Origin of the sequence: Marinicella pacifica, from assembly GCF_014636635.1 — a bacterium.
Classification (GTDB): domain Bacteria; phylum Pseudomonadota; class Gammaproteobacteria; order Xanthomonadales; family Marinicellaceae; genus Marinicella; species Marinicella pacifica.
In genome coordinates, this window is the sequence record NZ_BMEO01000007.1 from 1 (window position 1) to 57,094 (window position 57,094).

At 46.1% G+C, this 57,094-nt stretch carries 66 protein-coding genes and 1 tRNA gene (1 of these 67 cut by a window edge); 6 read left to right on the top strand and 61 right to left on the bottom strand.

Translation table 11 applies throughout. From position 1 onward, the window contains the following. Positions 1-106: 106 nt before the first annotated feature. The gene (locus IEV16_RS08970) at positions 107-421 is read right to left on the bottom strand and encodes an HPF/RaiA family ribosome-associated protein (protein ID WP_188365367.1); all 315 of its coding nucleotides are present in this window, start codon (positions 419-421) and stop codon (positions 107-109) included. Between the two features lie 149 nt (positions 422-570). On the opposite strand from IEV16_RS08970, the gene IEV16_RS08975 reads away from it, so the two are divergent. Next, positions 571-657, top strand: a tRNA-Leu gene (locus tag IEV16_RS08975). Between the two features lie 55 nt (positions 658-712). Here IEV16_RS08975 and IEV16_RS08980 read toward each other — a convergent pair. Genes IEV16_RS08980 through IEV16_RS08995 form a run of 4 tightly spaced genes read right to left on the bottom strand, consistent with a single transcriptional unit; the run spans position 713 to position 6,355 of the window. Continuing rightward, positions 713-1,093 carry a DUF3240 family protein gene (locus IEV16_RS08980; RefSeq protein ID WP_188365368.1) on the bottom strand — a complete coding sequence of 127 codons (381 nt, stop codon included), beginning with the start codon at positions 1,091-1,093 and terminating at the stop codon, positions 713-715. Next, the gene (locus tag IEV16_RS08985) at positions 1,090-4,155 is read right to left on the bottom strand and encodes an efflux RND transporter permease subunit (RefSeq protein ID WP_188365369.1); all 3,066 of its coding nucleotides are present in this window, start codon (positions 4,153-4,155) and stop codon (positions 1,090-1,092) included. The genes IEV16_RS08980 and IEV16_RS08985 overlap by 4 nt, the downstream gene beginning before the upstream one ends. After that, complete coding sequence (locus IEV16_RS08990; RefSeq protein ID WP_188365370.1) at positions 4,155-5,165, bottom strand: efflux RND transporter periplasmic adaptor subunit; 1,011 nt, start codon at positions 5,163-5,165, stop codon at positions 4,155-4,157. Before IEV16_RS08990 ends, IEV16_RS08985 begins: the two co-directional genes overlap by 1 nt. Then, entirely contained in the window at positions 5,162-6,355 is a 1,194-nt protein-coding gene (locus IEV16_RS08995) for a TolC family protein (RefSeq protein WP_188365371.1), read from the bottom strand. The genes IEV16_RS08990 and IEV16_RS08995 overlap by 4 nt, the downstream gene beginning before the upstream one ends. 121 nt (positions 6,356-6,476) lie before the next feature. Here IEV16_RS08995 and IEV16_RS09000 point away from each other — a divergent pair, with 121 nt between their 5' ends. Next, complete coding sequence (locus IEV16_RS09000) at positions 6,477-6,983, top strand: helix-turn-helix transcriptional regulator (protein WP_229728305.1); 507 nt, start codon at positions 6,477-6,479, stop codon at positions 6,981-6,983. A 36-nt stretch (positions 6,984-7,019) separates the two neighbouring features. Here the strand turns inward: IEV16_RS09000 and IEV16_RS09005 are convergent, their stop codons facing one another. From IEV16_RS09005 to IEV16_RS09075, 15 genes are all read right to left on the bottom strand, one after another. Then, positions 7,020-9,371, bottom strand: a complete 2,352-nt coding sequence (locus IEV16_RS09005; RefSeq protein ID WP_188365372.1) for a phosphoketolase family protein — start codon at positions 9,369-9,371, stop codon at positions 7,020-7,022. Positions 9,372-9,415: 44 nt separating this feature from the next. Beyond that, complete coding sequence (locus IEV16_RS09010; protein WP_188365373.1) at positions 9,416-9,865, bottom strand: cytochrome c; 450 nt, start codon at positions 9,863-9,865, stop codon at positions 9,416-9,418. A gap of 14 nt (positions 9,866-9,879) precedes the next feature. Beyond that, complete coding sequence (locus tag IEV16_RS09015; RefSeq protein ID WP_188365374.1) at positions 9,880-11,073, bottom strand: lipid A deacylase LpxR family protein; 1,194 nt, start codon at positions 11,071-11,073, stop codon at positions 9,880-9,882. 2 nt (positions 11,074-11,075) lie between these two features. Continuing rightward, complete coding sequence (locus IEV16_RS09020; protein WP_188365375.1) at positions 11,076-11,960, bottom strand: LOG family protein; 885 nt, start codon at positions 11,958-11,960, stop codon at positions 11,076-11,078. 39 nt (positions 11,961-11,999) lie between these two features. Further along, positions 12,000-13,445: an efflux transporter outer membrane subunit gene (locus IEV16_RS09025; RefSeq protein WP_188365376.1), complete on the bottom strand. Its 1,446-nt coding sequence runs from the start codon at positions 13,443-13,445 to the stop codon at positions 12,000-12,002. Between the two features lie 17 nt (positions 13,446-13,462). After that, entirely contained in the window at positions 13,463-14,587 is a 1,125-nt protein-coding gene (locus IEV16_RS09030; RefSeq protein WP_188365377.1) for an ABC transporter permease, read from the bottom strand. A gap of 3 nt (positions 14,588-14,590) precedes the next feature. Further along, positions 14,591-15,775 carry an ABC transporter permease gene (locus IEV16_RS09035; protein ID WP_188365378.1) on the bottom strand — a complete coding sequence of 395 codons (1,185 nt, stop codon included), beginning with the start codon at positions 15,773-15,775 and terminating at the stop codon, positions 14,591-14,593. Beyond that, entirely contained in the window at positions 15,772-17,562 is a 1,791-nt protein-coding gene (locus IEV16_RS09040; RefSeq protein WP_188365477.1) for an ATP-binding cassette domain-containing protein, read from the bottom strand. The genes IEV16_RS09035 and IEV16_RS09040 overlap by 4 nt, the downstream gene beginning before the upstream one ends. Before the next feature lie 23 nt (positions 17,563-17,585). Further along, a complete protein-coding gene (gene hlyD, locus IEV16_RS09045; RefSeq protein ID WP_188365379.1) occupies positions 17,586-18,614 on the bottom strand; it encodes a secretion protein HlyD in 1,029 nt (342 codons plus the stop codon). Further along, on the bottom strand, positions 18,611-18,802 hold the full coding sequence (locus IEV16_RS09050) for a hypothetical protein (RefSeq protein ID WP_188365380.1): 192 nt from the start codon (positions 18,800-18,802) through the stop codon (positions 18,611-18,613). Before IEV16_RS09050 ends, hlyD begins: the two co-directional genes overlap by 4 nt. A 51-nt stretch (positions 18,803-18,853) precedes the next feature. Then, positions 18,854-20,254 (bottom strand): MBL fold metallo-hydrolase, encoded by a 1,401-nt coding sequence (locus IEV16_RS09055; protein WP_188365381.1) that lies wholly within the window; start codon positions 20,252-20,254, stop codon positions 18,854-18,856. Then, positions 20,251-20,670 (bottom strand): hypothetical protein, encoded by a 420-nt coding sequence (locus IEV16_RS09060; RefSeq protein ID WP_188365382.1) that lies wholly within the window; start codon positions 20,668-20,670, stop codon positions 20,251-20,253. Before IEV16_RS09060 ends, IEV16_RS09055 begins: the two co-directional genes overlap by 4 nt. Positions 20,671-20,972: 302 nt before the next feature. Further along, positions 20,973-21,572 carry a TetR/AcrR family transcriptional regulator gene (locus IEV16_RS09065; protein ID WP_188365383.1) on the bottom strand — a complete coding sequence of 200 codons (600 nt, stop codon included), beginning with the start codon at positions 21,570-21,572 and terminating at the stop codon, positions 20,973-20,975. 128 nt (positions 21,573-21,700) lie between these two features. Continuing rightward, entirely contained in the window at positions 21,701-23,032 is a 1,332-nt protein-coding gene (locus IEV16_RS09070) for a sensor histidine kinase (protein ID WP_188365384.1), read from the bottom strand. Then, entirely contained in the window at positions 23,029-23,688 is a 660-nt protein-coding gene (locus IEV16_RS09075) for a response regulator transcription factor (RefSeq protein WP_188365385.1), read from the bottom strand. Before IEV16_RS09075 ends, IEV16_RS09070 begins: the two co-directional genes overlap by 4 nt. Before the next feature lie 133 nt (positions 23,689-23,821). On the opposite strand from IEV16_RS09075, the gene IEV16_RS09080 reads away from it, so the two are divergent. From IEV16_RS09080 to IEV16_RS09095, 4 genes are all read left to right on the top strand, one after another. After that, entirely contained in the window at positions 23,822-25,171 is a 1,350-nt protein-coding gene (locus tag IEV16_RS09080; protein ID WP_188365386.1) for a ferredoxin reductase family protein, read from the top strand. A gap of 80 nt (positions 25,172-25,251) precedes the next feature. Then, positions 25,252-25,623 (top strand): PepSY domain-containing protein, encoded by a 372-nt coding sequence (locus tag IEV16_RS09085; RefSeq protein ID WP_188365387.1) that lies wholly within the window; start codon positions 25,252-25,254, stop codon positions 25,621-25,623. Between the two features lie 18 nt (positions 25,624-25,641). Then, positions 25,642-26,112, top strand: coding sequence for a DUF2271 domain-containing protein (locus IEV16_RS09090; RefSeq protein ID WP_188365388.1), 471 nt, complete (start codon positions 25,642-25,644; stop codon positions 26,110-26,112). A gap of 72 nt (positions 26,113-26,184) precedes the next feature. Next, a complete protein-coding gene (locus IEV16_RS09095) occupies positions 26,185-28,416 on the top strand; it encodes a PepSY domain-containing protein (RefSeq protein WP_188365389.1) in 2,232 nt (743 codons plus the stop codon). An 18-nt stretch (positions 28,417-28,434) separates the two neighbouring features. On the opposite strand, the gene IEV16_RS09100 is transcribed toward IEV16_RS09095, so the two are convergent. The 41 genes from IEV16_RS09100 to tuf all read right to left on the bottom strand — a co-directional run. Further along, the gene (locus tag IEV16_RS09100) at positions 28,435-29,061 is read right to left on the bottom strand and encodes a class I SAM-dependent methyltransferase (RefSeq protein WP_188365390.1); all 627 of its coding nucleotides are present in this window, start codon (positions 29,059-29,061) and stop codon (positions 28,435-28,437) included. Between the two features lie 8 nt (positions 29,062-29,069). Further along, the gene (locus IEV16_RS09105; protein WP_188365391.1) at positions 29,070-30,026 is read right to left on the bottom strand and encodes a DUF3667 domain-containing protein; all 957 of its coding nucleotides are present in this window, start codon (positions 30,024-30,026) and stop codon (positions 29,070-29,072) included. A gap of 236 nt (positions 30,027-30,262) precedes the next feature. Beyond that, complete coding sequence (locus IEV16_RS09110) at positions 30,263-30,706, bottom strand: hypothetical protein (protein ID WP_188365392.1); 444 nt, start codon at positions 30,704-30,706, stop codon at positions 30,263-30,265. An 18-nt stretch (positions 30,707-30,724) separates the two neighbouring features. Then, positions 30,725-31,624: a TraB/GumN family protein gene (locus tag IEV16_RS09115; RefSeq protein ID WP_188365393.1), complete on the bottom strand. Its 900-nt coding sequence runs from the start codon at positions 31,622-31,624 to the stop codon at positions 30,725-30,727. 77 nt (positions 31,625-31,701) lie between these two features. Beyond that, on the bottom strand, positions 31,702-32,124 hold the full coding sequence (locus IEV16_RS09120; RefSeq protein WP_188365394.1) for a GFA family protein: 423 nt from the start codon (positions 32,122-32,124) through the stop codon (positions 31,702-31,704). Between the two features lie 113 nt (positions 32,125-32,237). Then, a complete protein-coding gene (locus IEV16_RS09125; protein ID WP_188365395.1) occupies positions 32,238-32,498 on the bottom strand; it encodes a GlsB/YeaQ/YmgE family stress response membrane protein in 261 nt (86 codons plus the stop codon). Positions 32,499-32,767: 269 nt separating this feature from the next. Continuing rightward, the gene (locus tag IEV16_RS09130; protein ID WP_188365396.1) at positions 32,768-33,820 is read right to left on the bottom strand and encodes a 2-oxoacid:ferredoxin oxidoreductase subunit beta; all 1,053 of its coding nucleotides are present in this window, start codon (positions 33,818-33,820) and stop codon (positions 32,768-32,770) included. Further along, positions 33,817-35,673, bottom strand: coding sequence for a 2-oxoacid:acceptor oxidoreductase subunit alpha (locus tag IEV16_RS09135; RefSeq protein WP_188365397.1), 1,857 nt, complete (start codon positions 35,671-35,673; stop codon positions 33,817-33,819). Before IEV16_RS09135 ends, IEV16_RS09130 begins: the two co-directional genes overlap by 4 nt. Further along, complete coding sequence (locus IEV16_RS09140) at positions 35,670-37,457, bottom strand: FAD-dependent oxidoreductase (RefSeq protein WP_188365398.1); 1,788 nt, start codon at positions 37,455-37,457, stop codon at positions 35,670-35,672. Before IEV16_RS09140 ends, IEV16_RS09135 begins: the two co-directional genes overlap by 4 nt. Before the next feature lie 89 nt (positions 37,458-37,546). Further along, positions 37,547-40,081: a serine/threonine-protein kinase gene (locus IEV16_RS09145; protein ID WP_188365399.1), complete on the bottom strand. Its 2,535-nt coding sequence runs from the start codon at positions 40,079-40,081 to the stop codon at positions 37,547-37,549. A gap of 77 nt (positions 40,082-40,158) precedes the next feature. Continuing rightward, positions 40,159-40,899 carry a class I SAM-dependent methyltransferase gene (locus tag IEV16_RS09150; RefSeq protein ID WP_188365400.1) on the bottom strand — a complete coding sequence of 247 codons (741 nt, stop codon included), beginning with the start codon at positions 40,897-40,899 and terminating at the stop codon, positions 40,159-40,161. 58 nt (positions 40,900-40,957) lie between these two features. Then, a complete protein-coding gene (locus IEV16_RS09155; protein ID WP_188365401.1) occupies positions 40,958-42,319 on the bottom strand; it encodes a class II 3-deoxy-7-phosphoheptulonate synthase in 1,362 nt (453 codons plus the stop codon). Next, positions 42,316-42,831 carry a disulfide bond formation protein B gene (locus IEV16_RS09160; RefSeq protein WP_188365402.1) on the bottom strand — a complete coding sequence of 172 codons (516 nt, stop codon included), beginning with the start codon at positions 42,829-42,831 and terminating at the stop codon, positions 42,316-42,318. Before IEV16_RS09160 ends, IEV16_RS09155 begins: the two co-directional genes overlap by 4 nt. A gap of 122 nt (positions 42,832-42,953) precedes the next feature. Further along, positions 42,954-43,352 carry a 50S ribosomal protein L17 gene (gene rplQ / locus IEV16_RS09165; protein WP_188365403.1) on the bottom strand — a complete coding sequence of 133 codons (399 nt, stop codon included), beginning with the start codon at positions 43,350-43,352 and terminating at the stop codon, positions 42,954-42,956. 10 nt (positions 43,353-43,362) lie between these two features. Beyond that, positions 43,363-44,358 carry a DNA-directed RNA polymerase subunit alpha gene (locus tag IEV16_RS09170; RefSeq protein ID WP_188365404.1) on the bottom strand — a complete coding sequence of 332 codons (996 nt, stop codon included), beginning with the start codon at positions 44,356-44,358 and terminating at the stop codon, positions 43,363-43,365. Between the two features lie 21 nt (positions 44,359-44,379). Continuing rightward, a complete protein-coding gene (gene rpsD, locus IEV16_RS09175; RefSeq protein ID WP_188365405.1) occupies positions 44,380-45,009 on the bottom strand; it encodes a 30S ribosomal protein S4 in 630 nt (209 codons plus the stop codon). Positions 45,010-45,018: 9 nt separating this feature from the next. Beyond that, a complete protein-coding gene (gene rpsK, locus IEV16_RS09180) occupies positions 45,019-45,405 on the bottom strand; it encodes a 30S ribosomal protein S11 (RefSeq protein WP_188365406.1) in 387 nt (128 codons plus the stop codon). Between the two features lie 37 nt (positions 45,406-45,442). Next, on the bottom strand, positions 45,443-45,799 hold the full coding sequence (rpsM, locus tag IEV16_RS09185) for a 30S ribosomal protein S13 (RefSeq protein WP_188365407.1): 357 nt from the start codon (positions 45,797-45,799) through the stop codon (positions 45,443-45,445). A gap of 165 nt (positions 45,800-45,964) precedes the next feature. Further along, positions 45,965-47,326, bottom strand: a complete 1,362-nt coding sequence (gene secY / locus IEV16_RS09190; RefSeq protein ID WP_188365408.1) for a preprotein translocase subunit SecY — start codon at positions 47,324-47,326, stop codon at positions 45,965-45,967. A gap of 2 nt (positions 47,327-47,328) precedes the next feature. Continuing rightward, positions 47,329-47,760, bottom strand: a complete 432-nt coding sequence (rplO, locus tag IEV16_RS09195) for a 50S ribosomal protein L15 (RefSeq protein ID WP_188365409.1) — start codon at positions 47,758-47,760, stop codon at positions 47,329-47,331. A gap of 15 nt (positions 47,761-47,775) precedes the next feature. Beyond that, complete coding sequence (rpmD, locus tag IEV16_RS09200) at positions 47,776-47,976, bottom strand: 50S ribosomal protein L30 (RefSeq protein WP_425562584.1); 201 nt, start codon at positions 47,974-47,976, stop codon at positions 47,776-47,778. Then, positions 47,969-48,475, bottom strand: coding sequence for a 30S ribosomal protein S5 (rpsE, locus tag IEV16_RS09205; protein WP_188365410.1), 507 nt, complete (start codon positions 48,473-48,475; stop codon positions 47,969-47,971). The genes rpmD and rpsE overlap by 8 nt, the downstream gene beginning before the upstream one ends. 19 nt (positions 48,476-48,494) lie before the next feature. Continuing rightward, positions 48,495-48,854 (bottom strand): 50S ribosomal protein L18, encoded by a 360-nt coding sequence (gene rplR, locus IEV16_RS09210; RefSeq protein WP_443093958.1) that lies wholly within the window; start codon positions 48,852-48,854, stop codon positions 48,495-48,497. A gap of 15 nt (positions 48,855-48,869) precedes the next feature. Further along, positions 48,870-49,394, bottom strand: a complete 525-nt coding sequence (gene rplF, locus IEV16_RS09215) for a 50S ribosomal protein L6 (RefSeq protein ID WP_188365412.1) — start codon at positions 49,392-49,394, stop codon at positions 48,870-48,872. A gap of 14 nt (positions 49,395-49,408) precedes the next feature. Then, the gene (rpsH, locus tag IEV16_RS09220; protein ID WP_188365413.1) at positions 49,409-49,804 is read right to left on the bottom strand and encodes a 30S ribosomal protein S8; all 396 of its coding nucleotides are present in this window, start codon (positions 49,802-49,804) and stop codon (positions 49,409-49,411) included. Positions 49,805-49,814: 10 nt separating this feature from the next. Further along, positions 49,815-50,120: a 30S ribosomal protein S14 gene (rpsN, locus tag IEV16_RS09225; protein WP_188365414.1), complete on the bottom strand. Its 306-nt coding sequence runs from the start codon at positions 50,118-50,120 to the stop codon at positions 49,815-49,817. Positions 50,121-50,126: 6 nt separating this feature from the next. Then, a complete protein-coding gene (rplE, locus tag IEV16_RS09230; protein ID WP_443093959.1) occupies positions 50,127-50,672 on the bottom strand; it encodes a 50S ribosomal protein L5 in 546 nt (181 codons plus the stop codon). A 10-nt stretch (positions 50,673-50,682) separates the two neighbouring features. Further along, positions 50,683-51,003: a 50S ribosomal protein L24 gene (gene rplX / locus IEV16_RS09235; RefSeq protein WP_443093960.1), complete on the bottom strand. Its 321-nt coding sequence runs from the start codon at positions 51,001-51,003 to the stop codon at positions 50,683-50,685. A 7-nt stretch (positions 51,004-51,010) separates the two neighbouring features. Further along, positions 51,011-51,379, bottom strand: coding sequence for a 50S ribosomal protein L14 (gene rplN / locus IEV16_RS09240; protein ID WP_188365417.1), 369 nt, complete (start codon positions 51,377-51,379; stop codon positions 51,011-51,013). 11 nt (positions 51,380-51,390) lie between these two features. Further along, positions 51,391-51,651, bottom strand: a complete 261-nt coding sequence (gene rpsQ, locus IEV16_RS09245; protein ID WP_188365418.1) for a 30S ribosomal protein S17 — start codon at positions 51,649-51,651, stop codon at positions 51,391-51,393. Between the two features lie 4 nt (positions 51,652-51,655). Beyond that, complete coding sequence (rpmC, locus tag IEV16_RS09250; RefSeq protein WP_188365419.1) at positions 51,656-51,844, bottom strand: 50S ribosomal protein L29; 189 nt, start codon at positions 51,842-51,844, stop codon at positions 51,656-51,658. Further along, the gene (gene rplP / locus IEV16_RS09255; protein ID WP_188365420.1) at positions 51,844-52,257 is read right to left on the bottom strand and encodes a 50S ribosomal protein L16; all 414 of its coding nucleotides are present in this window, start codon (positions 52,255-52,257) and stop codon (positions 51,844-51,846) included. Before rplP ends, rpmC begins: the two co-directional genes overlap by 1 nt. After that, positions 52,257-52,946 carry a 30S ribosomal protein S3 gene (gene rpsC / locus IEV16_RS09260; protein WP_188365421.1) on the bottom strand — a complete coding sequence of 230 codons (690 nt, stop codon included), beginning with the start codon at positions 52,944-52,946 and terminating at the stop codon, positions 52,257-52,259. The genes rplP and rpsC overlap by 1 nt, the downstream gene beginning before the upstream one ends. Positions 52,947-52,956: 10 nt before the next feature. Further along, entirely contained in the window at positions 52,957-53,292 is a 336-nt protein-coding gene (gene rplV, locus IEV16_RS09265) for a 50S ribosomal protein L22 (RefSeq protein WP_188365422.1), read from the bottom strand. A gap of 5 nt (positions 53,293-53,297) precedes the next feature. Continuing rightward, a complete protein-coding gene (rpsS, locus tag IEV16_RS09270; RefSeq protein ID WP_188365423.1) occupies positions 53,298-53,573 on the bottom strand; it encodes a 30S ribosomal protein S19 in 276 nt (91 codons plus the stop codon). A 9-nt stretch (positions 53,574-53,582) separates the two neighbouring features. Next, positions 53,583-54,410 (bottom strand): 50S ribosomal protein L2, encoded by an 828-nt coding sequence (gene rplB, locus IEV16_RS09275; RefSeq protein WP_188365424.1) that lies wholly within the window; start codon positions 54,408-54,410, stop codon positions 53,583-53,585. 14 nt (positions 54,411-54,424) lie between these two features. Next, positions 54,425-54,724 carry a 50S ribosomal protein L23 gene (gene rplW / locus IEV16_RS09280; protein ID WP_188365425.1) on the bottom strand — a complete coding sequence of 100 codons (300 nt, stop codon included), beginning with the start codon at positions 54,722-54,724 and terminating at the stop codon, positions 54,425-54,427. Further along, positions 54,721-55,326, bottom strand: coding sequence for a 50S ribosomal protein L4 (gene rplD, locus IEV16_RS09285; RefSeq protein WP_188365426.1), 606 nt, complete (start codon positions 55,324-55,326; stop codon positions 54,721-54,723). The genes rplW and rplD overlap by 4 nt, the downstream gene beginning before the upstream one ends. Positions 55,327-55,346: 20 nt before the next feature. Then, the gene (rplC, locus tag IEV16_RS09290) at positions 55,347-55,967 is read right to left on the bottom strand and encodes a 50S ribosomal protein L3 (RefSeq protein ID WP_188365427.1); all 621 of its coding nucleotides are present in this window, start codon (positions 55,965-55,967) and stop codon (positions 55,347-55,349) included. Between the two features lie 10 nt (positions 55,968-55,977). Beyond that, on the bottom strand, positions 55,978-56,289 hold the full coding sequence (gene rpsJ / locus IEV16_RS09295; protein ID WP_188365428.1) for a 30S ribosomal protein S10: 312 nt from the start codon (positions 56,287-56,289) through the stop codon (positions 55,978-55,980). Positions 56,290-56,346: 57 nt separating this feature from the next. Beyond that, positions 56,347-57,094, bottom strand: partial view of an elongation factor Tu gene (gene tuf / locus IEV16_RS09300; protein ID WP_188365429.1) — the 3' portion only. 443 nt of this gene lie beyond the right edge of the window; only the last 748 of its 1,191 coding nucleotides appear in the window; its start codon lies beyond the right edge, outside the window; its stop codon occupies positions 56,347-56,349.

Consider the following 57,094-nt stretch of genomic DNA (forward strand, 5'->3'; position numbering starts at 1 on the left):
GGGGGGTGATCTTTTAGCATACTGCTATTATAAAAAATCCCCACTCAAAAGTGGGGACTTTGTCAGCAGTCTGAGGAACCCCTGGAGGTTCCTTTTTTTATGTTATTTAAATTTCCCGCCTTTTCTGCACTGTTTTACGCACTGAGCGTGTAACGCGATCCGCCGCACCATCAATGGCGGCATGAATATTTTTATCACGGTGGGTCACCGCAAATGGTTTTAAGCCACGCAAGCGCACTTCCATGGTGCAACGCATGTCATCATCACCACCTTTTTGCCCATTTTCATCGGCCACATGAACTTCTACCCGGGTCACCTGGTCCTTAAAATTATGTAAAGCGTCAGTCATCAAATTTTCAACATAGTTTTGTAACGACTCACCACCGACAATATTGTGATCATGATTTACTTGGATTTGCATAGGACTCTCCTAAATTAATAACAAATTAGCATTGACTGCTTCATACCATAATTCTGGGGGCTATAAAGTTTATTTCAAATTCAAATGATAAAATTTCTAAGATAAATCCTTGCCATTAAAAATAAATAACTTATACTAATCCCTCCCGTGCCGGGGTGGCGGAATTGGTAGACGCGCCGGATTCAAAATCCGGTTCCTTTGCGGGAGTGAGAGTTCGATTCTCTCCCTCGGCACCACACTATACGCATCCTAAGATTTTCACACCTTAACTGATCGATGAGCCATATCGATTTAATTGCTGTCTTTGGTAATATGGTGATCTTCAGATTGTGGTAAATCTTGATCCATCGCCTGGCAGTCACTGTCTGGATCAATGACACCGGTATCGGTTAAGGGTAATAACCAATAACGCAGCGGGAAACGATCTTTAAATTGACACAGATGCTGTAATAAGGGTTTCACTTGAACACGGCTTAAGGCCACTTCTATACGAAAAAAATTTTGATAGCCGGCGACCTGTTCTTTAATGTTGTATTGACTGTGGCGACGGCTAAAGCCGGCCACCTTAGTCATGGTGAAACCGGAAATATCTTGATAAGCCATTAATACATCAACCAAGGTATTTTTCATGGATAAGGGAATAATGATTGTCAGTAATTGTGGGTCATTCATGAGGTTGTCCTGGATTCGATTCGGTAATATAAAAGTGGCAATAAATACAAAGTAATCAGGGTTGAGGTAAATAAACCACCGATTACCACAATGGCCAAAGGTTTTTGGATTTCAGCGCCCGGCCCGGTGGCCAAAACCAACGGCAACAGACCAAATACCGCGGTGGTCGCAGTCATTAAAATAGGTCGCAGACGATCTCCTGACCCCACTAAAACGCCATTTAATAACTCGCTGCTTCGAAAGCGGGTGTCTTGTAAATGCGACAGCAACACCACGCCGTTAAGAATGGCGATACCCAATAAGGCAATAAAGCCCACTGAGGCCGGTACCGATAAATATTCGCCACTGATAAATAAAGCCAGCACACCACCCATCAAGGCAAAGGGGATATTGGCTAAAATAAGCCCGGCGGTCATTAAGCTACCAAAGGTGCTGAATAAAATAATAACGATTAACAACAACACCAAGGGAATCACTGTGAGCAGATTGCGTGTTGCCCGCAGTTGGTTTTCGAATTCACCGCCATAGGTGATAAAATAACCTTCCGGCATGGTCAGGTTCTGGTCAACTTTTAATCTTATTTCTTCGACAAAGCCCACCAAATCCCGATCTTGCACATTGGCAGCCACCACTGAAAACCGCTCGCCATTCTCACGCTCAATAATAGCCGGGCCCACCGTGCGTTTAACCGTGGCAATATCTGCTAAGGTGACCAATCGATTATCAGGCAATAATAAGGGTAACCCTTCTAATTCGGCCACAGACGTAGGCCGTTCACCTTGATCACTGTCGTAAGCCCAGTAAATAGGGGTTTTTATTTTACCGTCAATAATGTATGAAAACGGTTCACCGTCCACCTGTATCCGCAGTAGCTTGGCCAATTGTTGGTTGCTTAAACCATATTGCTCAGCCAATTCGTTTTGCAGAGAAATACTGATGTAATCTCCGCCGTCTATCAAGGTCATTTGTACATCAACACTGCCTTCGATGGCTTTCACTTGATTTGAAATTTGTTCGGCCAATTGGGCCAGAACAGACGTGTCTTCACCAAACACTTTAATGGCCACGGTGCCGCTGCTACCGGTCAGCATTTCCGCTGAGCGCATTTGGATGGGTTGGGTGAAAGCGAAATTAATCCCCGGATATTGCAATAAAATGTCACGCATGGCGTCGATTAATTTGTCCTTGTCCTTAAAACGCCACTCATTCATTGGCTTGAGGGTCAGAAAAATATCTGTTTCATTTAAACCCATAGGATCTAAGCCCAACTCATCGGAACCGGTACGTGCCACAATTTGTTCAATTTCAGGGATTTCAGCCAATAAGTGTTTTTCTATTTCTTTATCCAGTTCCAATGAAGACTGTAAGTTAATGGTAGGCACTTTTTCCAGCTGAATAATAATATCCCCTTCATTGAGTACCGGCATGAAGGTTTTGCCGATAAAGGTAAACAGCACCAGACTGGCGATAAAAACAAGGCTGATAATCGCCACAAACCAGCGTGGTGCTAGCAGGGTTCTTTGTAATGAGCGTTGATAAACCTGTTGTAACTTGTTGAGGTATTTCGGTGGTTTGCTGCGTTTTTGCGTGATCACCCATGAAGCCAATACCGGCATCACCGTGATGGCTGTTAATAAAGCAGATAGTAAAGCAAACACAATGGTCAGGGCCACCGGGGTAAATAATTTCCCTTCTAAGCCGGTTAAGGTCAGCAAGGGTATAAAGACCACGATAACAATCAGGGTACCGGCGAAAACCGGTTTAACAATGTCACCTGTGGCACGATAAATTAAATGCAGTTTCGGTAAACTCTTGTCTTTTTGCAAAGCTGTGACTGTATTTTCGACCACCACCACCGCAGAATCCACCAACAAGCCGATGGCAATCACCAAACCACCCAAACTCATGAGGTTAGCAGTCAATCCAAACTGACGCATTAAATAAAAAGTGAAGATCACGGAAATGGGAATTGATGCCGCCACCACCAGAGAAGCTCGGAAATTACCTAAAAATAATGCCAATATAACTGCCACCAAAAAAATGGCCTGAAACAGGGCCGAACTTATGGTGCCAACAGCGGTATCAATGAGATCCTTCCGGTCATAAAAAATATTTATGTTAGTGCCTTCAGGCAAGGTCGCCTGAATTTGTGCTAATTTTTCACGTACAGCCGCCACCACTTCCGCGGTATTGCTGTCTTTTAAAGCCACCACCAAACCCTGGGTGGTTTCCGCGCCGTCTTTGGTAACACCACCATAGCGGGTTAACTGACCGCTGCTGAGTTGTCCTAAATCGGATAAACGATAGATACTGTTACCATTACTAATAATCAAACCAGCCACATCTTCAAGCTGATGCATACGGCCTTCGGTGCGGATGATCATTGATTCAGTACCCACATCCATACGCCCGACGGCACCATTGAGGTTACTCATGGCCAGACTTGCCTCGATCTGGTCAAGACTGATACCGGCCTGTCTTAGACGACTGAGGTCGGGTGCAAATTGAATGGTTTTGGTTTGCCCGCCCAGGACATTAACATCCGCGACACCCGGCACCGTGCGTAAAGCCGGTCGAATTTGCCAATCCAGCAAATGCTTGCGTTGTTGCAGTGATAGCTGTGGATTTTCCACCGTGAACATAAACATTTCACTCAAGGGTGTACTCATTGGCGCCATACCACCGCTGATGCCTTCGGGCAATGCACCCCACAAGTTCTGAAGTCGCTCACTGACTTGTTGTCTGGCCCAGTAAATATCGGTTCTTTCGGTAAAATCCAAAGTGATTGAAGTAATCGAATATTTTGTGGTGGAACGCAAAATCGCCTGATTGGGGATGCCTAATAACTCGGTTTCAATGGGTCGGGTAATTTGAGCCTCAATTTCTTCAGCAGTCATGCCCGGGGCTTTAATGATTAAATTAACCTGGGTGGCTGAAATATCCGGAAAAGCATCAATCGGCATATTTTTCCAGGCCAAAAAACCCATCAGCAAAGCAATACTCAACAACACACTGATAAATAAGCGCTGAGTCAGGGCAAATCTAACAAAAGCATTAAGCATTATTCGCCCCCCATACCCAACAGCAGCCCTTTTATGGCGGCCACTGAATGAATCAACAACGGTAACCCGGTGAGGTCTCTCTCGGCATGGAAGTAATAAAAATCAAGGTCCCCATGAATCACTGAAACCACTTGAGTTGTTAACATATTATCCTGTTTAATCAAGATCTGTGACTGTCCCTGAAAATCAAATAGACTGCTTTTAGGCACTTGATAGGCTTGTTTTTGATAATGGGGTTTGGCTTGAATGTGTTGGCCGGGCAATAACTGACAGGCTGTTTTAATCGGTTCACTCCATATGTTGACAAAAAAACCATCACTGTCATGAGCCACTTGGTCCACCGTTAATTCACATAAATCGGTTTTTACCGAGGTAACATTCAAGGCGGTTCGGGTTGGTAAACTGAACTGTAAACGCAAAGCATCCCGGGCTAAGATTTGCCCTAAATAGAGGTTGTCTGATTGATCAAAGTTAGCAGGCGGTAAATAAATGCCGGCTTTGGGTGCTTTAACAAACACCTCATCGTCATCGACTGGCGTTTCCAGAAGCTGATAAAAGTGACGAAAATGCGCTAAAGCCATATTCTGTTGGTGATACCCTGTGACAATTTCCTGCCATTGGCTGGCGCTGATTTGTTTATTTTGCATCAAGCTTAAATTGTTCTGATAACGTTTATAGGCCAGGTCATAGAGTGCTTTTTGCGACGCATACTGGCTTTGAAAATGATGCACTTCGCTGCCTGAGAGCCTGAGTAAGCGCTGATCTTTATCAACTTCACTGCCGGCCGAGACCAAGACATCAATTTGCTGTGGCCGAAAAGGAGCTGTTATTTGATAACCTGCGCCGGGCAGATAGCTGACTTGAGCCGGTACCGGTTTTAAATCAAAACCCTGAACCTGCTTAATGGCCTGAAAGTCGAGGCTTAAAGCACCGAGTTTATCAAGTGATACAGAATCAGCAGATAAATTATTAAAAGTTAGAACACTTAGAAGAGCAAAAAATATTTTCATAATGGCAGACCTAAGGTTTGATTTTGACGCGCTTTGTTGCGCTCGATATACAGTGCATTCAGGCGAGCGGCTGACAAATCATCTTGCGCTTGAATCATTTGTTGAAGATACAGGGATTGATTGATTTCATTCATTTCATAGACCTGTTGTAACTGGGTCATTAACTGTTGTGCCAGTTCAGCCTGCTGCTCCAGTAATTCTTGTTGCTGTTGTAAGCGTCGCTGTTCGGATTGCAGTTGTAACCAGGTTTGCTTGATATCCGTATGGCTTTTCTGCAAACTCAGGCTGATTTCCTGTTGGCTGTTTTGCCAGCTGAGTTGATCGGCCTGAGATATCGTTTTCATGGCTTTAATCGGTATACTGACTTGTACACCCATTTGGTTTTCATGAAAGCCGATATCACGAACCTGCTTGGCCACCACCCCCAATTGCCAGTTTTGATGGCCGCTTGTGCTATTTTCATAGAGCAACTCCGCTTGATCCAATTGTGCCTGTAACAGTCTAATCTCGGGGTGCTCATTGATAGACTCTGAAAAATCAGTGGCGGTGGTTTCGCGGTAATTTTCGGGTAAAGCTGTGGTGCCGGTTAAAGCCTGATAGTGCTGATGGGCTAAATTAAGCTGTTCAGTGAACGTCTGAATTTCGATTTGGGTTTGCAGTATCGCATTTTTAATCATCACCCATTGTGTTTGCGATAATTGATTGGTGTCAGCCAGGGCTTCAGCACTGCGTTGCTGCTGTTGCAACCACTTAATTTTACCGTTGGCAATCTCTAACTGCTGTTCACTGATGATGCGTTGCCACAACACCTCTCTAATGAGACCGGACAGATACCAGCGATGCATGTGCTGTAGCTGTAGTTGTAACTGTTGATTCTGATTAGACAGTTGCTGATCCAGTTGTCGCCGGCTGCCGGATTTAATGGGCAATTGAACATTGACTTCATATTCAACTGGTGTTTGGCTGTCACTGCCATATAAACTGGTGAGTTGTAATGTGGGGGTGTCGCCGAGCCAACCTGAAACGAGCTCTTCTGTGGCTTTTAACGGATATAAGGTGTGGCTGTTCTGTTTTGTGTGTAGGATACTTTGGTCAAGTAATTGTTGCAAATTTGCAGGCGCCCCGGCCTGGGCCGTGCTTGGCTGTAGCCCGATAATAATAAAAACTATCATCAATCGTTGAAGTGTCATGGCAATGGTTATCGTAAAATAGTAAAATCAATATAACTTCTTGGCCGCCATATAACATCGGTCGGATGACCTATGCCTTCGTAAGCCACTGATTTAAAACAATAAATAAAATTAGAAAAATATGATTAAAGATAAATTGATTGCCTTTGGGCTGGTGCTTATTATGCTGCTTAATATGGCAGACTTAATTGCTGATATTCGAATGAATGTGGCTTTATGGCATATTCTGTCTGAAGCAATGATTGTCATGGTATCCGGCTTTCTGGCGGCTTATTTAATAATCGAAATGCGTCGTCGAAGCCGATCTCTGAAACAATTATCAAAAGAGCTCAAAGAAGCCCATCATCAACAGGCGCAGATTACTGAACAGTTTAAAACAGCGCGTCATGATTACTTTAAGGCGATAGAAAAACAGTTTAATGACTGGCAGCTCAGTCGCAGTGAACAGGAGGTGGCTTTGTTGATTTTAAAAGGTTTAAGCATTCCTGAAATCGCTATTATGCGATCAACCAAAGAAAAAACAGTCAGGCACCAGGCTTCTGCCATTTACAGAAAAGCGCAAATTGACGGCCGACACGAACTATCGGCCTGGTTTATGGAAGATTTTATCGCGGTCAAAGCCGCTTAGCCATTAATGACCTGTTTAAGTGGATAAACCATATTCTTAGTTAAAAATTTCATCCGGTAAATCATCACCGGCTTGAAGAATATGTTTATGGTGCTGTGCCAATTTAAAGTCCATGTCATCTAAAATAGCACCAGAATCTGTCATATCCTGTAACCTGTTGACGGCATTCTTAACCAGATGATATCGGTCTAATTGGTTTAACACCAACATATCAAATGGTGTGGTGGTTGTGCCCTCTTCATTAAAACCATGGATATGAAAATTCTCATGACCCGGACGGTTATAAATAAGCCGATGTATCATCGACGGGTAACCATGAAAAGCCAAAATTACAGGGGCATCGCTTGAAAATATCTGTCGAAATTGATCATCGCTGATGCCATGGGGATGGGTTGTGTCCATGGCCAGCGTCATAATATCAACAACATTAACAAAACGGATGGACAAATCGGGTAATCGTTGATTCAATATTTTGGTGGCGGCCAACGCTTCAATGGTCGGTACATCACCGGCACAGGCAATAATCAAATCCGGTTTGGCCGAATCGGTATTACTGGCCCAGTGCCAAATCCCCAAACCCTGATCACAATGCTTTTGCGCCTCATCAATAGCCAACCATTGCGGTTGCAGCTGCTTACCGGCCACCACCACATTGATTTTATCGGTGGTTTGTAGAATTTTTTGGGTCACTGCCAATAAACAATTGGTATCCGGCGGAAAATACAACCTGACAACATTCGGTTCTTTATTGGATAAATGGTTGATAAAACCGGGGTCTTGGTGAGAAAAGCCGTTATGATCCTGACGCCACACATGCGAAGTCAACAAATAGTTTAACGACGGTATTGGTTGTCGCCAGTTGACTTTTTGGCTCGCCACTTGCAACCATTTAGCATGTTGCGTTGCCATGGAACTGACGATATTAATAAAGGCTTCATAACAAGAGAACAGGCCATGACGGCCACTGAGCAAATAGCCCTCTAACCAACCCTGGCAGGTGTGTTCGCTTAATATTTCCATGACCCGGCCATCCATGGCCAAATCTTCATCACTGTCCAGTTGCTCGGCAACCCATGTTTTAGCAGTGACCTGATACAAATCATCAAGCCGGTTTGAGGCGGTTTCATCGGGGCCAAAAACCCTGAAATTAGACTCATTCAAGCGCATCACTTCAGCCAGATAAGTGCCCATCACCCGGGTGGCGCTGATTTTTTGACTGCCTCGGCTTTTTAAATCCACGGCAAAATCACCGACGCCGGGAATCTTCAAAGCTTGCATAAGCACACCACCATTGGCATGCGGATTACGCCCCATTTGTAAGCTGTCTTCGGGAATTAAATCGTTAATATCGGCAATGATACGGCCGGTTGAGTCAAAAAGTTGTTCAGGGTTATAGCTTCTTAACCATGCCTCCAATAATTCGATGCGCTCCGGAAATTGTCGCAATTCTTTAAAAGGCACCTGATGTGAGCGCCAGGAATCTTCCACCGGTAAATTCTCAAAGCTTTTAGGTCCGGTCCAGCCTTTCGGTGTTTTCATGACAATCATCGGCCAGATAGGTCGTTGCGTAATACCTTGAGTTCGCGCTTCCACTTGAATCTTTTGTATGCGGTTAACAGCCTGGATGAGTGCATCTGACATTAATTGATGAACCGCGTTGACATCGGAGGACTCGACCCATATGGGCTGGTAACCGTAACCCTTGAGCAGCTGGTTTAATTCTTTCTTGGGTATGCGGGCAAAAATAGTTGGATTGGCAATTTTATAGCCATTTAAATGTAATATCGGCAACACCGCCCCATCACTGGCCGGGTTAAGAAATTTGTTGCTATGCCAGGCAGCCGCCAGTGGACCGGTTTCCGCCTCTCCATCACCAATCACACAGGTGGCAATCAAATCGGGATTATCAAACACAGCACCAAAGGCGTGAGATAAGGCATAACCCAATTCACCGCCTTCATTAATCGATCCCGGAATTTCAGGCGCCACATGGGACGGTACGCCGCCGGGGAATGAAAATTGTTTAAACAGTCTTTTCAAGCCTGATTCATTCTGCTGAATAGCAGGATAATAATGACTGTAACTGCCTTCAATATAGGTATTGGCCACCAAGGCCGGGCCGCCATGCCCGGGACCGGTGACATAAATCATATTCAATTGATGCCTGGCGATTAATCGATTCAGATGCGCATATATGAGATTTAAGCCGGGCGTTGTACCCCAGTGGCCCAATAATCTGGGCTTGACGTCTTGTCGGGTTAACGGTTGTTTTAGTAAGGGATTGTCAAGTAAATAAATTTGCCCTACTGACAGATAATTGGCCAATGACCAGTATTGGTTAAGGCTTGTTATGTCTTGACTTGATAAAGTACTCTTCCTAATGGTCATATTTTTATCCTGCTGTTAAGTGATTAAGTGTATCAATAGAATTGTTATTTTTTATAAAAATGCGCCACAAAAGGTTCGCGAAACCGCTGATGACAATTTAGACAGGTTTTTTGCAGCCTTGCAAATGCCTCAATAACCTTCTCCCCATTGTTTTCCAGAGCGGCCTGTTTTAATGTTTCGGCCGCTTCTTGTGTTTTGTTATCATAAGATCGAAAAGTACCCACATCGGTACCGCCGAAACGCAAAATACGCGTCTTTTCCATAAACGGAGGTTGTCGATGCTCTCCAATCAAAGGTGCCATGGCGACCACTTGCGACCATTGTTCATGGGCAATGGCAGCGGTTACAACCTCCATATGGTCACCCATCTCTTGCATAATTTGACGCAACACCATGGATTCAGACTGGTTACTGTCCTGTGCCCAGGCCAATGGCCATAAAATGGTTATCAGCACAATGACGAAAACCGGCTTTAATCGGCGCTTATCAAACATAACGTTGTCCTCAACTAAAATTCAATACTTAAAGCAATTGAACCATAACTGTGATTATTCAATTGCTCATCATATTCACGGGTACGGTAAACATGCATTACCGCCAATCGAAAACCATGACCGGCAATAAAACCCTGACCACTGATTCCCACGGCCGCTTGTGCAATCCATGGCCGTCTCGAAACACTGTGGCTGTCTTGAAACAAATTACCATCCAGAGAAAAGTCATAACCGACTGCCTTGGCTTCCAGAGTAACAAACAGGTGCATTCCGGGTGCCGGCCGGCTTAAATCAGAAATAGAATTATCGCCGTTATTTCCATGAGCGAAAGCCGATGGCGGACGATTTTCGGCACCTGGTCTGATTGGGTAACTGCCAAAATCGTTGGGCAGGTTCCAACCGATACGACCTTCGATACCGACTGTTGCCGAGGTTTCAATATTTCCCAGTCTAAGCCCCATTGAGCGAATCGAATCGACTGAAAAACCCGGGGTAACGGCACCGTCTTGATTCGATGATTTATATTTCCGGTCCAAAGCCAACTGCAAGGCCGGTTCATTTTCCAATTGGTTATCCCAACCGAGAAAACGCTCATCATCGAAGGCATCATGAACCAGGTTTTGTGCTTGTTCTGCCAATGATAAAGGTCCTATCACGCCGATGGTAATTTCACGGGTATCCAGCATATCAAGATTTGATTCGGGATTAAATTTTCGTCGGTTCCAGGCCATACCGGTATACAGCAACCCGGCATAAGGTCGATCATCCACAATTAAATCAGTGCGGGTAAAATCCTCCGGTGTGTACATCGACTGACCAAACCGAAACACCACATTCTGGCTATCCGCTGAATAATTCATATCATTCCAGAATCCGGGGTTCATCATTTGAATAAAGCGCATATACAAACGACTTGGCTTTGACAGGCACTCAGGCCGTAATTGACCGGGAATATCGAGCGAAACCATGGTGATTGACACACCATTGGTATAATCCTGATCAGTATCAGTAAACTTGTCATTTTCCAGTCGTATCGTACCACCGCGGAATTGAATTGTTTCTTCGGGCGCACAGGCCAGGTCAATATCCATATTTTCATCGGCGGCCACTGCCAACATCGACCACAACAGCATACTCATCGCGGCCATCAACTGCATTGGATAACAATAATTAAAGCGGTCGCAAAAAAATGAATAAAAACGAACCATGGCTACACGTCTAAAGTTTCTTCCTTCGGCGGTCTTCCCGCATAGAATCCTTCCAACACAGTCATGATTTCTTCGGCTGTGTCCACATAAGTCATTAACTGCTTGTCCTCAGCACTGATATAACCGGACTCAACCAGATAATCAAAATCAACCACACGTTGCCAATAGGATTTGCCAACCAGCACGATGGGAATCTCTGCCATTTTCCCGGTTTGTACCAAAGTCAGGACTTCAAACAATTCATCCAGCGTACCAAAACCACCCGGAAACACCACCAAACCTTTGGCACGCATCAAAAAATGCATTTTACGCACGGCAAAGTAATGAAACTGGAAAGCCAATTCCGGCGTAATAAACGGATTGGGTGTTTGTTCATGCGGTAAGGTAATATTTAACCCAATGGAACGTGCACCGGCTTCATAAGCACCGCGGTTAGCCGCTTCCATAATACCGGGACCGCCACCGGTCACCACCACAAAATCACGGTGGTGTTGTTCCTGAAATCGAGTTGAAATAATGTGTGAAAAACGCCGGGCTTCTTCATAGTACTGTGATTGCGCCAGTTGTTTTTTAGCCTCATCAAGCTGTCTCGTATCCGGGGCATCTGCCTGTTCTGATGCCGCACGTCTTTCAAGTTTATCCAGATTTTCTTGAGCCTGTTGTTGCGCGATGATTCGGGCACTACCAAAAACCACCACCGTTGAGCTAATCTTTTTTCGACGCAATTCCTGTTCAGGTTTCAGCAATTCCAGTTGTAATCGAATCGGCCGCAAATCGTCACTGTTGAGAAATGCGATGTCTTCATAAGCCAGCCGGTAAGCCTCACCCGACAATATGTTTTGCACAAGTTGCTTATGTTCTGCATGCAGTTTTGATTGATCAGACATGTTCACTCTCCTCGATTAATCAAGTTCATATTAGGGTCTTCATTGTTGCGAATCGATGAGACCCATATCCCAACCGCCTCCCAGGGCTTTAAATAAAGCCACCAGATTAATCGCCGTGGCGGTGTGGGTTTGGGCATAGTTGTGTTCGGCTTCGCGTAAAACCCGTTCTTCAGTCAGCAATTCGGTTAATGCCATATCACCGGCCTGAAATCGTGCTTGGGCATGTTGGTAGCTGCGTCTGGCTGCATTCACTGCCAACTGTTGACGTTCAACAGCATCAAGACCAAGCAGATAGTCGCTAAGGGCACGTTCGGCATCACTCAGCGCGGTCAACACCGCTTGCTCATAAGCCAATGCGGCTTGTTGTTGGCGCGCTTCGGTGGCCCGGATTTCGGCACGCACCCGTCCACCATCAAACAAGCGCCAGGAAATCAACGGCACAAGTGAAAAAGTGGTGCTGTCAGAATCAAATAACTGGCTTGAGTCCAGGGATTGAAAACCACCGCCGGCGGCAATCGATAATTGAGGAAATAATTCAGCCGTGGCAACACCTATATCGGCCGTACTGGCAGCCAAACGCCGTTCTGCAGCCCGAATATCTGGACGTCGGCGCAATATATCAGCCCGTTCACCAACCGGTAACGCTGTTAAGGCAATCGCCGGTGCATCCATATTAATCAATGCCAATTCATGCTCAGGCGGCATCCCCAACAGCACACCCAAACCCAGAGCAGCGGCACGTATGCGTGCTTGAATACCCGGTAAACCGGCCTCAGCCACTGCCAGGCGTGACTGGTTGATGGCAATGTCCGCTTCTGCGACATCGCCCAATTCATAGCGTTTTTGCACCAGGTCTAAAGTCTGTTGCAATGTTTCTACGGAAGCTTGTCGGGCTGCCAGTTCCCGTTGTGCGCCTCTCAGCGTTAAATAAACCCGGGCCACTTCCGCGGCAACACTGATACGAATATCAATGGCATCGGCCTGCGCAGCCTGAAGTCGCGCTTGTGCACTTTCAAGCGCACGACCGGTTTGACCAAACAAATCAATTTCCCAGGCCGCATCGAAGCCAATCTCATAAATGGTCTGATTACGATCAAGTCCCGGAATTGAGGCAATCGGTAACGGACCATGCTCACTTTGTCGTCGTCGTGCGACACTGCCTGAGGTGTCCACAACAGGCGCATAACCACCGGCTGCGCGGTCACGCAATGCCCGCGCCTCATTAATTCGGGCATAGGCTTGTCGCAAATTCAGGTTACTCGACAAGGCATCGGCCACCAGACGATCCAAAACAGGATCACCCAATGCCGCCCACCATTGTACCCATTCAATTTGTCTGTCTTTGGCGTTCACCGACAGTGTCCAGCCATCACCGGTATCAACGGCTGGCGGCTGACGATAGTCCGGCCCCACGGCACAAGCACCGAGCAATAAACTCGCTGCCAGGTAAAGCCCATGTCGCCCAAAATTTAAACCTTGTGTCATATTAATCACTCCAAAAATTATTCCAAACGACTGCGCACAAACACCACCGCCATGGAGAGTGTTACCAGTGCAATGATGACCAACGGCCAGGTATTGGCGATAATATCTGACGCCGGCATGGCTTTGAGGAAGGTTCCTTCTACAATCACCAAAAAGTGCTTCAGCGGAATCGCCTCGGCCAACCATTGCAATAAGGTCGGCATATTTTCAACCGGGGTGGCAAAACCGGACATCAAAACTGCCGGTACACCAATGGCAAAAGCCCCTAAAATAGCCTGTTGCTGGGTGGCAGAGACCGACGAAATCATCAGGCCGATACCCACCACTGATAAGATAAATAACAATAAACTTGGCATCAATAACCAAAATGAGCCCTCAAATGGCACCCGGAAAACAAACGCCGCGGCAACAATCATCATCAACCCCAAAACCAATCCGATGGCCAAGGCCGGCATGGTTTTGGCCACAATGATTTCAAAGGTGGTGGTCGGTGATACCAGCAATTGATCAAATGTCCCCAGTTCCCGTTCCCGGGAAATGGACAAGGAGGTAATCATTAGCGCACTGAAGAAAACCAAAATACCCGATAAAGCAGGCACCACAAACCAGCGATAAATCAGATTTGGATTAAACCAGTGGCGCACCGCCACCGGATTGGCATGAACTGTGTCTCGTTGTATGGCAGCACTGACACCGGCGGCAATGGTATTCAGATAACCCACGGTGATCTGGCCGGCATTACTGCGACGACCATCCACGATAACCTGGACCGTACCGACTTTGCCTGCGGCAATGTCACGGGAAAATTCCGGACCGATATTAAGCGCCGCAATCACGGCACGACGATCAATCAAATCGCGTAAGGCTTCGGGGCTGTGTACCGTATGAATCTCATTCACAAAATCCGCCGCATCTATACGTGCCACCAGCTCATGGGACCAGTGACCGGCATCGCGATCATAAACAGCGATATCCGCATTACGCACTTCTAAGGTGGTGGCGAAGGTGAAAATTAACAACTGCATCAACGGTGGTACAAACACAATGATGCGACTGCGGGGATCGCGCAAAATACTCAATAATTCTTTCACAATCTGCGCGCTGAGCCGGGCATTAACAAATAGATTTAAAAAGCGACGCATTCTCTATGACTCCAAATTTTTACGGGTTTTGCGCTTGGCGATGGCAAAGAAGAACACCCCAATCGCCATCATGGCCGCCAAATCAGGTAAAAACACCGCCCACACATCACCGGCTAAAAACACCGTTTGCAAAGAAGACACAAAATAACGGGCCGGAATTAAATAGGTGATGGCTTGAATCGGCACCGGCATGGCATCAATTTCAAACAGAAAGCCGGACAACAAAAAGGCCGGTAAGAAACCAGAGAATAAGGCAATCTGAGAAGCCAGAAACTGATTTTTTGTCACCGATGAAATCAACAAACCCTGCCCCAAAGCCGGCACCAAAAACACAGCAGACAAGATTAATAACGCCGGTAACGAACCTCGCAGCGGCACATCAAAGACAAAAGCGGCCAGCACGGCTGAAGCCAGGGTCGCTGCCATACCCAGGACAAAATAAGGCAATAATTTACCAATCAGAATCTCCACCACGGATGCCGGTGTCGACAACACCGCTTCCATGGTGCCCCGCTCCCACTCCCGTGCCACCACCAATGCCGTCAACATGGTACCGATAATGGTCATAACAATGGCAATGGCACCGGGCACCAGTGAGCGACGACTTTCCAATTCGGCATTGAACCAATAGCGCGGCTCCAGATTAATCACCGATACCGGTCTGCCGCTATGGCGACTCGCCTGCCAGTTAAGCACCACGCCCTGCGCGTAATTGACAACAAAGTTGGCGGTATTTGGCAACGAACCATCTGTTATCACCTGCACCACCGACTGCGGTTGACCTGATGTCAGGCGTTTCTCAAAATCCTGAGGAATCACCACATAGCCACGCAATTGACCGGACACCACCTGCTCAGCCACTTCCCGCCGATCCCGTGCCGGCGTCACCTTCAGATAACGGGTGCCGGCAAAGGCCGCTGCCAACGATTGCGCCGAAGCACTGTCAGATTCCAGTACCAACCCGATACGCACTTCACGGACATCCAGAGAAACCGCATAAGCAAATAAAAACAGCAATATAGTGGGTAGCACAAAGGCAATCAGAATGGTGGATGGGTCACGAATGGCTTGCAAACTTTCTTTTCGAACCAGGGCCATCAAACGCCGCCAGTCAAAGGCACGTTGGGCACGCTCATCTTGTATTAAATCTGCTTGAGAATCGACAGTTTTGGATGTCTGATCATTCATACAGCGGCCTTCGCGTCACGACGCGCCTCATCGTCCAATTGTGCTGACTCCACCAGATGTATAAAAGCATCTTCCATGGTGGGGTCAGGATGTTTTTCGTTAACGGCGCCCTGTTTCAGGGCATCGGGTGTATCCAGCGCAATCAGTCGTGCCCGGTACATCATCGCCACCCGATCGCAGTATTCTGCTTCATCCATAAAATGGGTGGTCACCATAATGGTCACACCTTTGCGTGCCAGACCGTTAATATGGGTCCAGAATTCGCGTCGGGTAATGGGGTCCACACCGGAAGTCGGCTCATCCAGGAACAACACCGGCGGCCGGTGCATCAAAGCACAGGCCAACGCCAGGCGCTGTTTATAACCAAGTGGCAATGAATCCGGTGAAGTACTCAAATATTGAGACAAATCAAAGGTGTTAATCATCTCATCAATACGTTGTCGCTTGATATCGCCTTCCAGCCCATAAACACCGGCGGAAAACTCAAGATTCTGTTGCACCGACAGCAAACCGTATAAAGAAAACTTTTGTGCCATATAACCCAACTGGCTTTTGGCAGATCCGGTGGCATAACGTAAATCATGTCCAACCACCTGCGCCTCACCTTCGGTCGGTTTAAGCAAGCCACAGAGCATCTTAAAAGTGGTTGATTTGCCCGCTCCATTGGGTCCGAGCAGACCAAATATTTCACCTTTTTGCACCTCGAAACTGACATCGTCTGTGGCGGTAAAATCACCGAAACGTTTGGTTAAATTGCGACAAGAAACGGCCACATCCGAACCCAGTTCAACCGCATCAATACGCTCAGCCAGCGCCGAAGTGCCACCGGGACCGCCGCCCAGTAAATCAATGAATGCATCTTCAAATCTGGGTTGAACCAGAGTCAGGCTGGCACCCACGTCATCGGCCAGTGCTTTAATTTCCCGGGTGTTGGCATCCTCACGTAACACCACCCGCACCGCATCACCCTGAATCACACCGTCACCGACACTGGCTAAATTGAGTGCCTTGGATAACACCGCGCGGCGTTCAGTGCCAACCTGTTCCAATCGATAACTGCGTTCCTTAATTTGATCGGTTAGTTCCTGAGGTGGACCATTAAATTCAAGTTTGCCTTCATTTAATAACAACACGCTTTGACAGCGCTCCGCTTCATCCAGATAGGCTGTTGACCACACCACCGCCATGCCGTCGTCGGTTAATTCCTGTACCATACGCCACAAATCCTGACGACTCACCGGATCAACGCCGACACTGGGCTCATCCAACAACAATACCTTGGGTTTTGCCATCAGCGCACAAGCCAGTCCCAGTTTTTGTTTCATACCACCGGATAACTTACCGGCCAGACGTTTGGTAAACGGCCCAAGCCGGGTGAAATCGAGCAAACTGTCAAAGATATCACCATGCTGATCGGCATCCATACCACGCAATTGTGCGTATAGACGCATGTTTTCCATCACCGACAAATCTTCGTAAAGACCAAATCGCTGCGGCATATAACCACTGACTATATGAATGGCTTCGTTGTCATCCACCACGTCAAACCCGGCCAGCGTTACGCGACCGCTGTTAGGTACCAATAAGCCGGTCATAATACGCATCAAGGTGGTTTTACCTGCACCATCAGGGCCCACCAAACCGGTTAACCGACCATATTGGATTTCGGCACTGAAACCATTGAGCGCTTGCACCTCGCCAAAACGCTTCACCACATCTTCGATCACCACTGCGGCATTATTTTTACCCAATCGGCGAAAAACATCACTTGTGATGGCGGTACTCATGACATGATTAACATTTGACATGGTTATTGCCCTGATACCGATTTATGACCGCTCTGATCCACTTCAACCGTAACCGGCATACCCTGACGCAAATCTTGATTGGCATCCGTGACGGTAATTCGTAAGCGGTAAACCAGATCCGTGCGCAAATCTGTGGTTTCAACCGACTTCGGCGTAAACTCGGCTCGCGGCGAAATAAACCCAATCTGACCCTGATAAGCCTGATCAGATGAATCGGTGAATACCCGCACCTGAGTACCCGGGGCAATATGACCCAGATTCGGCTCGCTGACATAGGCGCGCACATAAACCGGATCGCGCAAACTTAAACTATAGACCGTGCTGTTACTGGCCACCATACTGCCCGGTTCGCGCACCCGCGCCAAAACCGTGGCATCACTGGGCGCCACCAAATCAGTATCTGCCAGCGCCCTTTCAGCTTGTGCCACCGCCGCTTGCGCCACCGCCACCCGCGCTTCACCGGCAGCAATGTCTTCATCCCGAAATCCGGCTTCTACCAATGACAAGGCGGCTTTTGCTGAGGCCAGATTGGCCGCCGACTGATTACGCATGGCCAGCGCCGCGTCCACTGCCCGTTGACTGGTGGCACCAGATTCAAGTAACGCACTTTGACGCTGATAATTGCGTTCCGCCTCATGGTAATTTGCCTGCGTCTGCGCGACTGTCGCTTCTGCCTGCAGAACTTCCTGCGGCCGGTTGCCGCTGTGAAGCTTATCCAGTTCTGCCTGGGCGGCTTGTAATTCGGCTTTGGCAGCCGCCAGTTTATCCCGATAAGGCCCGCCATCCAGCTGCGCCATAATCTCGCCGGCGTTCACTTGATCGCCCTCATCAAACAGCATCTCGGTTAATCGACCGGGTTGACGAAAAGCCAGTTCCACCTCACGAATGTCCACATTGCCATATAAACGCAAGGTCGAGTCATCGTTTTGTTCACGTAATACAAACCACCACACCGACACGGCGGTGACAGCTATGATAATAAGAACCAAGAGTATGCGGCCTTTTTTACCGCCGGATTGTTGCGTATTCATCGTTGATTGTCCCATTGAATGCTGACGTTAACCGATTGAGCACTGGGCTTAATCGGACTTGTTGGTTTCTGTTTGGGTATGACTTGGGCACCGATAGTAATGGGCATAACACCATCATCGCCCCAGCCATACAAATGGTCAGCCAAATATTGTTTGGCCTGCCAGTTCACTTTTCTTTTGTTGTTCATAATCGTTTCCTGTCAATCAGCTATATTCAGCTGTTTGTTGATAAATGAGTGTCACACCATGACTTCCTGTCCGGGCTCGGGCACTGATACCTGCCAGCCATGCGCCTGCCGTAAACTTTCGGCAAAATCTGTGGCCGCTGTTTGCTCGCCATGAACCACAAACGTATGTTGTGGTGGCCGTTGAAAATGACCGGTCCAGGCCAATAAAGCCGGCAAATCAGCATGCGCTGATAAACCGCCTCCGGCACTATATATCGAAGCACGCACGGGAATCTCATCACCAAATATTCGTACCCGTTTCGCGCCATCGATTAAACGTCGGCCCAGTGTCCCTTCGGCCTGAAATCCTGTTATTAAGACACTGCATTCTTCCCGGGGTAAGTTATGCACCAAATGATGTTTAATTCTGCCTGCAGTACACATACCACTGGCAGAAATAATGATGGCCCCGGAACGCACTTGATTTAAACCTTTTGATTCAGCCACACTTTCCGTGAAATACAAAAAGGGAATATCCTTTCCCAAGTTGTGCCAACCGGCCAAATCTCGAGCAGCCACATCAAATAAATCCATGTGATTTTGGGTAATTCGGGTCACTTCGGTGGCCATGGGTGAATCCACAAAAACCTTTAAGTGATGTAATCGGCCTAAACGGCTGAGACGATGTAAATGGTAAAGAACCTCTTGGGTACGGCCCACGGCAAAAGCCGGCACAATGACATTACCACCATTTTTCAGGGTCTCTTCGATGGCAGTGATTAGCTCAGCTTCCGTGGCAGTCATATCTTTATGCACCCGATTACCATAGGTTGATTCAATCACCAAAATATCCGTTTCATCGATAATCGTAGGATCACAAATAATGGGTCTTCCCGGTTGACCCAAATCACCACTGAAAACTATTTTGATAGTCTTCGTGCCTTCAGTCAGCCAAATTTCAATAATGGCTGATCCAAGAATATGACCGGCATCGCGAAATTGACAACGAATACCTGTATCAGGAGTTATCTCTCTGTCATAGTCATGTAACCGCACTTGCTTCAGCATGTTTTGCGCATCAATTTGGGTATATAGCGGCTCATTAACAGCTTGTCTGGCTCGTCTTGATTTGGCGTAACGTTTGGCACGTTCAGCATCATTTTCCTGAATATGGGCACTGTCAAGCAACATGACCTGCAATAAATCTGCAGTTGCCGAAGTGCAATGGATGGTTCCGGCAAATCCGGCTTTAGTTAATTTAGGTAACAAACCACTGTGGTCTATATGGGCGTGGGTTAACAGCACAAAGTCGATGGATTTTGCATCAAATGCAAACGGCTCATGATTGCGAGTCGATGCTTGACGGCCACCCTGATACATACCACAATCGACTAAAAAACGGGTACTTTCGGTTTCCACCAAAAAACATGAACCGGTGACTTCCTGGGCGGCACCGTGAAATGTTATTTTCATGGTGACTCTCCACCTAGCTGACGCTTTCTAATTTGCTGCCAGGCAATCACCGCAATCGCGGCCCATATCGCCGTACGAAGACTCATGGCAATCACCGTCCGTTGGGCAAAGGCGCCACCCAATGCAACATGAAGACCAAAAGCGGCAAATACAAACGCTGTTGCGGCTGCCAGGCTAACCGCCAACCAAACCGCCCAACGCCTTTGTAACCACATGCCGATTCCGGCCAGAATATAGAAGAAACCGGCGATAAAGTTAAACCACAGTACAAAAGGCACATAATCACCGGCCGCTTGAACAGCGGCTTCATCACCATACAGAACCAAGCCACCTTCTTTTAAAGTTAATAGCCCAAATGCCACAGCAAATAAAGCCACAAGGCGAATCCAAAAAGTCTGTTTTTTTAGTGTTGTCATAATAATTCTCTTGAAAACCACGGTTTAGTAAGTGAGTACTCACTATCTTTAATCTTTCTGACTGCTTTGTCAAGCAATTTTATATATTTAAGTGATTATTAATCTATCCGAGAAGTGCTGAGAGCAGCACAGTTCACTGCGCCGGGTAATGAAGACATGCGATTTCACCACAGCTTAAGACGACTCCATGGATGAAGAAGTTAGAATCGAGATTGAATCAGAGATCGAAGCATAAGGAATGCCCGTTAAGGGCGTGAGTATACGACCGCTTGCGCCCCATGAACATCCGTTTGTTTATGGGTTTATAGTAAGGACTGTCGATACACATTAAAGACCGCTTCTGCCTGCGCCAACATATCCTGTCGATCTGCCGCCAGCATTGATTGCATCACCAACCCCTGAATACTGCCAATAAAAAGCAGCGTTGCCGCCTCAATGTCTAAATTTGGATTGAGCTCACCACGTTCTTTCCCTGTGCGCATGATATCCTGTAATAAATCAGCATACTGCGCGATTAGTTGCTTCACCATCTGTTTGGGTACGCTGTTTTTGTCATGTTGCAGCTCACCAAAGAGTATGCGTGGAATTCCTGGATGCTTACTGACAAAAGAAATATGGGCTAAAAACATAGACTGTAATTTGTCTATGGCCGAATCTTCTGATTTGATGGCTTTATGAATGTGCTTCATTAAGCGCTCGGCCACCCAACCCATGACCCCGGAAAAAATAGATTCCTTGGTGGGGAAATGCCTGAATATCGCGCCTTGCGTTAAACCCATTTTATCGGCGAGAGCCTGGGTGGTGATGGCATTGGGGTTCTGTTCGCCTGCTAAATCTATCAGGGTCTCAACGGTTTCAAGGCGTCGTTGTTCAGCGGTTTTATTTTTTGTTCTGGAAGTCATGACATTTTAGATAGTAAGTGACCACTATCTTCTCATATTTTTATGCCACTGCCAATCATTAGTTTTCTTAGCTGAATTACCTTTCATATAAGCGGAAAGATCTATCTTGTTTTGAAGACATCGTCGGGCTAAATACCAGAGAAATTAATACGCACTTCAAAACCATCTATACGATTAACGGCAGGTGAGTGAATGGTCATGGTGGCACCGACACCGCTAACAATGGCATCAGCTATCGCTAAACCCAGGCCGGATCCTTCAGCTTGGCTGTTAGATCTGACAAAACGACGATGAAGCTGAGTTAATTTTTCGGCCGGGATAACATCTGCATGATTGATGATGCGTAAAGTACCCTGGGCAGAAAACTGTATCTCTATCGGTTTACCTTCATGACCATGCTTAATGGCATTATCCAATAGGTTTTGCACCAGGATGGCAAAGGCATCGGCATCCAGATTAGACATGAATGATTCATTGTCCGGTACATTTAAGTGAATGACTGCATTTGCATAGGAGCGTCTGAATTCTTCAACAATCAAGCGTAAAAGACTGATTAAATCATGCCGTTCAGAGGACAATAAACGGCCACCTTCGGCTTTGGCTAACTGCATCAGTTTCTCAGATAATCGAGACAGCTTCCGTATCGAGGTTTCGATTTTGCTGGCTTGTTCCTGGCTCGAACCCGCCGGCAAGGTTTGTTGCAGCCTTTGTATTTGTGCCAGTGCCGTGGCAATCGGTGTGCGTAATTCATGGGCACTGTTAGCGGTAAAGGCATGTTCTAACTCCATGGCCCGGCGCAATCGCTGCAATAAATCATTCAAAGATTCGGCAATGGTATTAACCTCAGCGGGTAAATTATGGTTTTGTATCGGCGATAGGTCGCCACCATCACGTGATTTAATGGCTTCGCTAAAAGCCAGCACATGGCGCAAACTGTAACGCACAAAAACCCAGGTGCCGAAAAAGCACAGTGGAATAAGTATCGCCAGCGGCCACACCAGGGTGAAAACCATTTCCCGGAGCGCTTCTTGTCTTTGTGATAAGGGTTCTGCCACCTGTATATGCAGTGTATCCTGAACTGCTGAGGCACCATAAAACCGGTGACTTGCCGATGAACTAAAACCAGTCTGAAAATCTGGCTTAAATACCGCCGGATCCGCGTTGTGCGATTTCAGCAAAACCGCACCGCTGTTATCGCGCACCAGATAGATAAAATATTCGTCATGAGCGGCGAATGGCATAATATTTTGTAATTGCCCGGGGGGTTCACTGTTGATAATTTCAACCACCGCCAACGGCATAATACGCTGCGCCGTTTCCGCTAAAGCACTATCAAACATTTCATTCATTCTGTCACGCAACACAGTTACCGCCACCACCAGGGCCAAAACCCATAAAAGAGCAACACCCAGAGTTAAGCCGACGCCCAGGGTTTTTTGCAAACTTTTTGTCCGCTTCATGAAGTTTTCATCCGATAGCCCAAACCACGCACCGTTTCAATCAGTTCCTTGCCCAGCTTCTTGCGTAAACGACTGACGTAAACTTCAATGGTATTACTTTCAATTTCGGCACCAAAAGCATAGAGATGATCTTCTAATTGCACTTTTGACAATAACATACCGGGTCTTTGTAAGAATGCTTCAAGCAAAGCCCACTCACGGGCGGTTAACTGTATTTCACCACCGGCTCGAGTAACCTGATGATTGTTTAAATCAACAGTTAAGTCAGCCAGCTTAATGGTTGGATTGGGGTTGCCCGCATAACGTCGGGCTACCGCACCAACCCGGGCACTCAGCTCAGATAAATCAAAGGGTTTGACCAGATAATCATCGGCACCCGCATTTAAACCTTTGATCCGATCAGAAATCTGATCTTTAGCGGTTAAAATAATCACCGCTGTACTGTCGCCTGAATGTCTTAATGCCTTCAACAAATCAATGCCATGGCCATCAGGCAGCATCAAATCAAGTAAAATTAAATCGTATTCGGTACTGGCCAGTGCGGCTTTGGCCTGACCAATGGTTTGCACCCAATCCACCGCATGGCCTTCATCGGTCATCTGATTGTCGATTACCTCACCTAACTCGATGGTATCTTCAAGCAATAATAGCCGCATCTCAAAATCTGCCTTTTCAATTAATCAATCATAACGCGATTGGCCATTATAAGGTAAATTTCGATAAGTATTTTCAGCTTGCTGTCAGGATAGCCATATAAAGTGAACAACAATTAGTCATCGGATGTAAACAATGAATAATAAAAAACTCACTGTTATGCTGGCACTCATCAGCACTGTAATTGTTGCTATCTGGGCCTGGAGTTATGCCATGAACGCAACTGCAAGCACTCATTTGCCCTGGATAACATACCACAATATCCTGTATGTTACAGGACTATTGGCGATGGCCTTGCTGTCGATAACCATGATACTGGCGACCAGACCGGCGATATTAGAACCTGTGTTTAATGGCCTTGATAAGATCTACCGACTGCATAAATGGACGGCGATATTAGCGGTTATTTTTGCGGTTCTACATTGGTTAACTGAAATGAATGATGACTTGTTAGAATCGCTCTTGTTGGTCTCCGGACAACCCACTGAGGCTTCGGTTTCAGGCTTTGTTGATACTATGCAAGAACTGGCTGAGGATTTGGGTGAATGGAGCTTTTATCTGGTGGCTGGCATGGTGCTGTTGTCACTATTGAAGTTTTTTCCCTACAAATTCTGGCGTTATTTACACCGTATTATGCCGGTGCTGTATTTATTACTGGTCTTTCATGCAGCCTGGCTAACACCATTTAGCTGGTGGCAACAACCCATCGGCTTACTACTGGGCCTGTTAATGGTGGCCGGCAGTATCGCAGCCATGCGCTCTTTAACCGGACACATTGGCCGAACACGACGGGTTCAAGGCACCATCAAATCCATTACAGCCAGTGCTCAAGGCATTACTCAGGTGGTCTGTCAATTGGGTAAAAAATGGCCCGGTCACCGGGCGGGACAATTTGCTTTTGTGCGTTTCGATCGGCTTGAAGGCAACCACCCTTTCACTATTGCCAATGCGGATAAAAACAATGGTCAATTAACTTTTGAAATAAAAGCCCTTGGCGATTACACCAAAAATTTAGCCGGAAAAATAACCGAGGGTCAAGCCGTCACTGTTGAAGGGCCTTATGGCCGGTTTGATTTAAAACACCACAAAGCCAACGCCGAGCAAATCTGGGTGGCCGCCGGTATTGGTGTAACCCCCTTTTTAGCCTGGTTAGAAGAATTACAAAATCACCCGGAACAGGTACCGACTGCGCAGATGCATTATTGTACCCATGATGGCTCCTCCGATCCGATGGTGCCACGATTACAGCAGTTATGTGATAACCTGAAATCTGATAACTCACCTGGTATCAGTCTACACATACATGACAGTCAAAAAGGTCAGAAAATCACAACGGAAGACCTGCTCAATCGAGATGCTGCGAAAAAGGTAACGGAAGTTTGGTACTGTGGCCCCAAAGGCCTGGCCAGATTATTGGAAACAGGCTTAAAGAAAATGCTACCGGGTTCACTGCGGTTTCGTAAAGAAGCCTTTGAATTTCGATAAATTAAATATTTTAAACCTGCTTTCAGGTTATTGTCAGGAAAGCAGATTATAGTTAAGGTTCAAACAACTGGAGAGACACCATGAAAATTGTACAAATGGCTGCATTGATGGTCGCTTTTTTAATATCAACAGCGGCACTGGCTGATGATGACTGCACCGATCCGGTGGCCGAATGGCAACCGCAGGAAAACCTGCGTCAACTGATGATTGACAACGGCTGGGACGTGAAGCGCATTAAAGTCGATGACGGCTGTTATGAAGTCAAAGGCTTTGACCAGGACGGTCACCGTGTAGAAGCCAAATTCTCACCGGCTAGCTTGGAAATTATAGAACTTGAAATCAAGTTTACGGGTTCCGGCAATCGCTCTGGCTATTTAAAAAAACGCAGTGGCCAACAAAAACCTGCGAACAATAAAGACAGCAAACAAAGACCCAAAGTAAACATTCAGTAACAACACGGAGATGACAGCATGACCAATCGCATTCTGATACCGGCAGCCATCGCCAGCTTATTATCGGCCATGGTTGCCAACGCCCGCGAAGTCACCTTCACCACCGAACTGAAAAGTTATGGTGGTGATGGCGCTTATGTGGCCTTATACCTCACCAATGAAGCCGGTCAATATCAAAAAACCTTATGGATTGCCGGAGAAAAATCTAAATATTACAAGCACTTAAGCGGCTGGGCGCGTGGTAGTGGCTTGCGCAGCAGTGAATATGATGCCCTCACCGGTGCCAGTGTGGCAGCCGGTAAAACCATGACAGTTACCCTCGATTTAGAAGACTCCTTTATTGATTCTGGCTTTCAAGTGAGGGTGGATACAGCGGTGGAAGATATGCGGGATAATCGCAATGATGTGGTGGTGTCATTAACCACGGAAGGTGTCGGCCAAACCACTGCCGGCCGTGGCTACGTGCAAAGTTTCAGCTATTCATTTTAATCTACCATGATTAACCCGGCAGCCCAATACATTGTATTCAGGACTGCCGGATTACTATAAGGAAAAGACGCCATGATACGTAAACTCCACTCCATATTGGGCTTATCGGCGTTGCTACTGGTGGTGGTACTGGCCATCACCGGCGTCATTTTATCGATTAATCCAACCATTGAGCGCAGCCAAGCCAGCGTTATGGGCACTTCAGCCATCACTGTGGCGGAATTAACCGGCAATCTGGCGAGCCGATACCCACAAATTGAGCAGCTACAACGTACCCCATCCGGCACCCTGATTGTTTTTTATACGGACAATAATCAGGCCGGTGCCGATCGCATCGACCCATTCACCGCCAATACAATTGGCCCTTATACCATCACACCCTTTAAAACCTGGCTGAAAAACCTGCACCGATCCTATCTACTCGACACCCCGGGACGTATTGCGGTCGCTTTAGGCGCCCTTGTGATGCTGCTGTTAAGTATTTCCGGCACCCTGATGCTGGTGAACAGAGCCGGTGGCTGGCGTTATTTGTTCCGCCCCATTCAGGGTTCAACACTATCACAGCGGCTACACAGCCAGGTCGGTCGTCTGGCACTTATCGGCTTGCTGTTATCGGCCATCACCGGTCTTTATATGTCTCTGGAAACCTTTGAGTTTATTCCTGATCATCAAACTACGGAGCCGGCTTTTCCTGATCAAGTGGACGGTGGAGAGCCGGCAGCCATTGCTTCCTTGGCTGCGCTTAAAGCCATTCCGGTCTCTGAACTTCGAGAACTGGTGTACCCCTACCCGCAGGACGCTTATGATGTCTATTCAATCACAACCCAACAAGGCATGGGTTTTATTGACCAATCAACCGGTCAATTATTGGCTTTTGAGCCCTATAACAGCCGACAAAAAATCTATGAATTCATCTATATGTTACACACCGGTGAAGGACTGTGGTGGCTGGCCTTAATACTGGGCTTAAGTGCCCTCACGGTGCCATTAATGACATGGACCGGCATCCAGGTGTGGTGGCGACGCAGACGTGCCATTCCACGTATCAGCAACAACAGCAAAGCCCCATCGGCTGACAGCGTGATCCTGGTGGGCAGTGAAAATAACAGCACCTGGGGCTTTGCTGAAAACCTGCATAATGCCCTGAACTCAGCCGGTTACCGGGTTCATACCGCCGCCATGAATAAGCTCGCCGACACCTACCCACAGGCGAAACGACTGTTTATTTTAACGGCCACCTATGGTGATGGTGATGCCCCGGCGTCAGCCAAACAGTTCCTTAAGCGCCTGGCAGAAGTTGCTGATACCCCGTCCATACCTTTTGCGGTCTTGGGTTTTGGTGACCGCCAATTTCCAAAATTCTGTGGCTATGCACAACAGATTGCAGACGCCTTAGAACATAAAGGCTGGCCGGCGCTATTGACCACTGAAATGATTGATCGCCAATCAAGTCAAACCTTTGCCCGTTGGGGCGAGGCCATCGGCCAGGAAATCGGCACGCCACTGACACTGGACCACACCCCGCCACAACCCAAAACCGTAACCTTACAATTAGCAGAACGCATTAACTATGGTGAACGCGTGCAGGCCCCCACATCAGTTTTGCGTTTTAAAATGGCCGACCAAAGCCAGCACACAGGATGGTTTCAGACATTATTCAAAACCTCGAAACTGCCTCACTTTGAAGCCGGTGATTTAGTGGGTATTTTACCGCCGGGCAGCGCCATACCCCGTTATTATTCCCTGGCGTCGGCATCCGTTGACGGGGTTTTAGAAATATGCGTTCGTCAGGTACAAGGCGGACTGTGTTCAAATTTTCTGCATAATTTGAACATCGGTGAAACCATTGAAGCGTTTATTCAGGACAATCCACAATTTCGCCCCGCCAGCGGCAAACAACCGATTATCTTAATCGGTGCCGGAACCGGCCTTGGGCCTTTAATCGGCTTTATTCGTAACAACAAATCCCGTCATCCCATGTACCTGTATTGGGGCGGACGCAATCCCGATTCCGATTTTCTCTATGAACAAGAGCTCAAAACCTACCTCAGCGACCAGCGACTCAGCGGCCTCAACACCGCCTTTTCGAGAATCCCCAAAGACAGTGGTTACGTCCAGGACAAGTTACTCACTGATGCCGAACATATCCGTGCGCTGATACAAAATAATGCCCAGATTTTAGTGTGCGGCGGGCGCAAAATGGCAGGTGGCGTGGTCACCGCCATGAATGACATTTTGGCTCCCATCGAACTCGATGTCACCGCCCTAAAAGCCGCCGGCCGTTACCGCGAGGATGTTTATTAAGATTTAATCGCAGGATTTTTATGAGCGCTGATATAACGCGTATAAATACGGGCGCTGCCCACCCGCCGGCGTTATATAGTCATAATGAGCATGCTTAATCAAAGCAAAATCCGGTAACATCCGCTGATTCATATCATCTAAAGAATACCGCCGCACCGGTAACCCCGCACAGCGCTCCGCGCCGGATTCTGAAAATTCCGCCAACAGCACATAGCCGTTCATTTTCAGCAAACGATAAAGATTCACAAAATAGTTATCAATAGCCTGATTATCAATTAAAAAGTGCAGCACCGCGCGATCAATCCAGATATCCACGGCTGGTAATTCATTCGGTAGAGGATGTGACAGATCAGCTGCTAACCAGATGATGTCCTTCTGCTCACCAATTCGTTCACGCAGCCTGGCCAGTGCCGCCTCACTGATGTCATTGAGAATCAATCGATACCCCATGGCCAGCAAACCATCCACCAACTGCGAGGTCCCGGCTCCGACGATAAATATCGTTTGCGGCTTGTCCAATAAACCAGGCGGAAAGAAATCCAAGGTGTAAGAGACATCCCGCTCATACCAGCCCAAGGATTCGTCAGGTTTGTCGCTGAAAATGTGATCCCAATGGGCTTGTTTATCAATGTTGCTAGCATTCATAGGGTGTCTCAAAACATAATTGAACTGAGGAACAAAACAATAAAGGTGGCGGTGAAGAAGCTTATCGACGCCAGAGGGATAAATAAAATAAAGTAAACCGTGGTCTTTAATTTGTGACGCGGGTAAACGCGCTGCAGGCTGATGGCGATGTAAATTAACAGGGCTATAATAGATAGACCCACAGTCCAGCCACTGGGTATCAGGGCATATAAGCCAATAACCAACATCAGGCCGAGAAAAATAAAGGACCGTAGGTGCAAATGATAAACAAAATGGACCACATAGCGGGTTTTCGGATAGAACAATTTAAACAGGGTCGCCATTAACAGCACATCCAGAAATATCGCCCAGGTCATATTACCAAATAAAAATTTCACAAAGCCTTTCGGGTCCTGGGTGAACCGTAGAAGGGCACGAAAAGTCAGTTGATCCAGAAGGCTTGACACCTGGTATTTTTCTATAAATTCATCAACAGACAGCTGATAAATATCATTCTGTTTGAAGGTGTAACTGCCATTAAAAAAGGTTAATTGCCCGGTTTTATCCAAGTTCAATGCCATCAATTCTTCGGCAGCGGTTAAATGTTGCTGGATCTGGTCTTTTTTATCGACAGGTAAATCCTGATTTTGTAGCCATTCGTTTATATCAGTCAGATGTTGATTAATAAAACTGTCAGGTGAGATATAGCGTAACAATATTGACCGGTCTATTTCAGTTCCTTTGATTGTATTATTTTCGGAATTATTATCTCCGCTGGTAAAACGTAGATTATCAACGCCTGCCAGCGATAACAATAAGAACAGCATAAACATCAATACCACAAAGACCCGAATCGGCGACAGGTAATTAACCCGGCGAGTGGCTAAATATTCTCGTGTTAAAAACCCGGGTTTAACCAGTCCGATAGCAGTTTGTGTTATTTTTGCTTCGTAGTTAAAAGTGTTGGCAAAGAACTGACCAATCATATGCCAGACACTGTGAAGACCTAAACCGGATTTCTGACTGCAATACGGACAATACTTATAACTTACGGAATAACTTCCGCCACAATTTGGACACACGCGTTCAGTGCTGTGTTGATGTTTAACAATCGACCCCACTTTTGATCGGCCTGCTGACTTAAACAGTGAATTATTTTAGCACAGGGCATAAATTAATAGTGTAAGAAACACCAAACTGCCCGGTAAGCAACCAATGATGGCTATTTTTTCCGTGGATAGGCAAAGCGATATTGCCTAAATAAAAGATATAAAATCAGCACAGCAATGGTCATTTGAAAACCATAGTAGCCCATCATATAGTCAGATTTCAGTGTTTTATCGACAAAGATGGCCATCGCCGCCATAATCAAAAATGCAATACCCGTCAAATATTTCAACCATGGGCTTAATTTAACTTCATCACATGCAAAGTCCTGCGACCGGCCATTCACCAGAACCTCGGTCACGGTCTGTTCGCTGTCCACATGAAATATATAGTGATTATTAACAAATTCAAATTCATGGGTTCTATCGCCCTTAATCTCAATAGATGACAGCAGCTTATTTTGGTGATAAATACTATCATTATGTTCACTATCCAGGCGCGTAATTAAGTCAAATGTGGTGTCATTGACGCTGATACGTTGTCGTTTGTATTTATACATGGCTGTTTTCATTTTTAATTATTTCATAATTGGCTTAACGGTTAAACCGGCATCCCGCAGTAATTGAATGACGCCCTGTTCACCGGCCAGATGACCCGCACCGAATGCAAACACGGTTGGTTTTTTTTGTATAATTTCGGAAATTTTGGTGACCCAGTTTTTGTTTCTGTCATCAAGAATATCCTTTTGAACTTCATCCCAGTTATCGACTGAACCCGGATAATTGGACATATAATCGAACATACCGACGATATCCTCTTTGTGGTACAAATCAACCATTTGGTTTAATACCCGATCTAATTCAGCGAACATTTCCAGTTCTTTCTCAGACATCAGTTGGCCTTTTTTAGGGTTCATGACAGTCACAGCTTGCATCTGCTCGGCCACAGTTTCAAAACCATAAATGGGCATCTCTAATTTTTGTGCTAAAGCCGCCAGTTCAGTATCAAAGGTCTTCACATTTGGGCAGGCCAGTGACTCCACAGTTAACGCCGAAATAATGGCGATATACTCAAGTTGTTCAAACATACTAATTCTATACTGACTATGCTGTTCTAAAAATTCAGCAAATTGCTTGTACTGCGCTTCTGAAAACCGTTCTTTCAGAGGTTCTTTGGCCACCATGGCACTCATCATCTGCCCTTGTAGATCCGGATTATCCATATCCATCTCAAAGTAGGCCTGCTCAACTTGATTAAAAACGTTTTTGATTTTTGGGCTAATGGCGAAATCTTTTTCACACATGATATGCATGGTACCAACCAAGTACGAGGGATGTTCAATATTCGGTCCGGTGACTTCCCAGACTACTGATTTTTCTAATTGCTTAACCTCAGAATCGTTATTGGCATTTGCAAAGCCAAGTGATAAGTCAAATAAGACAACTGTTAAAATAGATAAGGTGATAATTTTTTTCATTGCATTCACATATTTTAATAAAGTACTTAGTTAGTAACGAAACAGGCTTTTTGTTACATAATTTTTTAAAAGATAAATCACTCAGCCCCAAACTGAGCAAATAATTCGGCTCCGGTTAGGTTTTTGGTTTGATTTGAAAAACAGTAATAGCCTGGCTTTTCATCAATAAAAACCTGATTATCAAAATTTAATTGGGATTCAATATCCAAAATACCCGCGGGTATAATGTAAAGCCCGGGTTGTTTGAGTTTATAAAACAAACCGGTGCCGCATTTTTGACAAAACCCACGCTCCGCCCAATCTGAAGAGGCATAAACACCAATCGAATCCTGACCCGAAAATTCAACATCGGTACCACATTCGACCGCCATAAGCGGCCCGCCGGTCCATTTTCGACAGGTATTACAATGACAAGCCCCAACACTTTGGCTCGCTGCTTGAGCCACAAAGCGCACTGCGCCACATAAACATTGACCGTTGGCCTTTAATACTTTATCCATAATTTTATCCTCAACTTTTGGGTTTCATCATAACTGATTTAAACAAAAACACTGACGATACAATCAAAAAAACCCAGTAGCAGCCTGGGTTTTTTTGTTATTTTTGTCCGTTGTTATTTGGTTGCTTTCCTAATCACACCAATAACCAGTAGTAACACCACCGCACCAATGGTGGCGACAATAATGCTCCCTAAAATACCACCGGCAATCGAAATTCCCAACTGGGTAAACAGCCAACTGCCAATAAATGCACCGACAATACCAATTAAGATGTTGGCCACAATACCAAAGCCATAACCCTTAACTAGTACGCCCGCCAACCAACCGGCAATACCACCAATCAAACAAATAATTAAAAAACCTTCGAGTGTCATACTTTTCTCCTCCTCATTATGTGCCTGTCAAACAGGTATCTTATGATGCCTGTTTCAGGTTTAATTAAAATAGCACAAATGCTTCAAATTTACCTTATTTATTATGAAATTGCCGGCACCCAGAAAATCCCATCAATAGATATTTCTTAATAAATTCTATCGGCATAACAACTGCTCAATGTTGAAATATTCTTGTCGTCGCACCCTTTGCGGCTGCCTTATGCGGTGCGATATGACGCCAATAACACGTTCAAATCACAGCCAATAAATCAGCGTAATTTCGCGTTCAAAGCCGCCAGCACTTCAGAGCCGGGACACAGCTCATCCTGCGTCAATGCATTCAAAGGTGTATCGACGGTATTAATTTTGCCGTGGGTATCCAGCTTGGTGTCATTGTGATAAATCAGTCCGGTGAGGATTTTTTGCTGTTCTTTGACGGTTTCTATTTGCTGCATGGCGGCTTTGCGGTTGCTTAAATCATAATCGGCGCTACTTTTTTGTAAATGCAATTCGCTGCCATCGTGCAAGGTCACTGTGCGGGAGCTGCCGGCGGGATAATCCAGGGTAATTTCAGTCCGGTCCGGAATAAAGTCGATGGTGCCCGTGGCTTCCATATGCTCACGCACCCATTCATAGCCCTTGGTTGATTGCGGCGTGTTATTAAAGGTTACACAGGGTGAGATCACATCAATAAAAGCGAAGCCCTGATGTTGAATGGCGGCTTTGATAATCGGTATCAATTGTTTCTTGTCACCGGAAAAACAGCGAGCCACCAAACCGGCACCCAGTTGCAAGGCCATTTGGCATAAATCAATGGAATCAAACACACTGGGGACGCCTTTTTTGCTGACTGAACCTTGATCAGCGGTGGCAGAATCCTGACCTTTTGTGAGGCCATAACAACCGTTATTCATAACGATATAAACCATGTTTAAATTACGCCGAACCACATGGGCGAATTGTCCCATACCGATGGACGCGGTGTCACCATCACCAGACACGCCTAAATACAACAGGTCTTTATTGGCCATATTGGCACCAGTGGTCACAGAAGGCATGCGGCCATGAACGGAATTAAAGCCGTGGGCTTTACCCAGGAAATAAGTCGGGGTTTTCGATGAACAGCCGATACCGGAAATTTTAGCGATTTTATGCGGCGCTAAGTTTAAATCAAAACAGGATTTAATGATCGCGGCACTGATGGAATCATGACCACAACCGGCACATAAGGTGGATAAAGCGCCTTCGTAGTGCTTAATCGAATAACCGGCATCATTGCGGAGGCTTTCGGGGTGTCTGAAATTGGGACGAATATAAGTCATGCCGCACCTCCGGTTGTTTGTTGATTGTCAGGGTTGTGAACAGCCAGCTGATCTAAATGACATTGAATTTCAGTGACTAAAAATTCAGCCGTAATCGGCATACCGTCCATATTCAACACCGAAATAATTGTATTCGGATCAATGGCCAATTCATTCACCAACAGGGCTTTCATTTGTGCATCCCGGTTTTGCTCAATCAGAAAAATAATCGAATGTTGTTTAATAAATTCTGCCACTTCTTGACCAAAAGGAAAGGCCTTGATGCGCATGGCATCCATTGCTTGTGTACTGCGCAATTGATCCAAAGCCTCCCGGCTGGAATAGGCACTGGTGCCGAAATAAATCACCCCGATATCGGCGCCGTCAGATGTCACTTCCGCTGCCGGTACCAAAGTTTTTGCCGTGTCCCATTTGACCAATAAACGCTGCATGCCCCGGGCATAGACTTCGCCATCTTCGGTATAGGCGGCATACTCATCATGGGACGAGCCACGGGTGAAAAACGCCCCTTTTTCAGGATGGGTCCCGGGAATGGTGCGGTAAGGAATACCATCACCATCGACATCTAAATAACGGCCCCAGCGTTCGCTTAAATCAGTCAATTGCTGTTCATTCAGTACTTTACCGCGGTCATACACCCGGCTGTCATCCCATTTAATCGGATCACACTGGTGGACATTCATGCCAAGATCCAGATCACTCATGAGAATAACCGGGGTTTGTAAACGGTCGGCCAGATCAAAGCCGGTGACCGTCATGTCAAAACATTCTGTGGGGTTGGCCGGAAACAGTAAAACATGCCGGGTGTCACCGTGTGAGGCATAGGCGGCGCTGATCAGGTCTGACTGCTGGGTACGGGTCGGCATACCGGTACTGGGACCGGTGCGCTGAATATCCATCAACATCACCGGAATTTCGGCAAAATACGCCAGCCCCAGAAATTCGCTCATCAAAGACACGCCGGGACCCGAGGTGGCGGTAAAAGCCCGGGCGCCGTTCCAACTGGCACCTATGACAATGCCAATGGCGGCCAATTCATCTTCCGCCTGTAAAATGGCAAATTTGTTGCGGCCACTGGCTTTATCAACCCGGTAAGCCCGACAATAGCGCTCAAAGGCCTCAATCACGGAGGTCGATGGCGTGATCGGATACCAGCCGGCCACGGTGGCACCGGCATAGACCGCCCCCAAGCCGGCAGCGGCGTTGCCTTCCATTAATATCTGATCACCATTTAAATCGCGGCGATGGATATTCAATCGACAAATATCAGTATGGTGTTTTTCAGCATAATCATACCCCAATTTCAGGGCTTTGATATTGGGTTCGATAAGTTTAGGCTTTTGAGCGAACAGCGATTCAATGGATTCTTCAAACACCCGAAAATCCATGTCCAGTAAATAAGCCAAAGCGCCCACATAAATAATGTTTTTAAAAATCTGCCGTTGCCGCGGATCGCTGTATTGACTGTTGGTGATGTCCGTTAAGGGCACACCGATTAAATGGATGTCTGATCTGTCATAGCTATCCGGCAGACGTTTTGATGAATCATAGAAAAAATAGCCGCCGGGTAATAATTCGAGATAATCCTTATACATGGTCTGACCATTGACGGCCACCATAAAATCATAACCGCCGCGCCGCCCCAAATAGCCCTGCTCGCTGACCCTGACTTCAAACCAAGTGGGCAGGCCCTGAATATTCGAGGGGAAAATGTTTTTCGCCGACACCGGCACACCGAGCCGGAACACAGCCTTGCTGAATAAATTATTAGCTGACGCCGAGCCCGAACCGTTGACATTAGCAAAACGAATCACACAATCGTTGGTGGCTGACAGGGTATTTTCATTAGTCATGGCTTGGACCTGTTGCTGGCGGCGGTGGCTGAATGCAGCAGGAATTTCTTCATGTCCCAGGCGCCGGTGGGACAGCGCTCAGCACATAAGCCGCAATGCAAACAGACATTTTCATCCTTAACCATCACCCGTTTGGTTTTTAAGGTGTCAGAAACATATAAGGACTGGTCCAGGTTGGTGGCTTTCACTTTTATCTGCTCGCGTAAGTTATCCTCCGTGTCATTATCGATAAAATTAATACAATCCACCGGACAAATATCCTCACAGGCGTCACATTCAATACAGCGGTCGGTCTCAAACACGGTTTGTACATCGCAGTTTAAACAGCGCATGGCCTCTTCATATCCCTGGCTAAAATCAAAGCCTTTCTCGACTTCTAACTTACGATCCGCAATCGCTGTTTTCTTGTCCACCAAAGGCACAATATTGCGCGCATCATCCGAAATATGCGCATCATAGAGCCAATCATGAAAGCCCATTTTCTGGCTCGCCAGATTAAAATCCGGTGCCGGTCGATCCCGCACATCTTCAGATTGACAGTGTTTATCAATGGAAATGGCCGCCTGATGACCATGGGCCACTGCGGTAATCACGTTCTCCGGACCCCAGGCCGCATCACCGCCAACAAAAACCTGCGATAGCGAGGTTTGAAAGGTGGTTTTATCCACCTCCGGCATATCCCAGTCATTAAATTCAATGCCAATATCACGCTCAATCCAGGGAAAGGCATTGAGTTGACCAATCGCCATCAGCACATCATCGCAAGGCATCATCACCTCTTCACCGGTCGGCACCAGTGTGCGCTGACCCTTTTCATCAAACACCGGCTCAACCACATCAAACAACATCCCCACAAGCCGACCTTGTTCGGTGATAAAAGCTTTGGGGTTGTGATTTTCATAAATCGGGATGTCTTCATGCAGGGCATCTTCGATTTCCCAGGGCGAGGCTTTCATCTCGGATTTCGGACTTCTCACCACCACCCGGACATCTTCACCGCCGAGGCGAATGGCTGTGCGGCAACAATCCATGGCGGTGTTACCGCCACCCAAAACCAACACCCGTTTGCCGATTTTTTTGACGTGCTCAAAAGCCACCGAAGCCAGCCAATTAATGCCGATGTGAATATTGGCATCACCTTCTTTACGTCCCGGCAAATCAGGTAAATCACGGCCCCGAGGCGCGCCGGTACCCACAAACACCGCATCGTAGTTTTTAGCTAAAATTTCCTTCATGCTGGTAACTTCCTGATTAAACAAGGTCACCACACCCATGTCCAGAATGTAATTCACCTCTTCATCCAGCACCGTCTCCGGTAACCGAAATGCCGGGATTTGGCTGCGCATAAAACCGCCGCCTTTACTCTGATCATCATACAAATCAATTTCATAACCCAGCGGCATCAAATCCCTGGCCACCGTTAATGACGCCGGACCACCACCGATAAGAGCAATTTTTTTACCATTTTTTTGTTTGGGAATAGCCGGTAAACGGTCTCGGATATCAGTCTTATTGTCCGCCGCTACCCGCTTTAAACGACAAATCGCCACCGGCTCAGCCTCCACCCGGCCCCGCCGGCAAGCCGGCTCACAGGGCCGGTCACAGGTGCGACCCAGAACACCAGGAAAGACATTCGACTGCCAGTTAATCATATACGCATCATCATACCGCCCGGCCGCAATCAGACGAATGTATTCAGGCACCGGGGTGTGTGAGGGGCACGCGTATTGACAGTCCACCACCTTGTGGAAATAGTCTGGATCGGATGTATCAGTTGGCTTCATGGCGGTTACCTGATGGTTTTACTCAACAATTATAAACTAAAATTATACCGCCATTACATAAATCATCTATTCTGTTAGTGAAGACAAGATTAAGTTTTGTCGGTTTTGAATGTGTCAAATTTTTCCTGCGCCATCTTCAGCCAGTCTTCATTCACCGGATCCTGTGCTTTCAGGGTCTTGAACACAATTTGTTTAATCGCTTCAACCGCTGCGTGTTGACCTTGTTCATGCCTAATGGTGGCTTTGAGCAACCAGGTTCTCAGTTCACGGCGGTGAAAAGGAATGTCATCGTGGGGAAAAATAGCCTGGGCTAATTCGATTTCCTGCAGGGCTTTTTCCGACTCGCCGATATGATACCAGGCATTGGCCAGTTCGAACCGATAGGCGGCCACGGTATCATGGTCAGTACCCAATGCCCGGGTCATCAAATCCACCACCTGCGTGAATACGTCCACAGCTTGCTGATAATCCTCATTTTTGGTCAACAAAACACCGTAATTGGCTAAAGTCATACCGTATTCATAATTAAAGTTCTGACCATTGTCCGGATTAACCGAAATGATGTGTTCAAACACGTCCAATGATTTTCTATTCCAGAATTTCGCCTGTTCTAAGTCTTGAAGGAAAAAGTAATCCACTGCCAGATTATCATAAGCACCAATTAAATCAGCGTGAAAGGGCGGTAATTGGGCTTCATATATTTCAATCACCTGATGCCTAAGTTTTATTGACTCAGGTCTTCGGTCGGTCAATGAATACACGTGCGCCAGATTGCCCATCAAATTGGCTTTTAAACCCAGCACATTATCTGGCTGTTTTTTGTCGATAATATCCAGGGCCTGGTTAAAACTGTTTTCAGCCTGGCTTAACTCACCCTTATTCAAAAAACCCATACCACGGGCGTTATGTGCATCAGCCAGATGTTGGGGATTCGTTTGCGGGTTTTGTTGAGCGATTTGAATGATTTCGTCGGTGATGGCCAGTGCCTGATCAAACTGGTTTAAGCGGATATGAATCAGAGCCATGTAATTTTTATTAAATAAAATTGTCTCCAGATTATCAGGCTGGTATTGATTCGAGGCTTTAAATAATTTCAAAGCCTGATCAAAATCCCCCTGATCCATGCGCAAGGTGGCGTACTGCGAGGCGATGGCTTGTTTATTGGCGGCACTGGCATCATTCATGTCTTTAATCTGTTCGTAAGCCGGCTGAATCAAAGATTCGGCTTTCTCCATACGACCCAGTACATGAAACACATCACCAATGGTGGCTTTCATCACATGATGTAATTCCAGCTCATCATCCAGTTCTGTGTTAATTTTTTCTGCACCCTGATTCAATAAATCGATGGCGGTGATGTCTTCTGCTTTTTGTAAAAATGGATTGGAAACTTCAAAAATAGACACCAAAAATGAGGCCACCTGCTCGGCTTGCTGCTGCGCTTTTTCGGCTTTATGTTGGGCGATTTGAGCCTGATTTCTTTCATGACTTAAATCACTGATATACTTAAAAACAGCCACCGAAACAACCAGAACAGCCACAACAGCCGCCAACCATTTAAGACGACGTGCCGGTTTTTGTTGTATCTTTTTCAACATGGCTAAAGCATCCACCGCGGTGGGGCGTTGTGCCGGCGAAGCGGACTTCATGCGCTCAATTAAGTGAGTCAGATCATGGCTCAAATCGGTGGGCTTCTGGGTTTTTGCCTGGGATGAATGATCTAATAACTGTTCAGCGGTTAAGTCCTTTTTATACACCGGTGTTTGTGAAAATAATTCCTGAAACACCAAACCCAGGGTATAGATATCAGAAGCGGTGGTGACTTCATCACCGGTCGCCTGTTCCGGGGACATATAAGTCAGGGTGCCCATGATTGCTCCCTGAACAGTGGTATTGACAGCTAATTTGTCATGATTTGGACTTGTTTTGGGGCTGTTTATTTTCGATTCTAAACGTGAGATTCCAAAATCCAGTACTTTAAGCTGTCCCGAGTGGGTCAACATGATGTTCTCGGGCTTTAAATCCCGATGGATAATGTTTTGATTGTGGGTAACTTTTAAAGCCGCTAACAAAGCCATGGCGGTGCGGATTTTCCGGGCATTTGACCAATGTTCAGTTTGTGCATCTCTGAGGGTTTGACCTTCAATCAACTCCAGCACCAATATATCACTGTCGGGATTCTCCAATAAATTATATATCCGGCATATATTGGGGTGATCCAGCTGTGACAAAATCATCGCTTCACGGCGAAACCTTTCTTTGGCCTGCGAACTGATGCTGTGATTTCGGTGGAGTATTTTCACTGCCACACGGCGTTTTAATGTGGTGTCTTCGGCCAGGTAAACCTGCCCCATGCCACCTTGACCGAGCGGTTGAATCAATTTAAGGTTTTGAATGGACTGACCGGATAGATCTTTTTCTGTTAAGTCATTCAAGACCGATTCTAATAACCCCCTGTCGTTGAGAAAGGCCGTTCGGGTTTTTGATGGGGTCATTAGCAATGCCACCTCATCAATCACATCTTTGGGGGCATCAGACTGTTTCAGAAATTCAAAAGCATCCTGTGTTTGCATAGACAGAATTTTCTTGAGTAGTTCGTTGACCTGGGTTTGATGGTTTGACATAAAACGGACCTCAGCTTGTAATTATTATAAATGATTTTTAGACATACCTCAGTCTTTTAGTCCAAGCAGGCCTATCCTCAGCAATCTGCTGACTTTGTGACCACCATAATAATCGATAAGCCAAAAGGCAGACGCCATTTAGGCAAAATTTTCGACTCTTGCTTAAAAATAAAATACAGGGATTCATTGAGGCGATTATGCGGTTTACCGGTGCCCACCGGCATCAGGTTTGGGTTAATGTTGTTCATTAGCCGCACCACCAAAGCAACCGGGAACAATAAAAAATTAAAATAGCTGCTGTATGTGACCCTAAATCCCGTGCTTTGAAGCAGGCGCTTTAAGTGCCGCATGGAATAACGACGAAAATGTTCAAGTTGTTCATCGTGATGACCATACAGCCACTGATACGCCGGTACCGTCAGAATTAACACGCCATTATCAGCCAGCAATTCATGTATTTTTATTAATGCACTTCGGTCATCTTGAACATGTTCCAAGACATCAAATAAACAAACAACATCCACCGAACCGGGCCGAACCGTCAAACCATCGGGCAAATGCCCTTTATTGATGTCAACATCACTGCTGTGTCTTGTCGCGTGTTCTCTGGCAAAGTCATCCATCTCAAATGCACTGACTTTACCAAATGCTTTAAGCATGGATAAGTTACCCCCGGCACCTGAACCGATTTCTACAATACGCTTGTCCCGATGAGGGAGGTATTTTGTCAGTGTCTTTTTAATGACTGCTCTGCGCCCACGATACCACCAGTGGTGTTGCTGGTTTTCAGCCAGATTTTGGTATGCAGACGCTTTCATAAAAATAATGCATTAAGACCCATGACACGCCCTGCGTTTACCCATCAAAACAAAATAATTATTGATGATAAAAGTCCTTAATCGAAAAGGCCAGTTCAAGCGCTTGTTCGTAATTTAGACGCGGATCGACCTGAGTGGTGTAAGCACGACTGAGATCGGCTTCTTGTAAGGCGCGGGCACCGCCGAGGCATTCGGTGACATTTTCGCCGGTCAGTTCGAGGTGAACACCACCAAGCAGAGAGCCGTTGTCTTTGTGCACTTTAAAGGATTCTTCGACTTCTTTAGAAATATTTTCAAAACGACGTGTCTTGTAGCCGTTAGAAGTTGATTCGGTGTTACCGTGCATGGGGTCGGCACACCAGACGACATTGAGGTCGGCTTTTTGCACGGTTTTTATCAGGCGTGGTAGATTGCTTTCAATATTACCGGCGCCGAAACGGTGCACCAGCGTGAGTTTACCCGCTTCGTTATTGGGGTTGAGGGTCTGGCACAAATCAATTAAATGATCACTTTCGGTTTCTTTACCGATTTTAACGCCAATCGGATTTTCGATACCGCGCAGAAGTTCCACATGAGCACTGTCTATTTGGTTGGTTCTGAGACCAATCCATGGAAAATGCGTGCCCAGATTAAAATACCCGGTTTGTCGTGGTACCCGGCGTGTCAGCGCCTGTTCATAGTGCAAATGCAAGGCTTCATGGGCACTGAAAAATTCGACACTGGAGAGGTTATTAACCGGTCGGCCTACCAACACCTCTGCAAAATGCACAGATTCTGTGATTTTACTGACCAGTTCTCTAAACTTTTCGGCATTTTTAGAATGTTGTACCCAGGCAATATCCCAGTACTCAGGGTGTCTGATATCAGCAAAACCACCATCAACCAGGGCCCGAATAAAATTCAGGGTCATCGCTGAATAATGGTAAGCTTTCAACATATTATCCGGGTTGGGCACCCGCGCGGCCTCGTCGAAAGTATTCTGGTTAACAATGTCGCCACGAAACGAAGGTAATGACTGACCATCACGGGTTTCCATATCGGCACTGCGTGGCTTGGCATATTGTCCGGCAAACCGGCCCACACGCACCACCGGTGTCTGACAACCGTGAATAATGACCAGACTCATCTGAATCAGTACTTTTAAGCGATTTGATATGATTGAGGAATTACAATCATCAAAACTTTCGGCACAATCACCGCCCTGAATTAAAAAGCGTTTGCCGGCTGCCACTTCGGCCAGGTATTTTTTTAAGCGAATGATTTCCCAGGATGTTACCAATGGCGGTAAGTCACCGAGGGTAGCCAAAGCCTGGTTTAAAGCTTGTTGATCGGGGTATGTGGGTTGTTGCCGGATGGTTTTATGCTTCCAGCTGTCAACAGACCATTCAGGATTTAGTTTTTTATGGGCATGGGTATTCATGGTTTTTTTAAGATATGAACTGGCATAAACATCCAGATTAAAATAAATAAGAACAGACCGATAAACATCACCAAGGACCAGGTGGGCATACTCAACCCAAACAACTCCCACTGAACATCGGCACAATTACCCGAACCTGTGAGCACAGCTTCCAGGACATCCCATAACGGTGTTGAGTCCATCATCATTTGTAAACTGGGACCACAATCGGGTACCTGTTCAGGTGGCAGACCCTGCATCCAGACATGTCGGCCACTGATGGCAATTCCGATGACTGACACAATGAGCGCCAATGCGCCGATTAATTTGCGTCCCCAGTGCAAGGTTGGTTTAAAAGCCGCGACAAAGAACAATAGGCCAATGAGGATATACACCACACGTTGTAAAATACAGAGGTTACAGGGCATTAAGAAATCAACGTACTCAACATACAGCGCATAAGCAATTAAACCCGAACAAAGTAAAAACGGCAATAAAGTAATCAGTCTGAATGTGTTTTTTTGCACGGCCATGGCGTTCAGTTATAAAACAGTTAGATTAGCAAAATTCGACACCATATGTCAGCCTTTTTATTATATGAAAGACAAAAAAACCCGCACATGGGCGGGTTTTTCTTAAATCCGGACGATAAAATTTATTCGTCGTCATCGGCCACTTCAACCGCAGCAGATTTAATCGGACGATCCACCAATTCAACATAGGCCATCGGTGCATTGTCGCCGGCTCGGAAACCGCATTTTAATATGCGCAAATAGCCGCCGGGTCGTTCCTGGTAACGCGGTCCCAGTTCATTGAATAATTTACCCACCACTTCTTTACTGCGTAATTGGGCAAATGCAAGACGGCGGTTAGCCACATTATCCACTTTCGCTAAAGTGATTAACTTCTCGGCAACACGACGTAACTCTTTGGCTTTAGGGACCGTGGTTTTAATCAGCTCATGTTCGAACAATGATGCTGACATGTTTTTGAACATCGCTTTACGGTGCGATGCGTTTCTGTTTAATTTTCTACCTGATTTTCTGTGACGCATGAGTCTGTCCTTATCCGATAAGACGCTCAGCAGTTCGGATTGCTGCCGGCGGCCAGTTGTCTAATCGCACTCCGAGGGTTAAACCCATTTCGGATAGTACACCTTTAATTTCATTGAGTGATTTTTTACCCAGATTAGGGGTTTTTAACAGTTCAACTTCTGTGCGTTGAATCAAATCACCAATGTATTGTATGTTTTCAGCTTTTAAGCAATTCGCTGATCGCACCGTCAATTCCAACTCATCGATGGGCTTGAGTAAAATCGGGTTGAGTTTTTCTTCCTCTTCCTCTTTTTCAACCGTGGCTTCAATTTTGAAATCGATAAAGATGGCCAGTTGTTCAACCAGAATGCGGGCCGCAATGCGCACCGCCTCTTCAGCCGTGATGGACCCATCGGTATCGATGTCTAAAATCAGCTTATCGAGGTTGGTTTTTTGTTGTAACCGGGCGTTATCCACATTGTAGGCCACCCGTTTGACCGGACAAAAACTGGCGTCCAGCAATAACTGACCAATGGGACGTGATTCCTCACCGGTCTGGCGATTGGCCGCCGGCTCATAACCCACACCTTTTTCAAGTTTCATGGTCATATTGATGCTGGTTTTTTTGTCCAAATGACAAATCACCACATCCGGATTGGCCACTGAAACACCATCGGGTAACTGAATATCACCGGCAGTCACGGCTTTTTTGGACGCTTTTAAGGTCAGTTCAGCTTCATCACGATCCGGCATGGAAAAAGCCAGGGTTTTGAGGTTTAACAGAATTTCGACCACATCTTCGCTGACGCCTTCAATGGTGGAAAACTCGTGCTGAACACCGTCAATGTTAACTTCTGTGATGGCACAACCGGGAATTGAAGACAATAAGATACGTCTAAAAGCATTACCCAGGGTGTGACCAAATCCGCGTTCTAACGGCTCTATGGTTATTTTTGCGCTGTAATCTGAACGTTCATCGACGTCCACAACTTTTGGGCGCAATAATTTAGCAAGTATGTCAGACATGATAAATCTCTCGTTGTTAGGTTATTTAGAATACAGCTCTACAATCAGGTTTTCATTGATGTCTGCCGGTAAATCTTCACGGTTCGGTACCGATTTAAATTCACCTTTCATTTTTGTGCCATCAACACTCACCCAATCGGCAAACAGGTTCATTTCTTGCCATAACTCAAGCGCTTGCTTAATACGCAATTGCTTTTTGGATTTTTCACGCACTTCAACTTCGTCACCGGCTTTAACTTCGTAAGACGGGATATTGCATACCTGACCATTAACCATAATAGATTTATGGCTGACCAATTGACGGGCCTCATTGCGGGTGACCGCAAAGCCCATACGATAAACAACGTTATCGAGTCGTGTTTCCAACAGTTTTAACAGGTTTTCACCGGTGGCACCTTTTTGGCGCACGGCTTTTTTATAATAATTCACAAACTGTTTTTCTAAAATGCCATAGGTTCTGCGCACTTTTTGTTTTTCACGCAACTGCAAGGCATAATCTGACGGTTTATTGCGTTTCGCGGCCAATCCGTGTTGACCGGGTGCAACGTCTAATTTACATTTTGTTTCCATCGCGCGCGCAGGACTTTTGGTCATCAAGTCAACGCCTTCACGACGGGCCAGTTTACATTTTGGTCCTAAATATCTTGCCATGTTATTCTCCTATACCCGACGCTTCTTCGGCGGTCTGCAACCGTTGTGAGGAATGGGTGTAATATCAACGATGTTGGTGACGCGTATTCCGAGGGCATTGAGTGCTCTGACAGAGGATTCTCGACCTGGACCTGGACCTTTGATGCGAACTTCAATGTTTTTCATTCCATATTCTAAAGCCACTTGACCGGCTTTATCAGCAGCGACTTGAGCTGCAAAAGGAGTGCTTTTTCTTGAACCTCTAAATCCAGACCCACCAGCCGTTGCCCACGACAAACCGTTACCTTGTCTGTCGGTGATTGTGATGATGGTATTGTTGAACGACGCGTGTACGTGAGCGATTCCGTCAACAACAGTTCGTTTTACTTTCTTTTTCGTTTTTTGTGGTCTTGCCATTACAATTCTCTATCTAATATCGCAAAGAGTTATTTAATTAACGTCTAATTGGTTTTTTTGGACCTTTTCGGGTACGGCTGTTATTCTTGGTTTTTTGACCACGCACCGGTAATCCACGACGATGTCTTAAGCCGCGGTAACAGCCCAAGTCCATCAGACGTTTAATATCCATGGCCACTTCACGACGTAAATCACCTTCAACAGTGAATTCACCAACCACAGATCGTAATTTATCCAGTTCAGCTTCATCAAGCTGACCCACTTTTTGTGCAGGATTAACCCCTGCTTTGTCACAGATCTCATAAGCCCTTGTTCGGCCGACACCATATATACTGGTAAGACCAATCCAAGCGTGCTTAGTATCCGGAATGTTTACACCCGCTATACGAGCCATGTTCTACTCCTGTTCCTCTAAACCGGCAAAAAGCCGATTTTTATTACACTAATTAGGTATAAAACCTGTACTTTTGCCCAAAAAAGGGCGCAAATTATAATACAACACAGTGCACAATACCATGATTATTTTATCAAGGTATTGTGCACTGATTATGTGAGTCAATTAACGTCGAATCTTGGATGAAGATCGGCGATAATTTTTAATATCTGATTTTTTTAACACAGATTCATATTGTTGTGAAACCAGATGATTTTGTAACTGGGCCATTGAGTCCATGGCAACCACCACAACAATCAATAAGCCGGTTCCGCCAATGGCAAAAGGTACCGCCAGGGCTGAATTCAATATATCCGGTAACAAACAGACACCCAACAAATACATGGAACCCCACAGCGTTACACGATTGAGTACACCATCTAAATAGTTGGCGGTTTGTTTACCGGGACGAATACCGGGAATGACCGCGCTCTGACGTTTCAAATTATCCGCTGTTTCATCCGAATTAAAGGTTAAAGCGGTATAAAAATAAGTAAAGAACACAATCAAAGCACCGTAAAACACCAGATACAGGGTGTTACCCGGGGATAACTGCTGCGATAAGTCAGTCAGCCATTCAAAGCCTTCATTCTGACCGGCAAAACTGGCAATGGTGCCGGGAAATAACACCAGTGACGACGCAAAAATAGGCGGTATCACACCGGACATATTAATTTTCATCGGCAAATAAGAGGTCTGTGCCTGTGTTGCCTGACGTCCGCCGCGTCTGGCAAACTGCATGGTGACCCGGCGTTGACCGCGTTCCACAAACACAATAAAGGTGGTTAAACCCAAAGCCAGTGCCAATAAGAAAATAGCGGTTAAAGCATTGAGCTGGCCTTCACTGACCATCTGGAACACAGAAAACACGGCGCTTGGTAAGTTCACCACAATACCGGCGAAAATAATCAGCGATATACCATTGCCGATACCCCGTTCGGTAATTTGTTCACCCAGCCACATCAGGAACATGGTGCCCCCGGTTAATGAAATCGTGGCAGTAAACAAAAAGCCGAATCCGGGTTGCGGTACCACTGCGTTGGCACCCACAAAGCCCAGTTTTTGCAATGAAAAAGAAATACTGTAAGCCTGAAAACCAGCCAGCGCAATGGTAAAGTACCGGGTGTATTGGGTGATTTTTCGCTTTCCGGTTTCACCGTCTTTTTTCAGTTCACGCAATGTCGGCATGGTGTGACCCAATATCTGCATAATAATGGCGGCCGTGATATAAGGCATCACACCCAAAGCAAATATCGAATAACGACCCAAAGCACCCCCGGAGAACATATTGAACATGTCCAATAAGCCACCTGAGTTTTGTTGTAACAGGTCAGCCAGTACCTGAGGGTTAACGCCGGGCACCGGTAAAAACGTACCCATGCGATAAACCACCAAAGCGCCGATCACAAAAAGAATGCGGCTCTTTAATTCACCCAGGCCTTTTTTATTGCCGAGTAATTTTTCAACTTGCTCTTGTCTGCTTGACATGGTTATGCCACTTTTCCACCGGCGGCTTCAATCGCTTTTTGAGCCCCTTTGGTGACTTGCAGTCCGTTGACAGTGATGGCCTTATCCAACTGGCCGGTGTTAATCACTTTCACTTTAGTCACGCCGCGTTTAACCAGACCGGCATCAATTAAGGTGTCAATGCTCACTTCATCGCTGTTCAGGCCATTTAAATGGTACAAACAAACTTCTGCACGGGTTGGCGCGATTTTTGACGTAAAGCCAAATTTAGGCAAGCGTTTGAAAATCGGCAATTGGCCGCCTTCAAAACCCACTTTATGAAATCCGCCTGAGCGTGATTTTTGACCTTTGTGGCCGCGTCCGCAGGTTTTACCGGAACCTGAACCGATACCGCGACCGACTCGCTTTGATGCTTTGGTGGCGCCCGCCGCCGGTTTAATGGTATTTAATTTCATAATAATAAACCTCGTTTATTTAACGTCTTCAACAGCCAACAAATGACTCGCCGTACGAATCATGCCCAGATTTTCCGGGGTTGCATCTACGATACGGGATTGGTGTATTTTACGGATACCCAAACCTCTGACGCATGCTTTATGGTTCGCCAATGATTTATTGGTGCTTTTAATCTGGGTCACTTTAAGCTGACCCACTTTTTTTGTTTTAGCCATGATTTTCCATTACCTCCTCAACGGTTTTACCACGCTTGGCGGCCACAGTATCCGGTGATGTAATTTTTTGTAAACCTTTGATGGTGGCGCGAACCAAATTAATGGGATTATTTGATCCCTGGGATTTGGCCAGTACGTTTTCGACACCTACGACGTCAAAAACAGCCCGCATCGCACCACCGGCAATCACGCCGGTACCTTCTAAAGCTGGTTGCATATACACGCGTGAACCTGAGTGCTTGGCTTTAGTAGCGTGCCATAAAGTGTTGCCGTGCAAATCAACTTCAACCGTATTTTTACGGGCTTGCTCCATGGCTTTTTGAATGGCCACGGGAACTTCTTTTGCTTTGCCGTAACCAAAACCAATTTTACCTTTTCCGTCGCCGACAACTGTCAATGCAGCAAATCCGAATTGACGACCACCTTTAACCACTTTTGCGACGCGGTTCACGGTGACCAATCGTTCCATTAAATTATCGCCTTGATCTTTTTCTGCCATAATATTTCTCTACTAATTCTTAAAATTTCAACCCGGCTTCTCGCGCGGCCTCAGCCAAAGCTTTCACTTTGCCATGGTACTGGTAACCCGATCGGTCAAAACCAACGGTTTCAATACCGGCTTTCTGGGCTTTTTCTGCGATGGCTTTTCCCACGGCTTGAGCGGCTTTAATGTTACAGCCTGACTCACCGTCTTTAATCAACCCTTTTTCTTTGGTCGATGCAGACACCAATGTGGTTTCACCGTCACCTGAAAAAATTTGCGCATAGATGTGCTGGTTGGTCTTATGAACACTTAATGAGGGCATGGCCAACTGACGCAATTTAATCCGTGTTTTGGTTGCTTTTTTTAATCTTTTGCTGTTTTTCTGATGCATGATTATCTCAAGAAAGCATTACGCTTTCTTGGCCTCTTTTCTGTAAATTCTTTCATCAGCGTATTTAACACCTTTACCTTTGTAAGGCTCAGGTGGTCTGATGGCTCTGATTTCTGCGGCCACTTGGCCAACCACTTGCTTGTCAATGCCACTGACCACAATTTCTGTTTGAGTCGGCACTTCAAAAGTGATGCCTTCACGGGCCTGATAAACCACCGGGTGCGAAAACCCGAGGTTTAAATCCAGGTCTTTGCCTTTTAAACTGGCTCGGTAACCAACCCCGGTTAACTGTAACTTTTTGGTGAAGCCATTGGTAACACCTTCAATCATGTTGGCCACCATGGTACGCATGGTGCCCGCCATAGACATGTGGTCGGGTGCCGCTTTGACGGTAAGTTCACTGTCATTTTTTTCCAATTGTACAGTCGGGTGCAATTGAAACAGTAAGGTGCCTTTGGGTCCTTTGACTGAAACTTCACGGTCTTTAATGGTAACATCCACTTTGTCAGCGATGGCAATCGGTTGGTTTGCTATTCTTGACATCTTATCACTCCGAGTTATTTAAGCACACAAAGCACTTCACCGCCGATGGCTGCTTCACGGGCAGACTTATCGGACATGATGCCTTGTGAGGTTGAAATAATGGCGGTCCCAAAACCGGCATCCACGCGTGGCAGATCATGTTTTCCGCGGTATTGACGTAGACCCGGTTTGCTGACACGCTTAATGTCTTCAATGACGGGTTGATTGCGGTGGTATTTAATGTTGATTTGCAAATAGGGATGACCGTCTTTTTCGACTGTTTCGAAAGAGCGGATATAACCTTCTTGCTGCATCACGGAAAGAATACCTTTCTTCATTTTTGAAGCCGGTGTCAGGGTGCTTTTTTTATTGACCGCCTGCGCATTTTTAATGCTGCAGATCATGTCTGAAATAGGATCACTTAAACTCATTTTTATCTCCTTACCAGCTGGCTTTTGTTAAGCCCGGAATATCACCACGCATGGCGGCTTCACGTAACTGCAACTTACTTAAACCAAATTTTCTGTAATAACCGCGTGGACGACCGGAAACCTGACAACGGTTGCGCATACGCACCGGCGAAGAGTTTCTCGGTAATTTTTGCAAAGCTTCCTGTGCAGCCATCATGTCTTCATAAGACGTGTTGGGGTCTTGAATAATTTTTTTCAATGCGGCACGTTTCTCAGCATACTTCGCAACGATTCTTGCTCTTTTTAGGTCACGTTGGACCATTGATTTCTTTGCCATGTTAGATTACCTGCCTTTGAATGGAAAATCGAATTGATCAAGCAACAAACGTGCATCAGCATCGTTTTTTGCATCGGTGGTGATGGTGATATCCATCCCACGGATTTCGTCAATTTTATCGTAATCGATTTCTGGAAAAATAATTTGCTCTTTAACGCCCATGGAATAATTACCCCGTCCGTCAAAAGATTTAGGGTTCAATCCACGAAAATCACGAACTCGGGGCAAGGAAACATTCACCAGACGATCCAAAAATTCATACATTTTTTGACGTCTCAGGGTCACTTTGCAACCAATCGGCCAACCATCACGAATTTTAAAACCGGCCACAGATTTACGTGACTCGGTAACGATGGGTTTTTGACCGGCAATTTTTGCCATGTCTTCGGTGGCATGGGTTAATATTTTTTTGTTCCCAACCGCTTCGCCGACACCCATGTTCAAAGTGATTTTTGTGATACGTGGTACATCCATCACATTGTCGAATCTGCCGGTTTCCATCAGTTTAGGAACCACTTTTTCTTTGTAGTATTTTTCTAATCTGGCCATAATAATTCTCTTGTTAGGCGTCAACCTGTTCGCCGTTTGACTTAAAAACACGCACTTTTCGGCCGTCTTCAGTCACTTTAAAACCAACGCGCTCGCCTTTTCCGGATGCGGCATTATACAGCATTACGTTAGAAGCTTGAATAGGCGCTTCCTGTGTTTTAATTCCACCTTTTTCTTCTAACTGCGGGTTTGGTTTAACATGTTTTTTAACTGTATTGACACCGTTAACAAGTAAACGCCCGTCTTTCAGAACTTTAAGCACTTTGCCTGTCTGGCCTTTGCTGCGTCCGGTGATAACGATAACTTCATCGCCTTGTTTAATTCTTTGCATAATCGTTTCCTTATAATACTTCCGGAGCCAATGAAATAATTTTCATGAAATTACCGGATCTGAGTTCACGTGTTACGGGCCCGAAAATACGTGTACCAATGGGCTCCAATTTTGAATTCAGCATAACCACGGCGTTGCCGTCGAAACGAATCAATGAGCCATCGCTTCTGCGGACACCTTTGCGGGTACGCACAATCACGGCGTTATAAACTTCACCTTTCTTAACTTTACCGCGCGGAATGGCTTGTTTGACTGAAACCTTAATGATGTCGCCGATGCCGGCATAACGTCGTTTGGATCCACCCAACACTTTTACACATTGCACTTCTTTGGCACCTGAGTTATCAGCCGCGGATAATCTGCTTTGCATCTGTATCATATCAGTACCCCTTAATCGTTCGACGTAACAATTTCAACCACTTTCCAGGATTTGGTCTTGGAAATGGGTCGGCATTCAGCGATTTTAACAATGTCACCTTCCTGACATTTGTTATCGGCATCGTGCGCATGTATTTTGGTCGATTTTTTTATGTATTTTTTATACAGTGGATGTTTAATGGTGCGTTCAATCAAAACGGTTACCGTTTGGTCCATTTTATTGCTGGTCACCAGACCACTTTTAGTTCTGATCTTGTTTGTTTCTGTTGCCATCGGATTATCCTCTTACCTGATTCATAACGGTCTTAACACGGGCAATATCACGACGCACTTGGCGTAATAAATGCACTTTGTTGAGTTGTCCGTTACCACGGGCCATGCGCAAATCAAATTGCTTTTGTAAAAGCCCGTTAAGCTGTTCCTGCAACTGTGCAAGATCTTTGTCTTTTAATTCTTTCGCTTGCATTACATCACCGTCCGTTTAACGAATGTTGTTTGCACAGGGAACTTAGCACCTGCTTTTTCAAAAGCTGCTTTTGCCACGTCTTCTGAAACACCTTGAATTTCATAGATGACTCGACCGGGCTTAATGGCAGCTGCCCAATATTCGATGTTACCTTTACCTTTACCCATACGAACCTCAATCGGTTTAGCAGTAACCGGCTTGTCAGGGAACACGCGAATCCATAATTTTCCGCCACGTTTTACGTGACGGGTGATGGCACGACGACCGGCTTCAATTTGACGCGCTGTCAGTAATCCCCTGGTCGTGGCCTTTAATCCAAAATCTCCGAAACTGACTTTGTTGCCACTGTTTGACAATCCGCGGTTTCGGCCTTTTTGTTGTTTTCTGTATTTAGTTCTTTTCGGCTGTAACATTATTTTTTACCCCGAGACTTTTTGTTGCTTTTACTGTCCTTTTCCTGAGAATGCTGCTCTAAATCAAACACCTCACCTTTGTAAATCCATACTTTAATGCCGATAATGCCATAAGTTGTAAAGGCCTTAGCGGTGGCATAATCAATGTCAGCACGCAAGGTGTGTAAGGGCACCTGACCTTCACGATACCATTCAGTCCGGGCGATGTCTGCACCATTTAATCGGCCGGCTACGGCAACCCGAATACCCAAGGCACCCAGACGCATGGCACTGCTGACAGCACGTTTCATGGCACGGCGAAACATAATCCGGCGTTCTAACTGAGAGGCAATGCCCTGAGCCACTAAGAAGGCATCTAATTCAGGTTTGCGAATTTCATTGACACTGACATGTGTGGGCAAACCCATCATTTTTGATAACTCATTTTTAAGTTTTTCGATGTCTTCACCTTTTTTACCAATCACAATACCGGGTCTGGCACTGTGGATGGTGACACGGGCATTTTTAGCCGGACGTTCAATTTCAATCTGGCTGATGGACGCATGCGATAATTTATCGTGCAGGTAGTCACGGACTTTAATGTCTTTGACCAGCTGATCTGCAAACTGCTCCTTTTCAGCGTACCATTTGGCATTATGCTGTTTTGATATTCCTAAGCGGATTCCTGTTGGATGTACTTTTTGACCCATAATCTTGCCCTTATGATGCTTCAGCCACTTTAACAGTGATGTGGCTGGTTCTTTTTAAAATTTGTGTACCTCGACCTTTCGCGCGCGCGCGACCTCTTTTCAGCGTTGGCCCTTCATCAACGTAAATGGTGCTGATGTACAAGTCATCCACATCCAGTCCGTTGTTATGCTCAGCGTTGGCCACAGCAGACATCAAGGCTTTTTTGACAATATGAGCCGCTTTCTTAGGGCTAAATGTTAACAGCTGTTCAGCCTGTTCTACATTCATGCCGCGGACCTGATTGGCCACCAATCTCACTTTTTGGGCCGATATGTTGGCTCTTCTTAATTTAGCTTGAATTTCCATCGTATTTACCTTTTTGCCTTTTTATCCGCCACGTGCGATCTGAATGTGCGGGTGGGCGAAAACTCACCGAGTTTATGACCAACCATTTCTTCTGAAATTAACACGGGAATATGTTGTTTACCATTATGAACAGCCAAAGTTAAACCGACCATATCCGGTAAAATCATGGATCGACGCGACCATGTTTTAATGGGTTTTTTACTGTTCTCTGCAACGGCCTTGTCAACTTTTTTCATTAAGCTGACATCAACGTAAGGGCCTTTTTTAAGCGATCTTGGCATAGTGCTACCTTATTTCTTGTTTCTGTTGCGTACAATGAACTGATCTGTTCGCTTGTTTTTACGCGTTTTATGTCCTTTAGTGGAGACGCCCCACGGTGTAACCGGATGACGACCACCAGAGGTCCTTCCTTCACCACCGCCGTGCGGATGGTCAACTGGATTCATGGCAACTCCCCGTACAGTCGGGCGAATACCTCGCCAACGACTGGCACCGGCTTTGCCGATTTTTTCTAAATTGTGCTCACTGTTAGAAACCACACCCAAAGTGGCGCGGCATTGCGCCGGAACTTTGCGGGTCTCTCCGGAACGTAATCGTAATGTGGCATAAATGCCTTCTTTGGCCACCAAACGAACTGAAGTGCCGGCACTGCGTGCCAATTGTCCGCCTTTGCCGGGTTTCATTTCCACGTTATGAACAACGGTACCCACCGGAATATTATCCAACGGCAAGCAGTTACCGACTTTAATGGCCACCGAAGTACCTGATACAACTTCCATACCCGGCTCCAGTTCTTTTGGTGCCAGAATGTAACGCTTTTCACCATCGGTATATTGCAGTAAAGCGATATAGGCACTGCGGTTTGGATCATATTCGATACGCACCACTTTGGCACTGATGTCGTCTTTGTTACGGCGAAAATCAATCACACGGTATTTTTGTTTGTGACCGCCGCCTATGTGTCTGCTGGTAATACGACCCTTGTTATTACGACCGCCTGTTTTAGATTTCTTTTCTGTCAAACTGGCTTCGGGACGACCTTTATATAAATCGGTCCGTTTTACTTTAACGGTACCGCGACGACCCGGAGAAGTTGGTTTATGTTTAATTAATGCCACTTTTGCTCTCCTAATTATTCAGCTTTGGCGCCAAAGTCAATCATCTGATCCTGTTTGATGCGAACGTAGGCTTTTTTCCAATCCGGACGTTTACCGGTTTTCATGCGAAAACTTTTGGTTTTGCCTTTTACGTTTAACACCGAAACATTGAGTACATCGACTTTGAACAACTGCTCAACGGCTGATTTAATTTGTTGTTTGTTGGCTGATTTAGCCACTTTAAACACATACTGGTTGGCTAATTCACCCACACGGTTTGATTTCTCTGAAATCACCGGCGATAAAATTGTTGTGTATAAATTATTTAAACTCATGCTAACCACTCCTCAATCTGTTTAATGGCATCAACGGTCATCAACACCTTATCGGCAGCCACCAATGAAACCGGGTCTATACCCAAAGCATTGATGACATAAACATGGGGCAGATTGTTGGTTGAACGTACCAGGTTATCACTGGGTGTCACATCAACCAGCAATGCCTTATCAGCCTTATGCTTTGCCAACAATTCAATGGCTTCCTTGGTTTTGCCATTGGCCGTGTCTAAGCTGTCCACCACAACCAGTCGTTCATTTCTGTTTAACTCAGAAAGAATGGTTTTCATGGCGGCGCGGTACATCTTGGTGTTGACTTTTTGACTGAAATCGCGTGGCGATGCCGCAAAAGTCTTACCACCACCCACCCATATCGGGCTGCGAATGGTACCTGCTCTGGCGCGGCCGGTGCCTTTTTGTTTCCAGGGTTTTGAACCGCCGCCGCTGACCGCCGAGCGGTTTTTCTGGGCTTTGGTTCCGGCACGACCGGTGGCCAGATAAGCGGTCACCACCTGGTGCACCAAGGCTTCAGAATAATCTCTGTTAAAAACAGATTCTGAAACGTCAACTTTTTGTTTTTTTCCTGATACTGTCAGTTCCACAATAATTCTCCAAAATCTGTTTAAGCTAAGGGGCTGACCACAACCAAACTTTGTTTAGCACCGGGCACAGCACCTTTGATTAACAGCAGACCTTTTTCCACGTCCACTTTAACCAGTTCCAAATTACGGGTTGTGACTTGTTCAGCACCCATGTGTCCGGACATTTTTTTGCCCTTAAACACGCGACCGGGGGTCTGGCACTGGCCGATTGAGCCGGGCGCACGGTGACTCAGTGAGTTACCGTGAGTGGCGTCTTGCATATGAAAGTTATAACGCTTAATAACACCTTGGTAACCTTTACCTTTACTGGTGCCGGTGACATTCACTTTCTGACCGTCTTCAAACATAGTCAGCTCAATGGCATCACCGACGCTGAATGCCTGATCAGTGCGAAATTCTTTACTGACAGCACCCGCTTCAATACCGGCCTTTTTAAAATGGCCCGCCGTTGGCGCATTGACTTTAGATTGCTTACGCGAACCTGTGGTCACCTGAACGGCCTGATAACCATCGGTGTCCACGGATTTAACCTGAGCCACTATATTCGGCTCAACATTGATAACTGTGACTGGTACAGACTCACCTTTATCGTTGAAAACGCGCGTCATTCCGACTTTTTTACCTATAATTCCTAATGACATTTTTCAACTCCTAATTCAATTGAATCTGAACATCTACACCGGCAGATAAATCCAGTTTCATCAATGCGTCCACTGTTTTATCATTTGGATCAACGATGTCCACCAAGCGTTTGTGGGTACGAATTTCATATTGATCCCGCGCGTCTTTGTTGACGTGTGGAGATGTCAATACCGTGTACCGCTCAATTTTTGTCGGTAACGGAATCGGTCCACGGACCTGGGCTCCGGTTCGTTTTGCCGTATCGACAATTCTGCCTGCCGATTGATCAATGAGTTTATGATCAAACGCTTTGAGTCTAATTCTGATTTTTTGACCAGCCATGTTAATTTGCCTCTGATTAAGGGCAATAACGTTTCGCTATTGCCCGGGATTAATTAATTATTCAATAATTTTAGCCACAACACCCGCACCCACAGTACGGCCACCTTCACGAATCGCAAAGCGTAAACCTTCGTCCATCGCAATCGGTGCAATTAATTCAACAACCATCTTAACGTTGTCACCAGGCATAACCATCTCAACGCCTTCAGGTAACTCACAGGCACCGGTCACATCCGTGGTACGGAAATAAAACTGTGGACGGTATCCTTTGAAAAATGGGGTGTGACGCCCGCCTTCGTCTTTGCTCAATACATAGACTTCGGCTTCAAATTTAGTGTGCGGTGTAATCGTACCGGGCTTAGCCAGTACCTGACCACGCTCCACATCATCACGCTTGGTACCACGTAACAAAATACCCACGTTATCACCGGCCTCACCTGAATCCAGTAACTTACGGAACATTTCAACTCCGGTACACGTGGTTTTGGTGGTGTCACGGATACCCACAATCTCTAATTCGTCACCAACATTCACAATGCCGGTTTCAATACGGCCGGTGACCACAGTACCGCGACCTGAAATTGAGAAAATGTCTTCAATCGGCATCAAAAATGGTTTCGCTGTGTCACGCTCAGGCTCAGGGAAATAAGAATCCATTTCCTCAAGCAGCTTCTCAACAGCAGGTACCCCGATATCACTGGTGTCGCCTTCTAAGGCTTTTAAGGCTGATCCTTTCACCAATGGGGTGTCATCACCTGGAAACTCATAGTCATTTAATAACTCACGAACTTCCATTTCAACCAAC

Bases quoted from the DNA above. Each gene is read 5' to 3' on its own strand.
- IEV16_RS08970 (WP_188365367.1), bottom strand. From the start codon at position 421: ATGCAAATCCAAGTAAATCATGATCACAATATTGTCGGTGGTGAGTCG.
- IEV16_RS08980 (WP_188365368.1), bottom strand. From the start codon at position 1,093: ATGAATGACCCACAATTACTGACAATCATTATTCCCTTATCCATGAAA.
- IEV16_RS08985 (WP_188365369.1), bottom strand. From the start codon at position 4,155: ATGCTTAATGCTTTTGTTAGATTTGCCCTGACTCAGCGCTTATTTATC.
- IEV16_RS08990 (WP_188365370.1), bottom strand. From the start codon at position 5,165: ATGAAAATATTTTTTGCTCTTCTAAGTGTTCTAACTTTTAATAATTTA.
- IEV16_RS08995 (WP_188365371.1), bottom strand. From the start codon at position 6,355: ATGACACTTCAACGATTGATGATAGTTTTTATTATTATCGGGCTACAG.
- IEV16_RS09000 (WP_229728305.1), top strand. From the start codon at position 6,477: ATGATTAAAGATAAATTGATTGCCTTTGGGCTGGTGCTTATTATGCTG.
- IEV16_RS09005 (WP_188365372.1), bottom strand. From the start codon at position 9,371: ATGACCATTAGGAAGAGTACTTTATCAAGTCAAGACATAACAAGCCTT.
- IEV16_RS09010 (WP_188365373.1), bottom strand. From the start codon at position 9,865: ATGTTTGATAAGCGCCGATTAAAGCCGGTTTTCGTCATTGTGCTGATA.
- IEV16_RS09015 (WP_188365374.1), bottom strand. From the start codon at position 11,073: ATGGTTCGTTTTTATTCATTTTTTTGCGACCGCTTTAATTATTGTTAT.
- IEV16_RS09020 (WP_188365375.1), bottom strand. From the start codon at position 11,960: ATGTCTGATCAATCAAAACTGCATGCAGAACATAAGCAACTTGTGCAA.
- IEV16_RS09025 (WP_188365376.1), bottom strand. From the start codon at position 13,445: ATGACACAAGGTTTAAATTTTGGGCGACATGGGCTTTACCTGGCAGCG.
- IEV16_RS09030 (WP_188365377.1), bottom strand. From the start codon at position 14,587: ATGCGTCGCTTTTTAAATCTATTTGTTAATGCCCGGCTCAGCGCGCAG.
- IEV16_RS09035 (WP_188365378.1), bottom strand. From the start codon at position 15,775: ATGAATGATCAGACATCCAAAACTGTCGATTCTCAAGCAGATTTAATA.
- IEV16_RS09040 (WP_188365477.1), bottom strand. From the start codon at position 17,562: ATGAGTACCGCCATCACAAGTGATGTTTTTCGCCGATTGGGTAAAAAT.
- hlyD (WP_188365379.1), bottom strand. From the start codon at position 18,614: ATGAATACGCAACAATCCGGCGGTAAAAAAGGCCGCATACTCTTGGTT.
- IEV16_RS09050 (WP_188365380.1), bottom strand. From the start codon at position 18,802: ATGAACAACAAAAGAAAAGTGAACTGGCAGGCCAAACAATATTTGGCT.
- IEV16_RS09055 (WP_188365381.1), bottom strand. From the start codon at position 20,254: ATGAAAATAACATTTCACGGTGCCGCCCAGGAAGTCACCGGTTCATGT.
- IEV16_RS09060 (WP_188365382.1), bottom strand. From the start codon at position 20,670: ATGACAACACTAAAAAAACAGACTTTTTGGATTCGCCTTGTGGCTTTA.
- IEV16_RS09065 (WP_188365383.1), bottom strand. From the start codon at position 21,572: ATGACTTCCAGAACAAAAAATAAAACCGCTGAACAACGACGCCTTGAA.
- IEV16_RS09070 (WP_188365384.1), bottom strand. From the start codon at position 23,032: ATGAAGCGGACAAAAAGTTTGCAAAAAACCCTGGGCGTCGGCTTAACT.
- IEV16_RS09075 (WP_188365385.1), bottom strand. From the start codon at position 23,688: ATGCGGCTATTATTGCTTGAAGATACCATCGAGTTAGGTGAGGTAATC.
- IEV16_RS09080 (WP_188365386.1), top strand. From the start codon at position 23,822: ATGAATAATAAAAAACTCACTGTTATGCTGGCACTCATCAGCACTGTA.
- IEV16_RS09085 (WP_188365387.1), top strand. From the start codon at position 25,252: ATGAAAATTGTACAAATGGCTGCATTGATGGTCGCTTTTTTAATATCA.
- IEV16_RS09090 (WP_188365388.1), top strand. From the start codon at position 25,642: ATGACCAATCGCATTCTGATACCGGCAGCCATCGCCAGCTTATTATCG.
- IEV16_RS09095 (WP_188365389.1), top strand. From the start codon at position 26,185: ATGATACGTAAACTCCACTCCATATTGGGCTTATCGGCGTTGCTACTG.
- IEV16_RS09100 (WP_188365390.1), bottom strand. From the start codon at position 29,061: ATGAATGCTAGCAACATTGATAAACAAGCCCATTGGGATCACATTTTC.
- IEV16_RS09105 (WP_188365391.1), bottom strand. From the start codon at position 30,026: ATGATTGGTCAGTTCTTTGCCAACACTTTTAACTACGAAGCAAAAATA.
- IEV16_RS09110 (WP_188365392.1), bottom strand. From the start codon at position 30,706: ATGTATAAATACAAACGACAACGTATCAGCGTCAATGACACCACATTT.
- IEV16_RS09115 (WP_188365393.1), bottom strand. From the start codon at position 31,624: ATGAAAAAAATTATCACCTTATCTATTTTAACAGTTGTCTTATTTGAC.
- IEV16_RS09120 (WP_188365394.1), bottom strand. From the start codon at position 32,124: ATGGATAAAGTATTAAAGGCCAACGGTCAATGTTTATGTGGCGCAGTG.
- IEV16_RS09125 (WP_188365395.1), bottom strand. From the start codon at position 32,498: ATGACACTCGAAGGTTTTTTAATTATTTGTTTGATTGGTGGTATTGCC.
- IEV16_RS09130 (WP_188365396.1), bottom strand. From the start codon at position 33,820: ATGACTTATATTCGTCCCAATTTCAGACACCCCGAAAGCCTCCGCAAT.
- IEV16_RS09135 (WP_188365397.1), bottom strand. From the start codon at position 35,673: ATGACTAATGAAAATACCCTGTCAGCCACCAACGATTGTGTGATTCGT.
- IEV16_RS09140 (WP_188365398.1), bottom strand. From the start codon at position 37,457: ATGAAGCCAACTGATACATCCGATCCAGACTATTTCCACAAGGTGGTG.
- IEV16_RS09145 (WP_188365399.1), bottom strand. From the start codon at position 40,081: ATGTCAAACCATCAAACCCAGGTCAACGAACTACTCAAGAAAATTCTG.
- IEV16_RS09150 (WP_188365400.1), bottom strand. From the start codon at position 40,899: ATGAAAGCGTCTGCATACCAAAATCTGGCTGAAAACCAGCAACACCAC.
- IEV16_RS09155 (WP_188365401.1), bottom strand. From the start codon at position 42,319: ATGAATACCCATGCCCATAAAAAACTAAATCCTGAATGGTCTGTTGAC.
- IEV16_RS09160 (WP_188365402.1), bottom strand. From the start codon at position 42,831: ATGGCCGTGCAAAAAAACACATTCAGACTGATTACTTTATTGCCGTTT.
- rplQ (WP_188365403.1), bottom strand. From the start codon at position 43,352: ATGCGTCACAGAAAATCAGGTAGAAAATTAAACAGAAACGCATCGCAC.
- IEV16_RS09170 (WP_188365404.1), bottom strand. From the start codon at position 44,358: ATGTCTGACATACTTGCTAAATTATTGCGCCCAAAAGTTGTGGACGTC.
- rpsD (WP_188365405.1), bottom strand. From the start codon at position 45,009: ATGGCAAGATATTTAGGACCAAAATGTAAACTGGCCCGTCGTGAAGGC.
- rpsK (WP_188365406.1), bottom strand. From the start codon at position 45,405: ATGGCAAGACCACAAAAAACGAAAAAGAAAGTAAAACGAACTGTTGTT.
- rpsM (WP_188365407.1), bottom strand. From the start codon at position 45,799: ATGGCTCGTATAGCGGGTGTAAACATTCCGGATACTAAGCACGCTTGG.
- secY (WP_188365408.1), bottom strand. From the start codon at position 47,326: ATGTCAAGCAGACAAGAGCAAGTTGAAAAATTACTCGGCAATAAAAAA.
- rplO (WP_188365409.1), bottom strand. From the start codon at position 47,760: ATGAAATTAAATACCATTAAACCGGCGGCGGGCGCCACCAAAGCATCA.
- rpmD (WP_425562584.1), bottom strand. From the start codon at position 47,976: ATGGCTAAAACAAAAAAAGTGGGTCAGCTTAAAGTGACCCAGATTAAA.
- rpsE (WP_188365410.1), bottom strand. From the start codon at position 48,475: ATGGCAGAAAAAGATCAAGGCGATAATTTAATGGAACGATTGGTCACC.
- rplF (WP_188365412.1), bottom strand. From the start codon at position 49,394: ATGTCAAGAATAGCAAACCAACCGATTGCCATCGCTGACAAAGTGGAT.
- rpsH (WP_188365413.1), bottom strand. From the start codon at position 49,804: ATGAGTTTAAGTGATCCTATTTCAGACATGATCTGCAGCATTAAAAAT.
- rpsN (WP_188365414.1), bottom strand. From the start codon at position 50,120: ATGGCAAAGAAATCAATGGTCCAACGTGACCTAAAAAGAGCAAGAATC.
- rplN (WP_188365417.1), bottom strand. From the start codon at position 51,379: ATGATACAGATGCAAAGCAGATTATCCGCGGCTGATAACTCAGGTGCC.
- rpsQ (WP_188365418.1), bottom strand. From the start codon at position 51,651: ATGGCAACAGAAACAAACAAGATCAGAACTAAAAGTGGTCTGGTGACC.
- rpmC (WP_188365419.1), bottom strand. From the start codon at position 51,844: ATGCAAGCGAAAGAATTAAAAGACAAAGATCTTGCACAGTTGCAGGAA.
- rplP (WP_188365420.1), bottom strand. From the start codon at position 52,257: ATGTTACAGCCGAAAAGAACTAAATACAGAAAACAACAAAAAGGCCGA.
- rpsC (WP_188365421.1), bottom strand. From the start codon at position 52,946: ATGGGTCAAAAAGTACATCCAACAGGAATCCGCTTAGGAATATCAAAA.
- rplV (WP_188365422.1), bottom strand. From the start codon at position 53,292: ATGGAAATTCAAGCTAAATTAAGAAGAGCCAACATATCGGCCCAAAAA.
- rpsS (WP_188365423.1), bottom strand. From the start codon at position 53,573: ATGCCAAGATCGCTTAAAAAAGGCCCTTACGTTGATGTCAGCTTAATG.
- rplW (WP_188365425.1), bottom strand. From the start codon at position 54,724: ATGAGTTTAAATAATTTATACACAACAATTTTATCGCCGGTGATTTCA.
- rplC (WP_188365427.1), bottom strand. From the start codon at position 55,967: ATGTCATTAGGAATTATAGGTAAAAAAGTCGGAATGACGCGCGTTTTC.
- rpsJ (WP_188365428.1), bottom strand. From the start codon at position 56,289: ATGGCTGGTCAAAAAATCAGAATTAGACTCAAAGCGTTTGATCATAAA.